Source organism: Bradyrhizobium guangdongense (genome assembly GCF_006483445.1).
GTDB classification, from domain to species: domain Bacteria; phylum Pseudomonadota; class Alphaproteobacteria; order Rhizobiales; family Xanthobacteraceae; genus Bradyrhizobium; species Bradyrhizobium guangdongense_A.
The window spans coordinates 1-46,129 of sequence record NZ_PPPT01000041.1 but is presented as its reverse complement, the minus strand read 5'-3'; the positions used below and the strand labels follow the sequence as shown (position 1 = coordinate 46,129).

At 64.7% G+C, this 46,129-nt stretch carries 43 protein-coding genes, 1 tRNA gene and 1 pseudogene; 21 read left to right on the top strand and 24 right to left on the bottom strand.

Features of this window, described 5'->3' with window-relative positions; genetic code table 11:
• Positions 1-1,846: nucleotide pyrophosphatase/phosphodiesterase family protein (locus C2U70_RS06770; RefSeq protein WP_140977231.1), on the bottom strand; the 1,846-nt coding region annotated here is incomplete at its 3' end.
• 356 nt (positions 1,847-2,202) lie between these two features.
• On the opposite strand from C2U70_RS06770, the gene C2U70_RS06765 reads away from it, so the two are divergent.
• Positions 2,203-2,646 carry a hypothetical protein gene (locus C2U70_RS06765; RefSeq protein WP_140977230.1) on the top strand — a complete coding sequence of 148 codons (444 nt, stop codon included), beginning with the start codon at positions 2,203-2,205 and terminating at the stop codon, positions 2,644-2,646.
• A gap of 28 nt (positions 2,647-2,674) precedes the next feature.
• Here the strand turns inward: C2U70_RS06765 and C2U70_RS06760 are convergent, their stop codons facing one another.
• From C2U70_RS06760 to C2U70_RS06750, 3 genes are all read right to left on the bottom strand, one after another.
• A complete protein-coding gene (locus tag C2U70_RS06760) occupies positions 2,675-3,763 on the bottom strand; it encodes a hypothetical protein (RefSeq protein WP_140977229.1) in 1,089 nt (362 codons plus the stop codon).
• Between the two features lie 23 nt (positions 3,764-3,786).
• On the bottom strand, positions 3,787-4,308 hold the full coding sequence (locus C2U70_RS06755) for a GNAT family N-acetyltransferase (RefSeq protein ID WP_140977228.1): 522 nt from the start codon (positions 4,306-4,308) through the stop codon (positions 3,787-3,789).
• Positions 4,309-4,420: 112 nt separating this feature from the next.
• Positions 4,421-4,726, bottom strand: a complete 306-nt coding sequence (locus C2U70_RS06750; RefSeq protein ID WP_140977227.1) for a hypothetical protein — start codon at positions 4,724-4,726, stop codon at positions 4,421-4,423.
• Between the two features lie 500 nt (positions 4,727-5,226).
• On the opposite strand from C2U70_RS06750, the gene C2U70_RS06745 reads away from it, so the two are divergent.
• A complete protein-coding gene (locus C2U70_RS06745) occupies positions 5,227-6,144 on the top strand; it encodes a MarR family winged helix-turn-helix transcriptional regulator (protein WP_140977226.1) in 918 nt (305 codons plus the stop codon).
• A 9-nt stretch (positions 6,145-6,153) separates the two neighbouring features.
• Here C2U70_RS06745 and C2U70_RS06740 read toward each other — a convergent pair whose 3' ends face one another.
• The 3 genes from C2U70_RS06740 to C2U70_RS06730 form a co-directional block, all read right to left on the bottom strand.
• Positions 6,154-6,849: a MarC family protein gene (locus C2U70_RS06740; protein ID WP_246666679.1), complete on the bottom strand. Its 696-nt coding sequence runs from the start codon at positions 6,847-6,849 to the stop codon at positions 6,154-6,156.
• Positions 6,846-8,414 carry a winged helix-turn-helix domain-containing tetratricopeptide repeat protein gene (locus tag C2U70_RS06735; RefSeq protein ID WP_140977225.1) on the bottom strand — a complete coding sequence of 523 codons (1,569 nt, stop codon included), beginning with the start codon at positions 8,412-8,414 and terminating at the stop codon, positions 6,846-6,848. The genes C2U70_RS06740 and C2U70_RS06735 overlap by 4 nt, the downstream gene beginning before the upstream one ends.
• Positions 8,415-8,495: 81 nt before the next feature.
• A complete protein-coding gene (locus tag C2U70_RS06730) occupies positions 8,496-9,338 on the bottom strand; it encodes a GNAT family N-acetyltransferase (RefSeq protein WP_140977224.1) in 843 nt (280 codons plus the stop codon).
• Positions 9,339-9,464: 126 nt separating this feature from the next.
• Here C2U70_RS06730 and C2U70_RS06725 point away from each other — a divergent pair, with 126 nt between their 5' ends.
• From C2U70_RS06725 to C2U70_RS06710, 4 genes are all read left to right on the top strand, one after another.
• Positions 9,465-10,169, top strand: a complete 705-nt coding sequence (locus C2U70_RS06725) for an SDR family oxidoreductase (protein WP_140977223.1) — start codon at positions 9,465-9,467, stop codon at positions 10,167-10,169.
• A 70-nt stretch (positions 10,170-10,239) separates the two neighbouring features.
• Positions 10,240-10,623 (top strand): ArsR/SmtB family transcription factor, encoded by a 384-nt coding sequence (locus tag C2U70_RS06720; RefSeq protein ID WP_140977222.1) that lies wholly within the window; start codon positions 10,240-10,242, stop codon positions 10,621-10,623.
• The gene (locus tag C2U70_RS06715; RefSeq protein WP_186294099.1) at positions 10,623-11,114 is read left to right on the top strand and encodes an SRPBCC family protein; all 492 of its coding nucleotides are present in this window, start codon (positions 10,623-10,625) and stop codon (positions 11,112-11,114) included. Before C2U70_RS06720 ends, C2U70_RS06715 begins: the two co-directional genes overlap by 1 nt.
• A 170-nt stretch (positions 11,115-11,284) precedes the next feature.
• On the top strand, positions 11,285-12,127 hold the full coding sequence (locus tag C2U70_RS06710) for a hypothetical protein (RefSeq protein ID WP_140977220.1): 843 nt from the start codon (positions 11,285-11,287) through the stop codon (positions 12,125-12,127).
• 4 nt (positions 12,128-12,131) lie between these two features.
• Here the strand turns inward: C2U70_RS06710 and C2U70_RS06705 are convergent, their stop codons facing one another.
• Both C2U70_RS06705 and C2U70_RS06700 read right to left on the bottom strand, forming a co-directional pair.
• The gene (locus C2U70_RS06705) at positions 12,132-12,794 is read right to left on the bottom strand and encodes a response regulator (RefSeq protein ID WP_140977219.1); all 663 of its coding nucleotides are present in this window, start codon (positions 12,792-12,794) and stop codon (positions 12,132-12,134) included.
• A complete protein-coding gene (locus C2U70_RS06700) occupies positions 12,791-14,176 on the bottom strand; it encodes a sensor histidine kinase (protein WP_140977218.1) in 1,386 nt (461 codons plus the stop codon). The genes C2U70_RS06705 and C2U70_RS06700 overlap by 4 nt, the downstream gene beginning before the upstream one ends.
• 190 nt (positions 14,177-14,366) lie before the next feature.
• Between C2U70_RS06700 and C2U70_RS06695 the strand changes: the two genes are divergently transcribed.
• Entirely contained in the window at positions 14,367-15,224 is an 858-nt protein-coding gene (locus C2U70_RS06695) for a DUF3280 domain-containing protein (protein WP_140977217.1), read from the top strand.
• Here C2U70_RS06695 and C2U70_RS06690 read toward each other — a convergent pair whose 3' ends face one another.
• Genes C2U70_RS06690 through C2U70_RS06680 form a run of 3 tightly spaced genes read right to left on the bottom strand, consistent with a single transcriptional unit; the run spans position 15,225 to position 18,868 of the window.
• Positions 15,225-16,433, bottom strand: coding sequence for an ABC transporter substrate-binding protein (locus tag C2U70_RS06690; RefSeq protein ID WP_140977216.1), 1,209 nt, complete (start codon positions 16,431-16,433; stop codon positions 15,225-15,227). It lies immediately after the preceding gene.
• Positions 16,434-16,474: 41 nt separating this feature from the next.
• Positions 16,475-17,332, bottom strand: coding sequence for a fumarylacetoacetate hydrolase family protein (locus C2U70_RS06685; RefSeq protein WP_140977215.1), 858 nt, complete (start codon positions 17,330-17,332; stop codon positions 16,475-16,477).
• Positions 17,333-17,356: 24 nt separating this feature from the next.
• Positions 17,357-18,868 carry a bifunctional 3-(3-hydroxy-phenyl)propionate/3-hydroxycinnamic acid hydroxylase gene (locus C2U70_RS06680; RefSeq protein WP_140977214.1) on the bottom strand — a complete coding sequence of 504 codons (1,512 nt, stop codon included), beginning with the start codon at positions 18,866-18,868 and terminating at the stop codon, positions 17,357-17,359.
• 229 nt (positions 18,869-19,097) lie between these two features.
• Here C2U70_RS06680 and C2U70_RS06675 point away from each other — a divergent pair, with 229 nt between their 5' ends.
• Complete coding sequence (locus tag C2U70_RS06675) at positions 19,098-20,246, top strand: ABC transporter substrate-binding protein (protein WP_140977213.1); 1,149 nt, start codon at positions 19,098-19,100, stop codon at positions 20,244-20,246.
• Positions 20,247-20,335: 89 nt separating this feature from the next.
• On the top strand, positions 20,336-21,460 hold the full coding sequence (locus C2U70_RS06670) for a cytochrome P450 (RefSeq protein ID WP_246666678.1): 1,125 nt from the start codon (positions 20,336-20,338) through the stop codon (positions 21,458-21,460).
• Here the strand turns inward: C2U70_RS06670 and C2U70_RS06665 are convergent.
• Positions 21,457-22,248 (bottom strand): DNA-binding transcriptional regulator, encoded by a 792-nt coding sequence (locus tag C2U70_RS06665; RefSeq protein WP_140977211.1) that lies wholly within the window; start codon positions 22,246-22,248, stop codon positions 21,457-21,459. The genes C2U70_RS06670 and C2U70_RS06665 overlap by 4 nt on opposite strands.
• Before the next feature lie 143 nt (positions 22,249-22,391).
• Between C2U70_RS06665 and C2U70_RS06660 the strand changes: the two genes are divergently transcribed.
• Positions 22,392-23,375: a VOC family protein gene (locus tag C2U70_RS06660; protein WP_186294098.1), complete on the top strand. Its 984-nt coding sequence runs from the start codon at positions 22,392-22,394 to the stop codon at positions 23,373-23,375.
• 3 nt (positions 23,376-23,378) lie between these two features.
• Here C2U70_RS06660 and C2U70_RS06655 read toward each other — a convergent pair whose 3' ends face one another.
• The 3 genes from C2U70_RS06655 to C2U70_RS06645 are packed head-to-tail and all read right to left on the bottom strand — an operon-like array spanning position 23,379 to position 26,409.
• The gene (locus C2U70_RS06655; protein WP_140977210.1) at positions 23,379-24,410 is read right to left on the bottom strand and encodes an L-idonate 5-dehydrogenase; all 1,032 of its coding nucleotides are present in this window, start codon (positions 24,408-24,410) and stop codon (positions 23,379-23,381) included.
• Positions 24,411-24,435: 25 nt separating this feature from the next.
• A complete protein-coding gene (locus C2U70_RS06650) occupies positions 24,436-25,203 on the bottom strand; it encodes an SDR family oxidoreductase (protein ID WP_140977208.1) in 768 nt (255 codons plus the stop codon).
• A gap of 9 nt (positions 25,204-25,212) precedes the next feature.
• The gene (locus C2U70_RS06645) at positions 25,213-26,409 is read right to left on the bottom strand and encodes a mandelate racemase/muconate lactonizing enzyme family protein (protein WP_140977206.1); all 1,197 of its coding nucleotides are present in this window, start codon (positions 26,407-26,409) and stop codon (positions 25,213-25,215) included.
• Positions 26,410-26,594: 185 nt separating this feature from the next.
• On the opposite strand from C2U70_RS06645, the gene C2U70_RS06640 reads away from it, so the two are divergent.
• Both C2U70_RS06640 and C2U70_RS06635 read left to right on the top strand, forming a co-directional pair.
• The gene (locus C2U70_RS06640; protein WP_140977204.1) at positions 26,595-27,356 is read left to right on the top strand and encodes a GntR family transcriptional regulator; all 762 of its coding nucleotides are present in this window, start codon (positions 26,595-26,597) and stop codon (positions 27,354-27,356) included.
• Between the two features lie 34 nt (positions 27,357-27,390).
• Complete coding sequence (locus C2U70_RS06635; RefSeq protein WP_140977202.1) at positions 27,391-28,755, top strand: MFS transporter; 1,365 nt, start codon at positions 27,391-27,393, stop codon at positions 28,753-28,755.
• An 8-nt stretch (positions 28,756-28,763) separates the two neighbouring features.
• Here the strand turns inward: C2U70_RS06635 and C2U70_RS06630 are convergent, their stop codons facing one another.
• From C2U70_RS06630 to C2U70_RS06620, 3 genes are all read right to left on the bottom strand, one after another.
• A complete protein-coding gene (locus C2U70_RS06630; protein WP_140977201.1) occupies positions 28,764-30,014 on the bottom strand; it encodes an arsenic transporter in 1,251 nt (416 codons plus the stop codon).
• Positions 30,015-30,075: 61 nt separating this feature from the next.
• On the bottom strand, positions 30,076-30,516 hold the full coding sequence (locus C2U70_RS06625) for an EamA family transporter (RefSeq protein ID WP_140977200.1): 441 nt from the start codon (positions 30,514-30,516) through the stop codon (positions 30,076-30,078).
• A 135-nt stretch (positions 30,517-30,651) separates the two neighbouring features.
• Positions 30,652-33,129, bottom strand: coding sequence for a hybrid sensor histidine kinase/response regulator (locus C2U70_RS06620; RefSeq protein ID WP_140977198.1), 2,478 nt, complete (start codon positions 33,127-33,129; stop codon positions 30,652-30,654).
• 251 nt (positions 33,130-33,380) lie between these two features.
• Here C2U70_RS06620 and C2U70_RS06615 point away from each other — a divergent pair, with 251 nt between their 5' ends.
• From C2U70_RS06615 to C2U70_RS06600, 4 genes are all read left to right on the top strand, one after another.
• Positions 33,381-34,463, top strand: coding sequence for a zinc-binding metallopeptidase family protein (locus C2U70_RS06615; protein ID WP_140977197.1), 1,083 nt, complete (start codon positions 33,381-33,383; stop codon positions 34,461-34,463).
• A gap of 177 nt (positions 34,464-34,640) precedes the next feature.
• Positions 34,641-36,656: an acetyl-CoA carboxylase biotin carboxylase subunit gene (locus C2U70_RS06610; protein ID WP_140977195.1), complete on the top strand. Its 2,016-nt coding sequence runs from the start codon at positions 34,641-34,643 to the stop codon at positions 36,654-36,656.
• A 154-nt stretch (positions 36,657-36,810) separates the two neighbouring features.
• Positions 36,811-37,677 carry an isocitrate lyase/PEP mutase family protein gene (locus C2U70_RS06605; protein WP_140977194.1) on the top strand — a complete coding sequence of 289 codons (867 nt, stop codon included), beginning with the start codon at positions 36,811-36,813 and terminating at the stop codon, positions 37,675-37,677.
• A complete protein-coding gene (locus C2U70_RS06600) occupies positions 37,674-37,973 on the top strand; it encodes an acylphosphatase (RefSeq protein ID WP_140977193.1) in 300 nt (99 codons plus the stop codon). The genes C2U70_RS06605 and C2U70_RS06600 overlap by 4 nt, the downstream gene beginning before the upstream one ends.
• 158 nt (positions 37,974-38,131) lie before the next feature.
• On the opposite strand, the gene C2U70_RS06595 is transcribed toward C2U70_RS06600, so the two are convergent.
• Together C2U70_RS06595 and C2U70_RS06590 are read right to left on the bottom strand one after the other, a co-directional pair.
• A complete protein-coding gene (locus tag C2U70_RS06595; protein ID WP_140977192.1) occupies positions 38,132-39,649 on the bottom strand; it encodes a PAS domain-containing sensor histidine kinase in 1,518 nt (505 codons plus the stop codon).
• A gap of 170 nt (positions 39,650-39,819) precedes the next feature.
• A complete protein-coding gene (locus C2U70_RS06590) occupies positions 39,820-40,668 on the bottom strand; it encodes a LysR family transcriptional regulator (RefSeq protein WP_140977190.1) in 849 nt (282 codons plus the stop codon).
• A 112-nt stretch (positions 40,669-40,780) separates the two neighbouring features.
• Here C2U70_RS06590 and C2U70_RS06585 point away from each other — a divergent pair, with 112 nt between their 5' ends.
• Positions 40,781-41,203 carry a tautomerase family protein gene (locus C2U70_RS06585; RefSeq protein ID WP_140977188.1) on the top strand — a complete coding sequence of 141 codons (423 nt, stop codon included), beginning with the start codon at positions 40,781-40,783 and terminating at the stop codon, positions 41,201-41,203.
• An 81-nt stretch (positions 41,204-41,284) separates the two neighbouring features.
• Here the strand turns inward: C2U70_RS06585 and C2U70_RS06580 are convergent, their stop codons facing one another.
• The gene (locus tag C2U70_RS06580) at positions 41,285-41,698 is read right to left on the bottom strand and encodes a tautomerase family protein (protein ID WP_186294097.1); all 414 of its coding nucleotides are present in this window, start codon (positions 41,696-41,698) and stop codon (positions 41,285-41,287) included.
• Between the two features lie 98 nt (positions 41,699-41,796).
• Here C2U70_RS06580 and C2U70_RS06575 point away from each other — a divergent pair, with 98 nt between their 5' ends.
• Positions 41,797-42,684 carry a LysR family transcriptional regulator gene (locus tag C2U70_RS06575; RefSeq protein WP_140977185.1) on the top strand — a complete coding sequence of 296 codons (888 nt, stop codon included), beginning with the start codon at positions 41,797-41,799 and terminating at the stop codon, positions 42,682-42,684.
• A gap of 5 nt (positions 42,685-42,689) precedes the next feature.
• Here the strand turns inward: C2U70_RS06575 and lipB are convergent, their stop codons facing one another.
• Positions 42,690-43,415 carry a lipoyl(octanoyl) transferase LipB gene (lipB, locus tag C2U70_RS06570; protein ID WP_140977184.1) on the bottom strand — a complete coding sequence of 242 codons (726 nt, stop codon included), beginning with the start codon at positions 43,413-43,415 and terminating at the stop codon, positions 42,690-42,692.
• Positions 43,416-43,483: 68 nt separating this feature from the next.
• Between lipB and C2U70_RS06565 the strand changes: the two genes are divergently transcribed.
• Positions 43,484-43,726 (top strand): FliM/FliN family flagellar motor switch protein, encoded by a 243-nt coding sequence (locus C2U70_RS06565; protein WP_018647371.1) that lies wholly within the window; start codon positions 43,484-43,486, stop codon positions 43,724-43,726.
• Positions 43,727-43,865: 139 nt separating this feature from the next.
• Positions 43,866-43,950, top strand: a tRNA-Leu gene (locus tag C2U70_RS06560).
• Between the two features lie 40 nt (positions 43,951-43,990).
• Here the strand turns inward: C2U70_RS06560 and C2U70_RS33400 are convergent.
• Positions 43,991-44,249: pseudogene (locus C2U70_RS33400) on the bottom strand (hypothetical protein).
• A gap of 166 nt (positions 44,250-44,415) precedes the next feature.
• Here C2U70_RS33400 and C2U70_RS06550 point away from each other — a divergent pair.
• The coding region (locus tag C2U70_RS06550; RefSeq protein ID WP_210243897.1) for a hypothetical protein at positions 44,416-46,129 on the top strand (1,714 nt) is incomplete at its 3' end.

The window sequence follows — 46,129 nt, the reverse complement described above, 5'->3', positions numbered from 1 at the left end:
CCCCCGCCGTTTTTGTTTTGTCGTCCGCCTCGAGCCCGAGGGTGCGGCCGGGGAAACCGGCGACGTCGAAATAGCGTTGGCTGCCGACGCGCTGGAAGTTCAGCACGGTACGCAGCCCGCTCTCGCTCGGCCGTGATTTCACCGAACCGACATAGGCCTTCGGCGTCTCGCCGTTCGGCATCGCTTCCGTCATCACGCGGCCGATCAGGCTGCCTTTTGGCTTGGTGGTCAGGCCCATGAGCTTGGCCGCGGTGGCGCCGACATCGGCATTGCTGACCGGAAGCTCGTCGACGTAGCCGCCTTTGAAGTCGGGCCCGATCGCCGCCATGAAGTTCATGGTGTCGCCGCGGCTGAAGCTGCCATGCATGCCCTGGCCCTGGCGCAGCACGGTGTCGGCGACCTGCACCGAGCAATTGGTCGGCGCCTCGCCGCAATCGCTGGCGTAGGAACGGAAGTTGACGACGATGGCGGGATTTGGCGTTGCCGCCTTGCCGTTCAGGCTCAGTTGCGACATCGGCAGCGTGCCCGGGAAATTGCCGAGCTCGTCGTGCACGAAGATGCCGCTGACATAGTCCTGCTCGAGCAGCGCGTTGATCACCTTGCGGGCGAGTTTGCGATCCTTGCTCGGGATGTAGATCAAATCGGATCCGCCATTGGTGGCGACGATCACGTCCGGCTTGGTCGGATCCTTGCCGAGCACGCCGTTGCCGGCCTTGGGATGCTTGTTGCCCTCGACCTTCGCGTTCTTGTCGTTGGGGTCGTAGAGCGGCAGATCCAGCGCCTTGGCAAGGTCGAGCGCGACAAAGCCCATCGGCAAGAAGTCCTTCGGCGTGTCGTCATAGCTGACCTTGGCCGAGGGGCTGGTCTTGCTTTCCTTGGAAATCGTCGAGAAGCCGTGGTCGGCCGAGACGATGATGTTGGTCGAGGCGGCGAGGCCGAGTTCGTCGAGCGCCTTGCGGAGCTGCGCGAGATTGTCGTCGGCGTTCTTGATGCCCGCCATCGAGGTCGGACCGTTGATGCCCGGCTTGATCTGGTTGAGGCTGTCGCCGGTGTTGTGCTGGCTGCCGTCGGGATCGCGCGACCAGAACACCAGCACGAACGGCTTGTTGCGCGCCTTGAACATGGGAAGCACGACCTTGGTGGCGACGTCGGCGAGATAGGCTTGCTGCGCCACATTGGCGACGGTGGTGCCGGGCGTCTTGGCATCGCCCGCCTTGCCGTTGTCGCCACGGGGCGGGGTGGCGAGCGGCAGGCCGGCCTTGGTCAGGGCGGCCTTCATCTCCTCCGACAACGGCACGCTGTTCTTGCCGCCGGTGGCATCGTCGAGCACGATCGAATGCAGGCCGGCCTCGCCGGGACGGTCGGTGTGATCGAACTGGAAAGTCGGCCCGAGCTTGCCGATCGCCGCGGTGCTGTATTGCCTGTCGCGGGCGAGCTTCAGGATCGTCTCTTCGTTGAGATAGTTGCCGTTGAAGTGTTCGTCGATGTCGCCGAGCACGGCGTCGTTCTCGATGAAGGGCACGACGGTGTCGCCGGCCGGCACGGAGGTGTAGCCGGTGTAGATCGTATTGGAGAACACACCGGTGTCGCCGAGATAGTGCCCGGTCGACATCGCCGAGCCGTTCGCCATGGTGAAGGTCGGAAACAGCGAGTGCGGATTCTTGAAGTTGACGCCCTTGTCGCGGACGTCGGCCATGGCGGGCGCCGTCTGCGGATTGACCTTCAGCGCGCGCAGGCCGTCGGGAATGAACAGGATCAGATTGCGCTGCGTATTGTTCTGGGCCGACGCCAGTCCAGTCGACATCAGCGTCAGTCCGGCAGACAGCAACAATAGTGAACGGCGCATCGAATTTCTCCCCTGCATGAGGCGGCGCTGCCAAACCGGCCGGCCGCCGCCTTCGTTTAGTTTTGCTGCGTGACGCTTTTGTTACAGAGGGGCGTAGGGCAGGCAAGGATGATGTGGAGCGACGTCAAATCGCTGTCATTGCGCGCGCCGGAGCGCAACGGGAGGCCTTGCCGAACCTGCGATCCCCAGCCGCAGCCGATCCCGTCATTGTGAGCCGATAGGCAGGTGCCGCGCGGGCTCCCCGTGTTAATAATACCCCTTAACTAACAATTAAGTATGGGTTTGCGGGCGGCGGACGACCCGGCCTAGCGTCCCCAAAAGGGGAGCCGTTTTGAGCCAACGAGTTGGTGCGTAACATGTCGTATCGAGTATCCGGGGCGGTGATCGCCTCTCTGAGCGCAGCGACGCTCTTGCTTGCCGCAGACCACTCTTTTGCGAGATCGGGAGGCGCGGTGGCGGCCCCGGCCGGCGTTGCGGCTCCAGCCGCCCGCGGGCCGATCGCGCCGGGCGCGCGCTTCCATCACCGCGGATCGCGGGGTGCATGGAACATGTGGCCGGCAGGCGGCGGCTTCTTTTACGGGCCGTCGGGCAGCGAAGGCTATGCGGAGGTGGCACCGCCGCTCTCCAACGACATCCGCTACACCTACACCTACGATGTGCCCTGGGATTGGACGCACCGCTATCCGCCGAACGTCGTACCATCAGACAAGCCCTACATTCCGAGCTGCCCGACGGAAACCGTGATCGTGCCCGGCCGCGGCGGCCAGGAGCACGCCGTCAACGTGACGCGCTGCTACTGAGGCGCTGGCCCGATGCGCGTCGTGCTGCTCATCGCGCGCCGGCCGCCGCGTGCGATCGCTTGAAGTGAAGCAGGCGTGAAAGCTCGATGTCCGGCCGGCGAACGAACCATTGCTCGATCTCCCAGCAATTGAGCTGCTCGGCGACTTCCGAGAAGAACTTTCGGCGCTTCTCTTCGTCGGTCATTCCGTCGCTGAGCGATATCCGCACGCCTGCGGTCATGACGTCGCGCAGGTCACGAACATAGTTTGACGGCAAGTCGTCGTCGTCGAGCCAAAAGTCCTGAAACTGCTTGCAGTTGCAGAGCTCCCAGATCCAGATCACCCAGCTTCCAAAAACCTCCTCCGGCAGCACCCGGAGCGTGCGGAAGCGCGTCGCCATCTCGAACAGATTGAGCATCTGGCATACGTACTGCCGCAGGCAATAATGCGACGTACGCGGGTCCTGCGGTCTGTCGGAACGAGGAGGGGGCGCGTCGTCGTACCAGAGCTGTCGCACCAGATCGGGATATGCACATTCGAACCGGAACAGCTCGATCGATTGTAGTTCGAGCGTTTGGTAGAGCTGCTGCTTGGAATTGCGATTGGTCTGCTCCGATTTCATCACATAGGTGAAGGCAATGCCCAGCGCCGAGATCAGGATGCTCGCGCTCTGGATGAGATTTTCGTAACTGATCGCCTGCGTCAGGTTGAGCTTGACCAGGTCGCTGCCGAGATAGAGCAGCAGCAGGGCCGAGACCGTGAGCGCCGCGGTCGCCGCCCACATCATCACGGTGTTCTGGATGCGGAAATCGGCCGAACGGATGAACTTCTTGAAATAGGCGAAATAGAACACGCCGTAGGCGACGATGCCCCAGCCGAGGAAAATGACGGCCAGCAGCAGATATTTCTGCTGCGCAAAGATGTGCGGCGGCACGATGCAGATGGCCGCAACCAGCGGGTTGGCGATCAGCACCGCGACGACGCCCTGGCGTCGCCGCCAGAACCGCAGATTGATCGCGTTGCCGACGAAGACGAGATAGTAGACGATGCAAAGAAAGAAAAATGAGACGACGTCAAAAAGTGTCAGTATGGCCTCGCTGACTATTCCGACGTCATGCGAAACAGTCGATGATATCACGACCCCCTCCTGGCCGGTTTGGGCTACAGCGTTTTCATCATCACCATCGATACCTGGCTGAAGCCGAGCTCTTCGAAAAATTCGTGCGCGTGTTCGTTAGTAATGCCGCTTTCGAGGAACAGCCGCGCAATTCCTCGCTGCCTCGATTGTTCGAAAATCCAGTCCATGAAGGCGTGGCCGACGCCTTTGCCCCGCGACGTGTCGGCGACGACCATGTCCTCGATTTCGGTGAAGGGCACGGCGCCGGACCTGTTGAAAGAGACGAGGGAGACGGCGACGTTGGTGCCGCTGACGCTGCCCCGCGCCACCAGCCGGGCCCGCTCGCCATTCGCAGGATCGAGCGGGGAGGCGACGCGCGAGGTCAGGTCCTCCTCGAGCAGCTTGCCAATGTCCGGGGACCAGGTCCCGGGATCGAGGGCGCGCAGGCCCTGCAGTTCGGCGTGCGAAATGTAGGAGGTCGTCAGGTTGTCTGCGAACAGCCTGCTCAGCGCGACCGCCTCGTCATGCGAGCGGCACCATTCGAACGCAGCCCCGACCCCCGCCACGCGATACCCTCTCAGGTTGTCACCGCGATCCTATACGTCATTCACGGGCGAGCCAAGCAGGCGCCATTCCGCACATGCGAACGGGACGCCTGTAGTCCAGTACCCCGGGCGTTCAGAGAATTCCCTGAGCGGCCGCGGTGTCGCGGTCGGCCTGCCGCTGCCTGACATGGGCGAGTTCGAGGCTGCAGGCGATGAAGTCGCGCGTGCCCGGACGCATCCCGAAGGAGCCGCAGACATCACGATCCTCGTCGGCGATGATGCGCTCTAGGTGCGCCTGGGCGTCCGCGCGCATCGCGGGGCCCGAGATGAACAGCGCGTGCAGTCCGTAAGCGGTGACCACCGCGAGCAGCGCGGCATAGGCGAGCCAGGGACGCGCCAATTGGTCTGCGGTGCGGGAATCGGCTTTGGCGTCGGCCATCGGAAAAATCCTTACAACGATAAACAATGAACTCGGCAACGGCTTGGCGGCTTACCGAAACGGCGAGTCAAATGGATCTGATATCCATAGCTGGTCGATGCCTGGCCTGATCGGAACAGTTTGCGGAGATCTGGTCTAGAGAGCCGGCTGGCCCCGTCGGTGGCGGTGGTTCACCACAACCATGCGGATGCGATGACCTCCACGATGATGATGACGCCCATGATCCCGCAGGCGATGGTGTAACCGCGCCGGAAGTCCGATGTCTCGCGCCCCTCAGGGGGAAGAAAGCCGCACAAAATGATTGTCCCTGTCCCCGTCTGACCGGCTTGGTCGGGAGTCTAGGGCAGGTCGGCGGCAGCCGGTCGAAACAGTTTGCGCAAATCAAATGCGCAGGCTCCGTCTGCCGGATTGCGCAAAAACCGGGCCAGTGATGCGCTGGCGCTTGCAACACTTTGCGTATATCGGAGCGTGGTTCCGGTTTGGTGGGATGGGGGCATCCATTGGACGACGCTGAAGTCGAGCGACTGTTGGGTAGGCCGCCGCGCGTAACCCATCACGATATCATCGGCCATCCGCGCCTGGCGGACGCGCGGCGCCACTATGTCGACCGTTTCCTCGCGGTCTATGACGGCGATCCGTTTCTGGTCCGGCTGCTCATCGAGTCCGGCCGCTTTTCCCTCTACGTTCTTGCGTTGGTGATCGAGGCGGCTCAGGATCCGCTCCGACGGGAGACCTGGCTGACCATCGGCGCCCTGAAGAAGTGGCTGGCGATGACGGGCACGGCGAGCGACCGTCATGTCGATCACTTGGTCGCGCGGCTGTGTGCGGCCGGGTTCATGACGGCCCGGACGTCCGAGTCCGATCGCCGGGTGCGCCTCCTCTCGCTGACGGACAAGGCGCGCGCCCATGACCGCGCCTGGCTCGCGGCTCATTACGCACCGCTATCGGTGCTCTATCCGGAGCACGACTATCGGCCGGTGTTGGCGCCGAGTGCGGAATTCCAGGTTCTGCATCGGCGGACCGCGATGACATATGCCACGTTCGGGATGCGGCTGTTCTTCTCCGAACCCGACATGCTGCTGTTCCTCAACCATGCGGCCGGCTATCCGATCCTTGCCGCGCTGCTGCAGGCCGCGATGCGCGCCGACGACACGCATCCGGCGGTGCGCTACTCCGATGTCGGCGATCGTTTCGGGGTCTCGGGCGCGCAGGTACGCAAGCTGCTCGTCGCTGCCGAGGAGAGGGGCCTCGTGAAGCTGCACGCGCGGGGTGGCAGGAAGGTCGAGATCACGCCTAAACTGTGGGCCTCTCACGATCGCGGAATCTGCGGCGGCATGTATTTCCACGACGTCGTGTTCGTTGCCGCGATGCAGGCGCGCGCTTTGGCCGCGAGCGAGCTGCGCGGTGCAGCGTCCTGACCGTCGCGTTCAGGACGTCCGCGATGCCGTCTCCAGGATCGTGCGCGCAAGCTCGCTCACGCCCGTGAGCATGATCTGCACGCCCACGCAGAGCAGCAGGAAGGCGGACAGGCGCGTGACCACGCTGGTGCCTTCCTCGCCGAACAACCGCGCCATCACGCCTGCCTTTGAGTAGGCATGGTAGATCGTCGCGGAAACGGCCATCGCGACCACGAACGACACGATCGACGACGTGAACAGGCCGTCGAGATCGTCCGGCCGATGCGTGCCGATGGCGATCGCCGTTGCGATGGTGCCGGGGCCGGTGGTCAGGGGAATGGTCAGCGGGAAGAACGCCATCCGCTGCACGATGGCGAAGTTGGCGGTGGACGTCGCATGTGCGCCGGGCGCGGCCGTTGGCGCGTGCAGCATCGACCAGCCGGCCGCCGCGACGACCAGTCCGCCGGCAATGCGCAGCGCCGGCATCGAGATGCCAAAAATCTTCAAAACCTGGGCGCCGACGAACAGCGAACCGAGCATGACGGCGAATGCGTAGAGCGCGACCCGCAGCGCGACGCGGGCGCGCTCGCCGTCGGACAGCCCCATGGTCCGATCCAGGAAGATGAAGGCCAGTCCGTACGGATTGATGATCGCAAACAGCGCACCGAATGCGAACAGGAAGTCGCCGATCCAGCGTGATGCGAAGAACTCGCTCATGAACGTCATTCCGGAAATCCCACCATTCGAAATGCCTGCGTCAACCGCTGGACATCGGCCGGTCTGCGGAACGCCGACCTGACTCTGATGACAGAAATCCGCGGTATCGCGCCGACTTTCTCGAGGCGCGCAAAAATGTCCCGCGCCTCGGCGATCCGCCCCAACGTGGCAAGACACGCCATCATGATGCGTTGGGCGCTCACATAGTCCTGCTGCTGAACCGCCTTCGTGGCCCACATCAGCGCCTCTTCGTCTCGGCCTGCAAAGAAGTGTGCGTAGGCCAGTCCATTCTGGACGACGAATATGCGTGGATCCAGCGGGCTTAAGCGCAATGCCACATGGAATTGGGCGATCCCGGCATCGATCTCTCCGGCAAAGAGATGGACCCATCCTCGCCAGATTCGCGCGACAGCCAGGTTGGGATCGATGGTGATCGCCCGCGAGAGGTGGGCGGCGCCTTCCTCCACCAACCCCACGACGAGTGCTAGCGCGTGTCCGGAAAAGGCGAGCAACGATGGGTCGTCCTTGTCGAGCTCGAGCGCGCGTCTGGCGAGGCGTTCGGCCTCCGCGATCTCCTCGGTCCTCGTCTTGATGCGCCAGCCGAAAGCCCTGGCCTGCACATAACAGGTGCTACCAAGCGCGTAGGCGCCGGCAAATTTTGGATCGAGGCCGTTCGCGATCTCAGTCAGTCGGAGCGCCTCAATGCTCCCTTCGTGCGAGAACCGGTACAGATTGGCGATGGCGCGGAGGTAGTAGTCGTAGGCCTGGAGGCTCTCGGTTGGCTTGCGCTGGGCCCGCATGATCTCGGCGCGTTCCAGTTGTGGCGAGATGGCGCCAATGACGGCGCTCGTCAGGCGGTCCTGGAGGTCGAAGATGTCATCGAGATTGTCGTCAAAACTGTTCGCCCAGACATTTATGCCGCTGGATGCGTCGTTCAATTGTGCGGCGATGCGAACGCGGTTCTCAGATTTGCGGATGCTGCCCTCGAGCACGTAGCGGACGCCAAGCTCCCGGCCGACCTGCCTGATATCGACGGCCTTGCCCTTGTAGGTGAAGCTGGAGTGACGAGAGATGACGAAAAGGGATCGCGTGCGGGACAATCCCGTGATGATGCTTTCCACCATACCGTCGCAGAAATAGTCCTGCTCCACGTCGCCGCTCAGGTTCTGAAACGGCAGCACCGCAATCGAGGGCTTGTCGGGTAGGGGAAGGGCGACTTTCAGTTCGTCGGTCGGTCCGTTCGTCACGACGCTGTCGGGCGCAGGCACCTCCCGCACGGTGCCGACAAAGCGGACACCCTTGCGCGGAAACGTCTTGATCAGGCGTTGCTCGTCGCCGGTATCCCCGACCGCGCTCCTGACGGCGTTCAGGCGCGTTGTCAGCGCTGCGTCGGATGTGAAACGCCCGTTCCAGATTGCGCTCACCAGGTCGTCCTTGCTGACGACGCGCTCCCTGTTGCGGATCAAATAATCGAGCAGATCGAAGACCTGTGGCGCAGTCCGGACCAGGTCGGAGCCGCGAAGAAGTTCGCGCCGATCGGTGTCGAGAGCAAAATCCTCGAAGAAATAGCGCACGGGCCCGTCCTCACGGCTGTGCTCCAGATCGTTTCGCGCGGAAGAATAGGGCGTCGATCCGGAAAATGTAAGTCGCCGAACCTATCCCAGTTCGAAAGTGGTGACGCCGAAGACACGGTCGATCCGCAACGGCGGGATCGCACCGGTGTACATGCGCGCCGTCTCGAAGGTCGGGGCGAGGCCGAGCGATTGCGCCAGCGCGACGGCATCGCGGTTGACGGCGGGAACGTCGAGGAAGATCTCGCGCGCGCCCGTGCTTGCGAGCAGGGCGGACAGGACGGTTTCCGCGGCCGCGCGGTCGTCGGCGACCAGCGGACCGATCTTGTGGCCCTGCCGGCAGGGACGGATCACGCCCCATCCGGCCAGACGGCCATCGCGCATCAGCGCGCGGCCGACATGGCCTGTTGCGCCGATCCAGGCGCGCAGGAACGCGGCGCGCGGCGCGGGGAAGACCGTCGCGTCATCGGCCTCGATCAGCGCAAGCGGGACGTTGTCGAGCGCGACGATGTCGGCCTTCGGCCCCGGCACGGATGCAACCGTCCCGCCATAGCGGATATTGGCATAGGCCAGCGTAAAGCCGGACTTGCGGTAATTGTCCTGCTGCGCCACCACGCCGTCGAGGCCGATCACGCGCGGCCGCGAATGCGCCATCGCGACGTTCCAGATGTCGAGGCCATGGCCGCGGCCGCGCATGTCGGCGCGCACGATGTAGAAGCCGAGGAAGGCGAAGCGCGAGCCATAGTTGACGCAGGAGATCGTCGCGACCGGCTCGCCGTCGATCTCGCCCACGAAGAATCCTTCGGCATCGACGGTCCCGAAGCAGGCGGCGTCGGCGGGGCCGGGGTTCCAGCCCTCGGCGGCGGCCCAGTCGACGGCAAGGCCGATCTCGTCGGGCCGCAGGTTGCGGATGTGCAGATCGCTCATGGCAGTTCCCGGTCGGGCGGACTTACGCTGACGCAAGTCTGTTCGTAAAAGAAGTCTGCTTGTAAAAGACCTTCCGATGATAGGTCCAGTGTTCGGTGGACCTCAACCGAACGATGGGGAATCGCCATGGCAGAACAAAAGGTCGCGCTCGTCACGGCGGGCGGCAGCGGCATGGGGGCCGGGGCGGCGCGCAGGCTCGCCGCCGACGGGTTTCGTGTCGCGATCCTGTCGTCCTCCGGCAAGGGCGAGGCGCTGGCGCAGGAACTCGGCGGTCTCGGCGTGACCGGCTCGAACAAGTCGAACGACGATCTGAAGCGGCTGATCGACCGGGCGCTCGCAAAGTGGGGCCGCATCGACGTCCTCGTCAACAGCGCAGGCCATGGACCGCGCGCGCAGATCGTCGAGATCACAGACGAGCAGTGGCACACCGGCATGGACACCTATCTGCTCAACGTCATCAGGCCGACACGTCTCGTCGTGCCGGTGATGCAGGCGCAAAAGTCCGGCGCCATCATCAACATCTCGACGGCCTGGGCATTCGAGCCGAGCGCGATGTTCCCGACCTCGGCCGTCTTCCGTGCCGGGTTGGCCGCCTTCACAAAAATCTTCACCGACACTTATGCCGCCGACAGCATTCGCATGAACAACGTGCTGCCGGGCTGGATCGACAGCCTCCCGGCCACCGAGGAGCGGCGGGCGAGCGTGCCGATGGGGCGCTACGGCAAGGTCGAGGAGATCGCGGCGACCGTTGCGTTCCTGGCGTCTGACGGCGCGGCCTACATCACCGGCCAGAATATCCGCGTCGATGGCGGGCTGACGCGCTCGATCTAGCGACGGAATCACTTAGCCGACAGGATAACTATCGTTGACGGCGCCTCGTGCGTCGTCTATAGTTAGCTTTATGGCTAACAATGAAACCCAGCTCGACCGCATCTTCGCAGCGCTCGCCGACCCGACGCGGCGGGCGATCGTGATGCGGCTGTGCGACGGCGAGGCCTCGGTGGGCGAGCTCGCAAATCCCTTCGACATGGCGCTGCCGAGCTTCATGAAGCACATCCATGTGCTCGAGCTGAGCGGCCTGGTCCAATCGGAGAAGGCGGGGCGCGTCCGCACCTGCCGGCTGCGGCCGGAGGCGATGGTCGGCGCCGAAGATTGGCTGCAGCACCAGCGCGCGATCTGGGAGGCACGGCTCGACCGGTTTGAAGCCTATGTCATGAAACTCAAGAAGGAGAAGGGGGAGGCCAAACCGGTCGCACCCCGTCGCAAAAAGAAAGGTCCTGCGTGATGACGAACTCTGCCAACCCTGCCTTGTCGCAATGGTCGCTCGATCGCGAGGTCGTGCTGTCGCGCGTGATCGACGCGCCGCGCGATCTCGTCTTCGAGGCCTGGACCGACCCAAAACATCTGCCGCAATGGTTCGGTCCGGCGGGTTTCAAGATCGTGACAAAAGAGATCGACGTGTGCGTCGGCGGGCACTGGCGTTTCGACATGATCGCGCCCGACGGGACGCTGTATCCGAACCGTATGCAGTTTCGCCGCATCGAGACGCCGCGGCTGATCGAGATCGATCACGGCTCGGACAAGGACGACGATCCCGGCATGTTCCGGACCACCGTCACGTTCGACAGCCAGAGCGACGGCAAGACCGTGCTGACGCTGCGGCAGTTGCACCCGACCGCGGCACAGCGCGAGGCGGTGATCGGATTTGGCGCCGTCGAATACGGCAACCAGACGCTCGACAAGCTGGCGGCCCATGTGATGGGGATGAAGCGCTGATTGGTTCGGCGCTTAATTGTGACAGTCGCCGCCGGCAATTGTGACAGCCGATGAATTATGACAGCGGGCGAAGATCGCCCGCTCACGCATTTTTTTGTCGCGATTCGCTTCGGTTGTGTGACAGAATTGCTACCGTTGAATGTCGGTTTGACGACGACGGAGCGAGAAGCATGTTGCGATGGCAGGCACGAACCAATCCCCTGGCCTGGTGGTGGGGTTCGCTGACGCTTGTCAGCAACGTCAACATTCTCGTCTGGTTCATGCTGTACCGCGCGTTCTACGAGGCGCCGGTCGGCAACGTCTCCGCGCCGTCCGGGATCGGGCTGATGCTGCTGCTTTGCGCGGCCTATGTGTTCGGCTGCGCGTTCCGCTCGTTCCTGCCGCGTGCCGACGTGCAGCGCATCTGCCTGTTCGACACCTGGCTGTCGAGCGTGTTCGTCGGACGTTCGGTGGCAACGGTGGCCGAAGTCTGCTTCGCCGCGCAATGGGCGATCATCCTCTATCAGCTCGGCGGTATGACCGGCGCGGATACCGCAATCAACATCGCCTGGGTGATCGTGCCCGTGATCCTCATCGCGGAGTGCTTCTCCTGGTACGCGGTCGTGACGACCAACTATCTCTTCAACGCGATCGAGAATTCGCTGTGGGCGGTAGTCTTCTTCCTGGTCGCCGTCGCGCTCGTCCGGCTGGTGCCGGAATTCTCCGGCCCGGTGCGCTGGGGCCTCGTCGCAGGAATCATCGGCATCGCCTGCTATCTCGCCTTCCTCATTACCGTCGACGTGCCGATGTACTTAAGTCGCTGGCGTGCCGGGCACGGCGAGGGTGGCCGGCTGCTCGGCCTGCTCGAGGGGTTGCGCGATGTCAGCACGCGCTGGGTCGTGACCCACGACGTCGCGCATTGGAAGGGGGAGCTCGCCTGGATGGCGCTCTATTTCAGCGTGGCGGTCTGGTCGAGCCTGGCGCTCTGCGCCTTCTACGCGATGCCGGAGTATCTTGCGCGCTATCTGACCTGAGCGGTCAGGCTTCGCCGAGATCGACCTCCGTCAAAAGTCCCTGCCGGAGTGCAAGGCGCACCAACTCGATGTCGGAGCCCACGCCGAGCTTGTCCTTGATCAGCGAATGTAGGTTCGCCACCGTCTTTGGGCTGACATGCAGGGTCTCGGCGATCTCCTCGGTGGTGCGCTCGGCAAGCAGCAGGCGCATCACCTCGAATTCACGCGGAGTGAGCACGTCGGCGGCGGAGGATTCGCCGGCGAGCCGGCTCAGCGCCAGTTCGTGGTCGATGTCGGGGCTGATCGCGATCTTCCCGGCAAGCACGTCCATGACGGCGCGCACCAGCGTTTCAGGCGGGCTTGTCTTGGTGACATAGCCCCTCGCGCCGGCACGGATCGCCTGCACGGCAAAGCCCGCATTCTCGTGCATGGTGAAGACCAGGATCTTTGCCGCCTTGTCCCACTGCCTGATGCGCCTGACCGCCTCGATGCCGCCGATGCCGGGCATGCTGAGATCCATGATGACGAGGTCTGGCTTCACCGCCTTGAACTGCCGGTAGGCCTCGGCGCCGTCGGAGGCCTCGGCGACGACGCGCAGGCCCGGCTGCTTCTGCAGCACCGAGCGATAGCCCTCGCGGACCACGGCGTGATCGTCGACCAGCAGGATGGACCAGCCTGCTTCGCTCATGCTGCCTGTTCCAGCGCGGCGGGCTCGTTTGCCGCGGCAGGTATGAGGACACGCAAGGTGCTTCCGCGATCGGGATTGGTCTCAAAACTCAGGCGGCCGCCCAGTGCAGCGACGCGCTCGCGCATGCCGAGCAGGCCCATGCCGCTCCTGACGGCCGTTTCGCTCGGGCGGCCGTCATCGGTCACGACGAGGTCGATGTCGCCGTCACCCATCGTCACCTGCAACGTGACCCGCGACGCACCGGCATGCTTGGCCGCGTTGGTCAGTGCCTCCTGCACGATGCGATAGAGATTGGCGCTGACGGCGGGGGCGAGGTGGTCGAAGGTCCCGGAGAAGCCGATCTCGAACCGGGTCTGTCCGCGGCTGCGGCCGTTCCACCCCGCGACCAGGCCATCGAGGCTTGCCATCAGGCCGAGCTCCTCGACGTCGGGCGGGCGCAGCCGGAACAGCGTGCCGCGCAGCGTCTCCGCCATGCCGGTCGCGGTCCGTGCGATGCCGTCGCATTCGGGCAGCAGGGTAGGGCATTCCTGGGCCGCGGTCTGGCGCGCCGATGCGGTGAGCGCGCGGATGGCGGCGAGCGACTGCCCGAACTCATCGTGCAGCTCGCGCGCCAGGTGCCTGCGCTCCTCGTCCTGCAGCGCGATCAGTTTTCGCGTCAGCTCGCTACGCGCGGCAAGCGCGGCTTCGAGGCTTTCGGCGAGGTGATTGAACACGCCGCGGATCGCGGACAGCTCTGCGAGATCGAAGGGCGGCAGCCGGGCCGAGAGATCGCCGGCGGCGATTCGTTCGAGGCCACCGCGAACCAGTTGGGTCGGCCGCAACGCCCGCGCCAGCGCCGCGTAGACCAGGATGCACAGCAGCGGCAGCGCGAGCGCCAGCGCCACGATCAGGCGACCGGCGTCATGCCAGGCCTCCGCTGTCAGCACGGCCGGATCGATCCAGACCACGGCGTCGCCGAGGCGCGCGCCGCGCGCGATCACCGGACGCGCCGCCTCGCGGCCGGGTTCGAACAGCGCGCGGTAGAATGCGGCAAAGGCCTGCGGGGGCTCGCTGGCGCCCCCGGGCGCTCCGCCGCAGAAGCGCTGCAGTGTCTCGCCATTCGGGGTGCGGAAGGCGAGACAGAGGCCGGGCGCCATCACATAGGATGCGACATTGTCGAGGTCGGGAAAGCTGTTGCGGGGATTGCTGACCCACTGGATCTTGCGCTGCTGCAGTTCCAGCGACTTGGCGGCGAGGTCGGCGACGGCTTCGGTCCGCGCCTGAACGGCGCGGTCGGCCTCGACCAGGAAATAGGCCGAGATGGCGGCGAAACAGAGCGCCACAATTGCCGCCACGCGCAGCGTCAGACGCACCTTCAGGTCGGGTTTCGAGCGCTTCCACATCGGCGTGCATCCCTGGCGGATGGTCTTGATTATCAGGCATTTAACGGCAGAACGGTACAGGCGGAAAGCGCCGGCGGCGTCCTTTCAGGCAATGTCGTGAAATTTTCCCGGCGCTTGCCGGGTCGGGCAAAGCTGCGGAACCGGCGGCATCCGGCCTAGCATCGCGGCCTTTCCATTCGCGAGGCTGCCCATGCATCGACCGCTCCTTGCCCTTCTTGTGCTGCTCATGCTCGTCGTCCCCGCGGCTGCCGGCGGTCCCGTGGGCGTCGTGATCGACGACTTCAGCTATACCGATACGTCGAACGAGCCTGCCAATCAGACCGCCGCGCACGAGAAGCGGCTCGCGGCATTCATGGCCGCGCTCCGGCGGGACGTCGCCGCCGATCCGCGCTATCGGCTGGCGCCGTCGTTGCAGGACGGGGCGGCGTTCAAGGTCATCGGCGGCATCCAGAAGACGAGCACGCTGGTGCAATGGGCCAAGGTCGCCGTGATCGACGTCGGTGCCAAGAAGCTCACGATGGACAAGCTCTACACGTTCCGCGGCGATACCGACGAGGCGTGGGCCCATGCCGAAACCTTCGTCGCCCGTGAGGTCTTGGCCGCGCTTGCGGCGCCGGCCGCGCTTGCAGTGTTCGATTTCGAGCTCGACGACAACACGGCTGCACCTCAGGCGGGCCTGGCGACAGCCGATGCATCCTATCTCGCGGAAACGACATCCGCGGTCCGCGATGCGCTCAGCCAATCCGGCCGGTATCGCATCGTCGACGTCAGCGGTGCGCGCGATGAGGCCGTGAGCTCCCGCGCCTTGCGCGACTGCGGCGGCTGCGATGCGGCCATTGCCGGCAAGCTCGGTGCGGACCAATCGCTGATCGGCGTGGTGCGACGCGTCAGCCGGACCGAATATACGGTCGGTTTTCAGCTCCGAAATGCAAAAACCGGTGCGGTTATTGCGCGCGGCGACAGCGGTTTGCGCATGGGCGCCGACTATTCCTGGAAGCGCGGCGCCGTGCGATTGGTCAGCGACATCCTCGTCGAGGCGCAGCGCTAGCTATTTGCCGACCAGACCACATTTGCTGCGGTCGAGCGGGCGAAACGCCTGGTCGGGCGGGATCGTGGCGACGAGCTTGACGAAGTCCCACGGTCCCTTCGATTCCTGAGGGGTTTTGACCTGCACCAGATAGAGGTCGTGCACCATGCGCTGGTCGTCGCGGATTTTGCCGTTCGGCGTATAGGCGTCCGAGACCGGCGTTGCCTTCATCTTCGCCATCACGGTCGCGCTGTCGTCGGAATCGGTGTCCTTTACGGCCTGCAGATAGTGACGCACGGCGGAGTAGACGCCGGCCTGGATCTGCGACGGCATGGCGTTGCGGCGGGCGTAGAAGGCGTCGGAGAAGCGGCGCGCGGCGGGCGAGACGTCCTCGAAGAAGCTGGTGACGATGAGATCGCCGCGCGTCGCCTTCAGCCCGACGGCGTGGATGTCGACGTTCTGGAACGACATCGGCACGATCTTGATGCCCTGCGCCGCGAGGCCAAACTCCTCGGCCTGCTTGATCGCGGTGGCGTTGTCGCCGGCGACGTTGAGCGCCAGCACCTTCGCGCCGGAAGACTGCGCCTGCAGCAGGAAGGAGCTGTAGTCGGGCGTGCCGAGCTGCGCCTTGACGCTGCCCGCGACCTTGCCGCCAAGCTCGGCGATGCGAGCCCGCGCGGTCGCCTCGATCGAATGGCCAAACGCGTAGTCGCCGGTGATGAAGAACCAGGGTTCCTTAGAGGTCTGCATGATCCCCGATACCACCGCAGTGGCCGTCGAGTAGGCGTCCTGGGTCCATTGCACGCTGGTCGGCGCGCAGGCGTCGTCGGTGAGCTGGTTGGCGCCGGCGCCCGAGACGAGGAATATCTTGCCGTTGCCGCGCACCAGTTCCTGCACGGCAAGCGCAGCACCCGAGCTGCCGCCGTCGGCGATCGCCTGCACTCCGTCGCTGAACCATTTGCGGGCGAGCGAGGCGGCGAGATCCGGCTTGTTCTGGTGGTCGGCCTGCAAGATCTCGATCGGCTTGCCGTTGACCTTGCCGCCGAATTCTTCAGCCGCCATCCGTGCCGCCTCGACGGAGCCCGGTCCCATTGCGGTTGCAAAGATGCCGTTCATGTCGGTGAGGACGCCGATGCGGATGGCGTCGCCCTTGATCTCGGCCTGCGCATGGCCGGCGAGAATGAGAGTGAGTAGCAACGCGGCAGCGGAAGTGGTGCGATGGAGGCCCATGTCGTTTCCTGAATGTTATGGTTGTTCGCGAGGCGTGGTGGTTACGCGGGTTCCGCGATGACCTTGTTGCGGAGGACGCCGATGCCGGAGATCTCGACCTCGACGGTGTCGCCGGGCTTCATCCAAAGCGGTGGCGTGCGTTTCATGCCGACGCCGCCGGGCGTGCCCGTGACGATGACGTCGCCGGGTTGAAGCGGGCAGATCGTCGAGATGTAGGCGATCAGTTCGGGGATCGCGGTGATCAGAAGGTCCGTCGTCGTGTCCTGCACGACTTTGCCGTTCAGCCGCGTCTGCAATGTCAGCTTTGACGGATCGGGAATCTCGTCTGTCGTCACGAGCCACGGCCCAAAGCTGCCGCTCTCGGCAAACGTCTTGCCGGACAGGAACTGGCTGGTGTGGCGCTGCCAGTCGCGGACGCTGCCTTCATTGTAGCAGGCAAAGCCCGCGATATGATCGAGTGCGCGACTTGCCGGGATGTGCCGGCCTGCCTTGCCGATCACGAGCGCAAGCTCGCCTTCATAGTCGAAATCATCGCTTACCTTGGGCTTCACGATCGGCTGTCCATGTCCGACCTGGCTACAGGCGAAGCGGGCGAACAGCGCCGGCTTCTCCGTCACCGTGCGGCCGGTCTCGGCAACATGGTCGCGATAGTTGAGGCCGACGCAGATGATCTTTCCGGGATCGGGAATGACGGGGGCGAAGGCGATCTTGTCGAGCGGATGGTCTGACTGCGCGGAGGCGGCGATTTTTGCTGCGTCAGCAAGGCGGCCGGCCTCCAGCAACTGCCGAAGGGTCGCGCAGCCTTCCGATCGCAGGCGTGCGCCGAGATCGACGACGCCATTATCCTTGACGGCGCCAAAGGATGCGCGGCCGTCGACGGTGAAAGACATGAGCTTCATGGAGTATCCTTGTTTGGAGAATGGTCAGGCCGCTGATGGCACGTGGTTTGGCGCCGCGGCGGCAGCGACGAGATCGTCGAGCTCGGCATCGGTTCGTGCGGCGCCGCGGATGTAGCGGTCGGGGCGGACGAGCGCTGCCTTGATGTCCTGGTCGTGCAGCCAGCGTCCGACGCCTTCGGCATCTGCGCTTGTCAGGACCAGGATGTCGGCTTGCGCGAGGGCGGATCGAAGTGGCGTTGTGAGCGATGCGGCTTCGACGAGGAGGACATTGTTGTAGCCCGTGCGATCGTCGCTGCGCCGGCCGTCGGTGAGCGTAAACTGCGGCGCAAGCTGTCCCGCCAGCGGAACATCGCCGACCGCAAGCCCGGGGCCGAGCAGGGGCTTTTTCACCTCCAGCTTCACAGGTGCACCCTCGCGAGCTTGGCCGGCGGCAAGACCGGCCTCGATCGCCTTGGTGTTGATCACGCCGCCGAGCCGGATGGCGAGCTCGATGAACTCGCGGACATGCGGGTAGCGCTCGGTCTGGTAGGTGTCGAGAAGATCAGGCTCGGCGCGCTCGTGCAGGACTTCGCGGAGCTTCCAGGCAAGGTTGGCGGCATCGCGAATGCCGGCGCACATGCCCTGGCCCAGGAAGGGCGGGGTCTGGTGCGCGGAATCGCCGGCGAGCAGCAGCCGTCCACCGCGCCATTGCTGGGCGATCACCGAATGGAAGGTGTAAACAGCCGCGCGCTCGAGGTCGGCATCCTCGGGCGTGATCCATTTCGACAAGAGCTCCCACACCTTTGTGGGCTGCGTGACCGCATTGCTGTCCTCGTCCGGATGGATGGTGATCTCCCAGCGGCGCCGGTTGCCGGTACCGCGCACATAGGTCGCCGGCCGTGCCGGGTCGCAATGCTGGATGCTGTAGTCGCCGAGATCGCTGCGGTCGCGCTTGAGCAGTGCGTCGATCACCAGCCAGCGCTCGTGAAAGCCGAGATCGTCCATCCCGGAGCCGATGAAGCGGCGCACCAGCGAACGGGCGCCGTCGCAGCCGATCACATAGGCCGCGCGCACCTCGGTGAGTTGTCCGTTGGAGAGATCCTCATAGCGTACGCGAACACTGGCCTCGTCCTGGTCGAGCGCAAAGACGTCGCAACGGTTGCGTAGCTCGACATGCGGCCAGCGCTTGAGCCCGCCGATGAGGACGTCTTCGAGGTCAGGTTGGTGAAAGCGGTAGCTGAGATTCCAGCCCATCGGCGTCAGCGTCAGGGGCCGCGACCAGTCCAGCAGCATCTTGCCGGCGGCATCCCTGAACAGCATGCCCGGGCTCAGGATCAGCTGCGGCAGAATGGAGTCGGCGAGGCCAATGGTCTGGAACACGCGCATGCATTCGTCATCGAAATGCACCGCGCGCGGCAAGTGATATGTTCGCGCCTCGCGCTCCAGCACCAGCGTCCGCACGCCGCACAGGCCGAGCAGATTGGCGAGCGTCGCTCCGACCGGGCCGCGCCCGACGATCACGACGTCAAAGTCCCGTGATGTGGATTTATCTTGCATGGCGGTCATCTCTTCCCCAGCCGCACCGCGCCTTCAACGCCGCAGCGCTGAGTGTCCGCCCAGCGGACGAACCCTGCCGGCTGCTCCATTCAAATGACATTGCGGCCTGTCCGCCAGACGGACAGCTCAATGATACCGCTACGCGCGCAGGGCCGGGTTTGGCTAGGGAGGAGTCAAAGGCAATAAAATGCAGGCTGTCCGCGCGGGCAGCCAGATGGAGGAGGCGACAATGCTGCGATCCGTGCTGGGTGTGTGTCTTGCGGCGCTTCTGTTTCAAGCGCCGGCCTCCGCGGCCGACATCAATGTCGGGATCATCCTGTCGGCGACTGGGCCCGCGGCGGCGATCGGCAATGCCGAGCGCAACGGGACCGTGTTCGGCCCCACCGAGATTGCCGGCAAGAAGGTCAACTATCTCTTCCTGGATGAAGCCTCGGATAGCACGGCGGCCGTGGCCGCCCTTCGAAAACTGTTCCAGGAGAGCAAGATCGATCTGCTGGTCGGCCCGACCACGACGCCCGGATCGTTCGCGGCGATCGACCCGGCGGTCGAGTACAAGCTGCCCGTGATCACGCTCGCGCCCGTCAACGCGCTGGTCGCCCCGGTCGACGCGCGGCGGCGCTGGATATTCAAGACCACGACCAATGACGACCATGAGGCGACGCCGTTGTTTGCCAACATGAAGAAGACGGGCGTCAAGAAGCTAGGACTGATCGGTTTCGGCGATTCCTATGGCGATGCCTGGAGCAAGGTTGCCGCCGACATGTGCGCGGAGGCCGGGATCGAGCTCGTCGCCAACGAAAAATATGCGCGGACCGACACCACCGTCGTGGGCCAGATCCTCAAGATCATCGCGGCCGGTCCCGATGCGGTGCTGATCGCGGCCTCGGGCGCGCCGGCTGCGCTTCCGCTGCTGCAATTGCGGGAGAAGGGGTATACCGGGCAGATCTACGGCACGTTAGGTGCCACCTTCGGCGACTTCCGCAAGCTGACGGGCGCTCAGGGCGACGGCATCTTCGTGCCGCTCAGTCCGGCCGTCGGGGCGGCGTCCTTTGCGGATGACTATCCCGCGAAGAAGGCGGCACTCGAGTTCATCCAGCGCTACGAGGCCAAGTTCGGGGCCGGCAGCCGCAACATCTTTGCAGGTTCTGCCTATGACGCGCTAATCCTGCTGGAGAAGGCGGCGCCGACTGCGTTGAAGGCCGCTGAACCCGGCACCGCCGAGTTCCGCGAAGGCTTGCGCACCGCGATCGAGTCCCTTAAGGGCGTCGCCGGCTCGCGCGGCGTCTACAATTACGGCCCCAACGATCACACCGGGCTCGACCAGAGCGCGCTGGCGCTCGGCAAGCTCGAAAAGGGCGAGTGGGTCGCCGTTCGCTGAACCGGCGACCGGGGCATGCGGGCGAGGCAGCGATGACCACGATCGAAACCGGTTGTCCCGTCTACGACGTCGACCTCTATGACGACGCGGTGCTGCGCGATCCCTATCCGCATTACCGCGCGCTGCGCGATCTCGGCGCGGCGGTCTTCCTGCCGCAAAACGGGCTTTATGCGATCAGCCGTTTTGAGGATGTCCGCGCCGCCTTGCGCAATGCGGCCCTGTTCTCGTCCGCCCAGGGAGTCGCGGCCAACGATCAGGTCAACGAGATGTCGCGCGGTACGACGCTGGCGAGCGACGCGCCACTGCATGATCGGCTACGGGCGATCATCGCGGCACCGCTGCTGCCGCGGGCGCTGGAGGACATCGGGCCTCAGATCCGCTCCGAGGCGCGGCGGCTGGTCGATGACCTCGTGGGGCGGGGACAGTTCGACGCCGTGACGGACCTCGCCCAGCATCTGCCGCTCACCATCGTCTCAAAGCTGGTCGGACTCGAGGATTACGGCCGCGGCAGCATGTTGCGCTGGGCATCGGCCACCTTCAACGTGCTCGGCACGATGAACCCGCGCGGCTGCGCCGCGATGACGGAGGTCCGGGAGATGCGTAGCTATCTCGGCGGGCCGGATATCCGCGAGAGGTTGCGGCCGGGGAGCTGGGGCGAACGCATCTTTGAGGCAGCCGATCGCGGCGAGGTCGAACCGGAGCGCTGTCCGGTCCTGATGCGGGATTACCTCGGCCCAAGCCTCGACACCACGATCTTTGCGACCGCGAACCTCATCCTGCTGTTCGGGCAGCATCCAGAGCAGTGGGATCTCGTGCGCCGGGACCCGGGGCTGATTCCGAATGCGATCAACGAAGCCCTGCGCCTGGAGTCGCCGATCCGGGGCTTTACGCGGCATATCTCGGCTGATGCCGGGATTGGCGATGTGACCATTCCCGCAGGCAGCCGGGCATTGCTGCTCTACGCGTCGGCCAATCGTGACGAACGGAAATGGCAAAACCCCGAGAGCTTCGATGTCCGTCGCCGCGCGAGCGACCACCTTGGCTTCGGCAACGGCACGCATATGTGTGCAGGCCTCCATCTGGCGCGCCTGGAAATGACGGCGCTGCTGGAAGTCCTCATCGAGAAGGTCGAGCGCTTCGAGATCGGCGCACCGGTGCTGGCGCTCAACAACGTGCTCCGTGGCCTTGCATCGCTGCCAGTGCGGGTGCGTTAAGCCGTCACGGGGATCGCCGCTGCCGTTTCGCGCAGCGTCGCCGCGAACTGCGCCACTGCCTCGTCCAGGGACAACGCGGAGCGGATCCAGATGATGGAGATGCAGCCGAAAACGGCTTCGTCCCTGACGATCGGAACCGCGATCGAGGCGGTCTTTGGATTGAACTCACCCTCGCTGCGGATGGCGTAGCCGCGCTTGGCTGTCTCCGCGATCATTTGCGAAAGGCGCTTGTCGTCGAGGAAGGGACGGTCGTCGGCCTCGTCGATCCGGCGCAGATGGTTGACGATCATCTCGCGCTCGCGCGGCGGGCAGGCGGCGAGATAGGCGCGACCGGCCGACGTCCGCAGCATCGGTAGGCGCTTGCCGATCATGCCGCGGTCGATCGACAGTGGGCTGCGCGAATGCGTGGTCTCCTGCACCACCATTGCCGCATTCTCGTAAGTGGACAGATCGACGGGCCAGACCAGGGTCTTGCTGAGCTCGGCGAGATACGGTGCCGCCGCCTGGCAGATCACGACGCCGGGATCGTAGCCGTCGCCGAGCCCGAGCGCATGCCGCGTGACGCGAAAGCGGTCGTCGCTGGCGCTGCGTGCGACATAACCGAGTTCCTCCAGCGTCTCGAGCAGCCGGTACACGGTCGGGCGGGGAAGGTCGAGCGCGCGGGCGACGTCGCCGGCGCGGATGCCGCCGGAACGGTTGACCTCGCGCAGCACGTCGAGGCCCCGCTTGAAGGCACGAACGCCCTCGGATTGCCTGACACGCCCGGACGGCGTCCGCTCCTTGGACACTCCCAAATTCCTCCCTTGTGCCGTCTCACGCCGCGGCTATCGTGATTGCGAACGCGAAGCGGCTGCGAGGGCCACTGTAGGGCCCCGCAGCGCTGGTATCAAATCCGTGTCACGGCGGATGCGATGCCCTCGGGAGGACGTGCATGGAAATCACCGCGCTCGGCTATATCGGCATCGGCTCGTCGCAACTGGAGCAGTGGAGCCAGATGGCGACTGGGCTGCTCGGCATGCAGCAGGTCGATCGGGGTGGCAAGATGCGGGCCTTCCGCATGGACGACCGCAAGCAGCGCCTGATCGTGGACGGCAGCAATGACGGCGGCCTCGCTGTGATGGGCTGGGAGGTTTCTGATCTCGCGGCGCTCGATCGTCTCGCTGGCCGGCTGGAGGCGCACGGCGTCAAGGTGACGCGCGGATCGCGCGCGCTGGCCGATGAGCGGCACGTGACCGAGCTGATCGCGTTCGCGGACCCCGCCGGCAATCGCCTCGAAGCCTTTTGCAAGCCGGCGCTTGCGACCGAGCCATTCAAGCCGGGGCGGCCGATCTCGGGCTTTCGCACCGGCGCGCTCGGCATGGGGCACGCCGTGCTGAATGTCGAGAATGTCGAGGTGCTGCTGCCGTTCTATCGCGACGTGCTCGGCTTCCACGTTTCCGATTTCGGGCTAAAACCCTACGGGCTCTATTTCTTCCACGTCAACGGCCGCCACCACTCTTTTGCGATGGTTGGCTCGGGACGGAAGGCACTGCATCATTTCATGGTCGAGCTCGGCAGCCTCGACGATGTCGGCCAGGGCTATGACCTCGCGCAGATGGACGAGGGGCGCATCGCCTACACGCTGGGGCGCCACACCAACGACCACATGACCTCGTTCTACGTGAACACGCCGTCCGGCTTCTTCATCGAATATGGCTGGGGCGCGCGCGTGATCGACCCCGACACCTGGCAGCCGCACGAGACTTTTGACGGCCCGTCGCTCTGGGGCCATGAACGTCTCCACATGCCCGAGGAGCAGCGCAAGCGCATGCGCGACATGCGGCTGGATGCGGCGGCACGCGGCGTGCGCGTGCCCGATCCGCTCGTGCCGCCGCTGAACTGCGCCTGGCTCGATCAGGTGATCGCGCAGGAGTGACCGTCAGAACGTCAACTGCACCTTCATCGACTTCGAACGGTCGCTGGCGAGTTCGAAGGCTTCGACCGCGTTCTCGAACGGCATCACGGCCGTGATCAGCGGTTTGACGTCGATCAGGCCTTCGCCCATCAGTCGGACCGCGAGCTCGAACTCCGGATCGAAGCGGAAGGTGCCGCGCAGTTGCAGCTCCTTGGCGACAATCGAGTTGATCGGCAGCGTCATCTCGCCGCCGAGGCCGAGCTGCACCAGCGTCGCGCCGGGCCGCAACAGGTCGAGCGCGGCGCGCAAGGCGGCCTGATTTCCTGAGGCCTCGAACAGCGTGTCGAACACACCCTTGCCGGCGCGCCAGGGATCGAGTGCGTCGGCATTCGATGCGACATTAATGGCGTGGGTGGCGCCGAGCGCTTTCGCGACGGCGAGCGGCGCGTCGGCGACATCAGTGACGACGATCTCGGCCGCGCCGCCGAAGCGTGACACAAGAATCATCAGGGCCCCGATCGGGCCGCAGCCGGTGATCAGCACGCGTTTGCCGAGGAGGGGGCCGGCCTGCTTGCCGGCGTGAAGGCAGACGGCGAGCGGTTCGGCGACCGCGGCTTCGGCGAGTGACAGTTTGTCCGCGATGGGAACGGCCTGCGCGGCGTCGACCGTGATGAATTCACGAAAGCCGCCCTGCACGTGGGGGAAGCGCATCGCGCTGCCGAGGAAGCGCATGTCCAGGCACTGGTTGCGCATGCCTTCCTGGCAATGCAGGCATTGGCCACACGGCTTGCTCGGATTGACCGCGACGCGCGTACCGGGCTTCACGCCGGTGACGTCGTCACCGACGGCCGCGACCACGCCCGCGATCTCGTGTCCCAGCGCCATCGGCTGCTGGATCCGAACCACGCCGAATCCGCCGTGGTGGTAGTAGTGCAGGTCCGAGCCGCAGATGCCGCCATTGGCGATCCTGACGCGGACCTCGTTCGCGGCAGGCGCAGGATCCGGAAAATTGTCGATCCTGAGATCTTTTGGTGCGTGAATGACGACGGCGCGCATGGTCTATTCCCCTGGCGTTTCGCGATCACATCGCGGCGAGCATGCCGCCGTCGACATAGATGATCTGGCCGTTCACATAAGTCGACGCGTCGGACGCCAGGAAGATCGCCGCGCCCACCAGCTCGTCCGGCTTGCCCCAGCGCTTTGAGGGGATCCGGCCCATCAGCCAGGTGTTGAACTCCTTGTTGGACATCAGCGCCTCGTTCATGTCGGTCAGCATGTAGCCGGGCCCGATCGCGTTGGCCTGAAGCCCATGCTGCGCCCATTCGACCGCCATCGAACGGGTCAAATTCTTGATGCCGGCTTTGGCGGCGACATAGGGCGCGATGGTGGGGCGCGCGAGCTCACTGCCGAGCGAGCCGATATTGATGATCTTCCCACGCTTGCGCGGGATCATGCGCTTGGCGGCCTCGCGGCCGATCACGAAGGCACTGGTGAGGTTGGTCTCGATCACCAGGCGCCACTCCTCGGTGGTGAACTCTTCCAGCGGCTTGCGGCGCTGGATGCCGGCATTGTTGACAAGGATGTCGATCGCGATGCCGGCGCGATCGAAATGCTCGAAGGCGGCGACGACTGCGGGCTCGTCGGTGACGTTGAACGGTACGCCCTCGGCCTCAAGGCCCGCGCTGCGAAACTCTGACACGGCCTTGTCGACGCCCTTGGGATCGACGCCGTTGATGATCAGTTTCGCGCCGGCCTTTGCCATGCCTTCGGCGATGGCGCGGCCGAGGCCGCGCGAGGAGCCGGTCACGAGCGCGGTGCGGCCGGAAAGATCGAACAGGGCGGTGCTCATGTCGGGTCCTTATGCGTTGGTGCGGCGCACGGTGAGATCGCTGCGGTTATACACCGCAGGGAGCAGATCGACGCCGAGCCCGGGACCTTCCATCGGATAGACATAGCCGTCCTTGATCACGGGCATGGTGGTGACGAGTTCATTGTACCAGCCCCTGTAGAAAGCGCGCACGGATTCCTGGATCAGGGTGTTGGGCTGGCTGAACGACATGTGGATGGCGGCGATGAAGCCGACCGGTCCGATGCAATCATGCGGCGCAAAGGGACGGTGGTAGGTCTCGGCCATGGCCGCGATCTTGCGGCCTTCGGTGAGGCCGCCGGTCCAGCACAAATCGGCCATCACAACATGCATGGCGTCGCGGTCCAGCATGTCCTTGTAGGGGAAGCGCGAGCCCAGCGTCTCACTGGCGCAGACCCAGACGTCGGTCGAGCGGGCATATTCGGCCAGCGCCTGCGGCGAATTCATGCGGATCGGGTCCTCGTACCAGGTCGGCTTGTAGGGCTCGAGCGCCCGCGCGATCTGTTTTGCGGTCGGAAGATTCCAAAGCGAATGGAGCTCGACCATGATCTCCATCTTGTCGCCGACGGCCTTCCTGATCTTCTCGAACGGCTCGATCGCCTGCTTCATTTGTGCGGCCGTGATGTAAAGGCCATTGTTCTCCTGCGCTGCCGGATCGAACGGCCAGATCTTCATGGCGGAGATGCCGCCTTCCAAAAGGCTTTCGGCGAGCGCATCGGCGCGAGTCATGAAGGCATCGAGGTCTTCATACTGGCCTTGGTCACCGCGATTCCAGTTCGCGACCGGGCTGATATTGGTGGAGCGGACATAGCGGGTGCCGGCGCAGGTGTTGTAGATGCGCTGCTTGTCGCGGCAGAGGCCGCCGAGCATCTGATGCACCGGTTGGCCGCAGACCTTGCCGAAAATGTCCCACAGCGCGATGTCGATCGCAGAGGCCGCGCGGTACTCGACGCCGGTGGACGATTGCGCCATCGGCAGGTTGAGCATGTCGCGGTGGATCGCCTCGATGTGCAGGGGATTGCGGCCGATGAGGCGGCCCGCAAACGTATCGTGGATCTGCGCCGCCACGGCGCCCGCGCCATAGAAGGTCTCGCCGAGGCCGATGATCCCGGCATCGGTGTGCACGCGCACCCAGATGACGTTGGCGAATTCTTCCGTGTACAGGGTCTCGATTGAGGTGATCTTCACCGCGATATCCTCCCGGCTGCCACGGCTTGCGGCGCCTCATGTTGTTGTCGGTTCCGAACGGCTCTTTGACGGCCATCGTGGCGGTCATTCTTAACGCCGCTTGTAATATATCACAACATGTTTTATGACGGTCACAATTAGACGCGGCCCGGGAAGGGCGGAAGCTAGTCGACAGGGAGGACTACATGGTGCGGCGCAAACGCGCGCTTGAGGTGGTGCAGCCCAACGACGAGGGCAGGCCCGGCCGGCGCAATCGCGTCAATTTCTTCCAGCTTGCCTATCAGAAGATCGAGGATCTCCTCGTCAATTGCGAGCTCAAGCCCGGTCAGTTCCTGACCATGCTGGAGCTTCAGCACCTCACCGGCTTTGGCCGCACGCCAGTGCATCACGCGGTCAATACGCTCGCCGCCGACACGCTCATCATCATCCGTCCGCGCCATGGCCTTCAGATCGCGCCGATCGATCTCGCGCGCGAGCGCATGTTGCTCGGCTTGCGCCGCGACATGGAGCGCTTTGTCATCCGGCTCGCCGCCGATCGCGCCAGCCTTTCGCACCGGAACCAGGCGCTGCATATCGAGCGTCTCTTGAAAGAGCGGCGTGCGAGCCTCACGATCGACGAGTTCAACCAGATCGACCGCCGCATCGACGCGCTGATCCTGGACGCGGCCGGCGAGCCGTTCCTCGCGCATACCCTGCGGCCGCTGCACACGCTCTACCGCCGCATCGGCTTCATCCATCACCGCTGCATGCCCGGGCAGGCTGATCTGTCCGGCACCATCGACAGTCACCTCGCCATTCTCAGCGCGGTCGCCAACCGCCGCGTCGATCGCGCGGTGAAGGCCAGTGACGCACTAATCGACTTCATGGACTCGATGTTCGAGGGGATGGAAGCGGGGATCGATCCGCGCCTCCTGGATTGCAGCATCGAGCCGCTACTCGGCGCCTGATCAACAAGCAACAAGGGACAAGGGAGGACCAGGAATGACGACGATGGCCGTGCCACAACAGACCACGATCGACAGCGCGGTGCGCTACCTCATCACCAACTACAGTCCGAAGGGCAACAAGGTCGGCTGGCTGATGATGGCCTCGATCCTGGTCGAAGCCTGGGACCTCTATTCCATCGCCTTCGTGCTGATCTTCATCAAGGAGCAGTACAATCCCGATCCGCTCATGCTCGGCCTTGCCGCGGCCGGCACGCAAGGCGGCGCCTTGATCGGCGCGCTGATCGGCGGCTGGCTCTCCGACAAGATTGGCCGCCGCGTGATGTTCCTGGTGACGATGGTGCTGTTCATCATTCTGGCACTGGCGCAGGCCTTCGTGCCCGGCGTCGGCTGGCTTATCGTGATCCGCTTTCTGCTTGGCATTCCCCTCGGCAGCGACATCTCGACCGGCTACACCTACATCATGGAATCCATGGCCAAGGGCGAGCGCGAGGTCATGGGCAATCGCTGGCAGTTCATGTTCGCGGTCGGCGAAGTCCTGACCGTCGGCGTCATCGTGCTGTTCCTGCTGGTCAACATCAACCACGAGACGCTGTGGCGCGTGACGCTCGGCCTCGGTGCGCTGCCGGCGCTGATCATCCTGATCATGCGGCATGACGTGCCGGAGACGGCGGTGTGGCTGGTGCAGAAGGGCCGCTTCCGCGAAGCCAAGCAGGTGGCACGCGAGATGTTCAACGACGATCTCGCCATGCTGCCGAACGAAGACGTCGTGCTGCCCAAGACCAATACGATGGCCTTCCTTGCCGACCTCAAGAAGGATCCGATCCGCTGGCGCGCCACGATCTATGGTTGGGTCGCCTGCTTTGCCCAGGCCAGCGAGTTCTCCACCTTCGCCTTCTATCTGCCGGTGCTGTTCGCGATGGTCGGCGTGTCCTCGGTGCTCGGCAACAACCTCGTGACGATGGCGCTGTTCTCCTTTGCCGCCGTTTCCGGCTGGGTCGGCCCGCTGCTGACGCCAAAGATTGGCCATCGCGGCATCGCGATTGCCGGTTTCTCGATCGTGTTGGTGTCGCTGCTGGTCGCGGCCTTTGCGCTCTACACCGACAACAAGATCCTGCTGCCGCTCGCGGCCGCCGGCATGCTCTGGGGCCACTATTGGGACGCCTCGAACTGCATGACGATCCCGACCATGGTCGCCCGTCCACAATATCGCGGCACCGCCAGCGGCTTTGCCTACATGTTCGTGAAGCTGCCGGCGTTCCTGGCGATCTTCCTGTTCCCGTCGCTGTTCGCAGCGATCGGTCAGGCCAATGCGACGCTGTTCGTCGCGATCTTCCCGCTGATCGGGTTACTCGCCGCGATCTTCATCCTGCCGGAGGTCTACGGCTACGAGAACGACTGACGTGAGACCTACCTGATCGCGGCCGCGAGCGCCGCGATCAGGGCAGGCGGCGTCACCAATAGGCCGAGCTTGAGGAATGGCCAGGCCCCAACCTCGATCTTCTCGCGGCGGAGCGCGACCAGCCATAAAATGGTCGCAAGCGATCCGGTGATCGAAAAATTCGGACCAAGGTCGACGCCGATCAGGATCGCGCTGACGACTGAGACCGGCAGGTGATCGGCCGCCGCCACTGATCCCGCGACGAGCCCGACCGGCAGATTGTTGGCGATGTTGGTGGCGAGCGCGGTCGAGATGCCGACGCTCCAGGCGGCCTGCGGCACGGATTGACTGACGGCCTGATGCAGCAGCGCTGAGAGATGGCCGATCACTCCGGTCTTGACCAGCGCCTCCACCATCACGAAGAGCCCGCCGACCAGCGGCAGCACGCTCCAGGAGACGTGTTTCAGCACGGGCATCGGCGATTGCCGGCTGAGCAGTAGCACGAGCGCGGCCGTGACCACACCGCAGATGAAGGTCGGCAGGCCTAGTTGCTTGTCGAGCGCCGAGGCCGTGACCAGCACGACGCCGATCGCGACGATCCCGATGGCGGTCAGCTTGCCGCCGCGGCTGAGTTTTTGATGCGGTACTTTCCGCGCGATGGTCTCTTCCTTCAGCGCGCGGTGCTGGGTCAGGCGCAGCACAATGTAAGTCAGCACGATCGAGGCGATCGAGGGCAGGGCGAACTGGCGCAGCCATTCGGTCAGGTGCGGCATGCGCGCGCCGAACACCACGAGGTTGGCCGGATTGGAGATCGGCAGCACAAAGCTCGCGGCATTGGCGATGAAGGCGCAGACGAAGAGATAAGGCAGCGGCTTTGCGCCGGCCGCGCGCGTCGCGGCATAGACGGCCGGCGTCAGCACGATCGCGGTGGCGTCGTTCGACAAGAGCACCGTGACCAGCGTGCCGACGATGTAGATGAGCAGGAACAGCCGCTGCGGCGAGCCGTGCGAGTGCTCGACGGCAAGGGCCGCGAGATAATCGAACAGGCCTTCGAGCCGGGCGAGCTCGGCGATCAGCATCATGCCGATCAGGAAGAGATAGACGTCGACACCTTTCTCGACGCCGTCGAGCGCCTCGCGAAGGGTCAGGAAGCCGAACAACACCAGCGCGGCCGCGCCCAGCACGGCCCAGATCGCCTCCGGCAGGCGAAAGGGCCGGATGATGACGCCTGCGGTCGCGGCTACGATGATGCTCCAGGCCCAGAATGCGTCATTCGGCACGGTCGAAAATTTCCTTCTCTCGGAAGCTCTGACTAACGCGTCGAGAGGGGATGCTGCAAGCTCACGCCTTCACGGCGAGCAGCACGGCGCCCGCGCCGATCATGGCGATGCCGAGCCAGCCCTGCGCGCTCGGGCGCTCGCCGAGGAAGGCGAAAGCGAACAGTGCGACCAGCACGACGCTGAGCTTGTCGATCGGCGCGACCAGCGTCGCCGGTCCGAGCTTCAGCGCACGGAAATAGCAGAGCCAGGAGGCGCCGGTCGCAAGCCCCGACAGCACCAGGAACAGCCAGGTCTTCGAGGAGATTTCGGAGGGAACGGTGAACTGCCCGGTCGCGAACAGCAGCACCGAGAAGGCCGATAGCACCACGATGGTGCGGATGAAGGTCGCGAGATCCGGATTGATGTTCTCGACACCGACCTTGGCGAAGATCGCGGTCAGCGCGGCGAAGCAGGCGGACAGCAGTGCCCAGGTTTGCCAGGCGGAGAAGAGCGCGGATTTCATGGGGAACCTATGGTTTACGACGGCGCGCCAGCGCCGTCATTGCGAGGAGCAAAGCGACGAAGCAATCCAGGCTGTCACCGCGGAAACAATCTGGATTGCTTCGCTTCGCTCGCAATGACAGCCGTTCCAACAGCGTCACCTCGCCACCGGCAGCTTTTCCGAGATCGCCTTGCGCAAAATGCGCGAGAGCGCTTCCACCGAATACGGCTTCTGGATCAGCTCAAAACCGCGATGGGCGTTTTCGGCGAGCACGTTGCTGTAGCCGGAGGTGAGCACGACAGGCAGGCCGGGATAGCGCTCGCGGATCACGCCGGCGAGCTCGACGCCGTTCATGCCGGGCATGATGACGTCGGAGAACACGAGGTCGACCGCGAACTCGTCGTCAGACAGGATCGAAAGCGCGGCATTGGCGTCGGCAACACGCCGCACGACATAGCCGAGGTCCTCCAGCAACTCCGTGGAGAAGCGCCCGACATCGTCATTGTCCTCGACCACGAGCACGCGGTAGCCGCGCCCGGTGGTCGCGGATTCGCTTGCGATGGCGGCCGCCGCCTTTTCGCCGACCGGGCTCGGTGCCTGCGGGAGGTAGATGGTGAAAGTCGCGCCCTGGCCGGGCGTGCTGGTCACCGCGATGTCGCCCTCGGACTGCTTTGCGAAACCGAAGGCCTGGCTGAGGCCGAGGCCGGTGCCCTTGCCGACCTCCTTGGTGGTGAAGAACGGCTCGAAGACCGCATCGATATGTTCCGGCGCGATGCCGGTGCCGGTGTCTTGCAGCGAAATCGCGACGAAATCGCCGCTGCGCGCCGGTTGCGCCCGCAGGCTCGGGATATCCTGGACCTTCTTGACCGAGATCGTCAAATGCCCGCCGTCCTTCATCGCGTCGCGCGCGTTGATGGCGAGGTTGATCAGCGCGGTCTCGAACTGCGCGATGTCGGCGATGGTGAAGCAGTCCGGGGCCTCGATGTCGACCTCGATCTGGACGCGGGCGCCGACGAGGGGACGGACCAGCTGCGCCACGCTCTCGACCTGGGTGCCGACGTTAAACACCTGCGGCTTCAGCGGCTGCCGCCGTGCAAAGGCAAGCAACTGCGCGGTCAGGTTCGAGGCGCGTTCCACCGTGTCGGAGATCGCATCGACATAGCGGCGGCGGCGCTCCTCCGGCAACTCGCGGCGACGCAGGAAGTCGGTGGCGGAGCGGATGATGGTGAGCAGATTGTTGAAGTCGTGTGCGACGCCTCCGGTGAGCTGGCCGATCGCCTCCATTTTCTGCGACTGGCGCAGCGCTTCCTCGCCGCGGCGGCGGTCGGTAATGTCGACGGCCTCGGGCACCGCGCCAAAGATCTCGCCGTGCTGATCGCGCAGCGGACGCATGCTGAAGTCGAAATAGCGCTCGCCGATCGGCAGGCGAAGCCGCATTTCCATGCGGACCGGCTCGCCCTTCAGCACGGTGTTGAAGGCGTCGCGGACTGCCGCCGGCATACCCTCGCTCGCGGTGAACCACGGCGTGTCCCAGAACGGTTTGCCGATCACGTCGGATGATGTTGCCCGGATGCCGGCGAGCGCGGTGTTGTTGGCATAGAGCAATTCGCCGGCGAGGCTGACGAGGCCCTGATACTGGTTGCTGGTTTCCAGGATCGCGCGCAGCTGCGCCTCATTGGATTCGAGCTGTGCGGTGCGCTCGGTGATGCGCTCCTCGAGCGTCTCGTTCAGTCGCCGCAATTCAATTTCGGCCTGCTTGGCCGCGGTGATGTCGTGGGCAACCCCGATGAAGCCGATATGCCGGCCGGTCGGGTCCCAGCGCGGCTGCGATTCCGAGCGCAGCCAGCGCCATTCACCTTTGGCGTTCTTGTAGCGGGCTTCCAGCACGAATGGCTTGAGCGAGGCTTCGCCCTGGACCGATTGCTGCAGGACATGCGGCAGGTCGTCCGGATGCAGCACCTTGCGCCAGTCGAAATCGATGGCCTCCTCGAAGGGCAGGCCGAGAAAGTCGAGATAGGCCTGGTTGGCGAAGGAGCGCTTGCGGTCGAGCTTGGTAACCCAGATCGGCACCGGCGCAGAATCCGCGATCAGGCGAAAGCGCTCCTCGCTCTCCTGCAAGGTGGCCTGCGCCAGCATCTGGTCGGTGGCGTCGATGTCGGCGCCGATCAACCTCAGTGCGCGGCCGTCGGCATCGCGCTCGATCTTGCCGACGACGCTGATCCACCTGATCTCGCCGTCATTCTGGCGGATGATCCGGTACTTGTCGGAATAGTCCTCGCTGTCGCTCTTGAGGGCTGCGAATAGGCGATCGACCGTCCGCGTGCGGTCTGCAGGATAGATGCGCTTGACCCACTCGTCATAGGTCTCCTCGGCAGCCTCGGCCGGCAGACCGTGGATGAGGAGATATTCCGGCGTGCGCCGGTTCCTGACGCCGCGGCGCAGATCGATCTCGAGGCCGCCGACGCCGGCGATGCGCTGGATTTGCGCGAGCTCGGCCTCGCGCTCCTGCAGCGCGCGATAGGCGGCGTCGCGCTCGCGCGCGATCTCCTCGAGATGCTGGCGCAGCCGTTCGGCGGCGATGGTTTCGGGCAGTGGATCGTTCAAGGCGTCGGCCGTTGTGATGCATGCCTGCACGTGCCGGAGCGATACTCACACATGCGGGGCGCGAATTCCATCGCCTCATGGCGAAGCAAACAAGAAAGGCGTCTGGCCGTTCTTGGTCGATCGTGCAAGGTGCTTGGTCCGATGTCGGGAAAAGACGATTGGCAAGCCAACACTTGTCCGCGCAAATTGTTCCAGTCGTTGGAACGATACCAGCGCGGACGCGTCTTCGCAGGCACCAGCGATCGATCTGCTCAAGCATCACTTGCGTAAGAGGTTAAACCTTGAAGCTTTTTGCCTGCCAGGCCTGCGGCAACGTCCTGTATTTCGAGAACCGCGTCTGCGAACGCTGCGGCCACAGGCTCGCCTTTCTGCCCGAGAAGGAAACGCTGTCCGCGATCGAGCCCGACGGGGCGGCCTGGACGACGCTCGCCGACAAGGGCAGGGGCCGCATGCTCTGCGCCAATGCCGAGTACGACGCCTGCAACTGGCTGACCGAACCCGGGAGCGATCAGGCCTATTGTCGCGCCTGCCGGCACAACGGCATGGTGCCGAACCTCTCCGATCCCGCTCAGCTCGCCGGCTGGAGGGAGCTGGAGGTGGCAAAACACCGGCTGTTCTATTCGCTGATCCGCTGGCGGCTGCCGCTGACGACGCGGTCGGAGGACCAGGCGCACGGGCTGATCTTCAATTTCCTCGCCGACGATCCCAACGGCGGGCAAAGGATCATGACGGGCCATGACAACGGCCTGATCACGATCGCGCTGACGGAAACCGACGAGATCGAGCGCGAGCGACGGCGGCTGGAGATGGGCGAGCCCTACCGCACGCTGCTCGGGCATTTTCGCCACGAGGTCGGGCATTATTTCTGGGACGTCTTGGTCCAGCAAGGCGGCAAGCTCGACGAATGCCGAGCGGTGTTCGGCGACGATACGCTCGACTATGGCCAGGCGCTGCAACGCCACTATGGCGAAGGCCCGCCGCCGGATTGGCAACAGAATTATGTGTCGGCCTATGCCACCACGCACCCCTGGGAGGATTTTGCCGAGACCTGGGCGCACTATCTGCACATCGTCGACACGCTGGAGATGGCCTCCGAGTTCGGCATGCAGGTGCGGCCCCGGGTCGACCGGGACGGGGAGCTCACCGCGCGCATCCGTGCCAACCCGTACGAGGCCGAGGACTTCCAGCTCCTCGTCAATGCCTGGTTGCCGTTCACCTTCGCCATCAACAGCGTCAACCGCGCCATGGGCGTGCGCGACCTCTATCCCTTCATCCTGTCGCCGGCGGTGATCGCCAAATTGGACTTTATTCACACCCTGGTGCAGGGCGCGGCCAAGAGCGGTATCAAGGCCGGCAGCAAGTAGGCGCAAGTTCGTCCGGCGGAAGGGTAATTCGGGCGCTGGTCGGCCGCCGCTGGGCGGATTTAGACCGTTGCCTCCGGCCCATTTTGATGTACCACGGACACCACACGGCCCGTCCGCCCAGGCCTCAACGGCCGGGGGGATGGGTCCCGCCCAAGGTTGAAGTCCGATAAGAAAAACATGTTCAAGCGCATTCTGATTGCTAATCGCGGCGAAATCGCCTGCCGGGTCATCAAGACTGCCCGTCGCATGGGAATTCAAACCGTCGCGGTCTATTCCGAGGCCGACCGGGACGCCCTGCATGTCGAGATGGCCGACGAGGCGGTCCTGATCGGGCCGCCGGCCGCCGCCGAGAGCTATCTGGTGATCGACAAGATCGTCGAGGCCTGCCGCAAGACTGGCGCAGAAGCGGTCCATCCCGGTTACGGCTTCCTGTCCGAGCGTGAGGCGTTCCCGCGGGCGCTCCAGGCCGCAGGAATTGTCTTCATCGGCCCCAATCCGGGCGCCATCGCCGCCATGGGCGACAAGATCGAATCCAAGAAGGCGGCCGCAAAGGCAAAGGTCTCGACCGTGCCGGGCTATCTCGGCGTCATCGAGGACGACAAGCACGCGGTGCGGATTGCGGATGAGATCGGCTATCCCGTCATGATCAAGGCCTCCGCCGGCGGCGGCGGCAAGGGCATGCGCATCGCAAACTCCAAGAGCGAGGTCGCCGAAGGTTTCAATCTCGCCAAGGCGGAAGCAAAGGCGTCGTTCGGCGACGATCGCGTCTTCGTCGAAAAGTTCATCGTCGACCCCCGCCACATCGAAATCCAGGTGCTGGGCGACAAGCACGGCAACATCATCTATCTCGGCGAGCGCGAGTGCTCGATCCAGCGCCGCAACCAGAAGGTCATCGAGGAAGCGCCGTCGCCGCTGCTCGACGAAAGCACCCGCCGCAAGATGGGCGAGCAGGCGGTCGCACTCGCAAAGGCCGTGAATTACGATTCCGCCGGCACGGTCGAGTTCGTCGCGGGGCAGGACAAGAGCTTCTACTTCCTCGAGATGAACACCCGTCTCCAGGTCGAGCATCCCGTCACCGAGCTCGTCACCGGCATCGACCTCGTCGAGCAGATGATCCGCGTTGCGGCCGGCGAGAAGCTGGCGATCGCGCAGAAGGACGTCACGCTGACCGGCTGGGCGGTGGAATCCCGCCTCTATGCCGAGGACCCGTTCCGCAACTTCCTGCCCTCGATCGGGCGCCTGGTGAAGTATCGCCCGCCGGCGGAGCTGAGCAAGGACGGCATCACCGTGCGCAACGACACCGGTGTGCAGGAGGGCGGCGAGATCTCGATCCACTACGATCCGATGATCGCAAAGCTCGTCACGCATGCGCCGTCGCGTGCGGCCGCGATCGAGGCGCAGGCGACCGCGCTCGATGCCTTCTATGTCGACGGCATCAGGCACAACATTCCGTTCCTGTCGGCGCTGATGAATCATCCGCGCTGGCGCGAGGGCAATCTGTCGACCGGATTCATCGCCGAGGAATTTCCCAAGGGCTTTGCGCCGCGCGCGGCGGAAGGCGAAATCGCGCGCCGGATCGCTGCCGTCGGTGCCGCCATCGATCACGTGCTCGGCGAGCGCAAGCGGCAGATCTCCGGCCAGATGGGCGGCCGCGTCGTTCAGCGCGAGCGCCGCCGCGCGGTCTGGCTCGATCGCGAGGAGATCCCGCTCGAGGTCGCCCGCGAAGGCGAGGCCATCGCGATCCGCTTCGTCGATGCAGAGGGCAAGGCCGGTAAGCCACATTTGTTGGACTCGCCGTGGAAGCCGGGCGATCCCGTCTGGCAGGGCACCATCGACGGCCATTTCATCGCGGTGCAGGCGCGCCCGATTCCGAACGGAATCCGTCTCGCCCATCAGGGCGTCGAGGTCCCGGTCTATGTCTGGACCGAGACCGAAGCGACCTCCGCACGGCTGATGCCGGTCACCGCAGCCTCCGACACCGGCAAGAAGCTGCTGTGCCCGATGCCGGGCCTCGTGGTCTCCATCGCGGTGAGCGAAGGGCAGGAGGTCAAGGCCGGCGAGACGCTTGCAGTCGTCGAAGCCATGAAGATGCAGAACGTGCTCCGCGCCGAGCGCGACGGCACCGTGAAGAAGATCCATGCCAGCGCCGGCGCAACGCTTGCGGTCGATGCGCTGATTTTGGAGTTTGCTTAGCTCGTCGTGAAGGGGTGGCGGCGCCAAAAGCGCCGTCATTGCGAGCGAAGCGAAGCAATCCAGAATCTTTCCGCGGCGGCAGCCTGGATTGCTTCGCTTCGCTCGCAATGACGGAGTATATTGCTGCAGCGTCGCAACTGACCGAGACACCACGATGACCTACCGTGCCCGCCGCGAAAAACTGCGCTCGGTCCTCTCCAGCTCCGACTGCATCCGCCCCGGCTCAGTCTATGACGCGATCTCGATCCGTATCGCCGAAGACCTCGGCTTCGCGATCGGCATGTTCGGCGGCTCGGTCGCCTCGCTCGCGGTGCTCGGCGATCCCGACATCGCGCTGATCACGTTGACCGAGTTTGCCGAACAGATCCGGCGGATGTCGCGCGCCGCGGCATTGCCGGTGCTGGTCGATGCCGATCACGGCTATGGCAATGCGCTCAACGTCCGCCGCACCGTGCAGGAGCTGGAGGCCGCGGGCGCGGCCGGCCTCACCATCGAGGACACGCTGCTGCCGCAGGCCTTTGGCGAGGCGAAGACGCAGCTGATCTCATTGGAAGAAGGCGTCGGCAAGATGAAGGCGGCACTCGACGGCCGCGGCGATCCCTCGCTGGTCATTCTCGGGCGCACGGGTGCGGCCAGCATCACGTCGCTCGACGATGCGATCCGCCGCGCGCAGGCCTATGAAGCCGTCGGCGTCGACGGGCTGTTCTTCACCGGCATCAAGTCGAAGGCGGAGCTGGAGGCGATTTCGGCCGCGACAAAATTGCCGATCGTGCTGGGCGGTGCGCCGGAGGAGATGAGCGCGCTGGACTATCTCAGGGCGCAGCGCGTGCGCATCGCGCTGCAGGGCCACGCGCCGATCTCGGCGGCCACGCAGGCGGTCTACGAGACCCTGAAAGCGCTGCGCGAGGGCACGCCACCGAAAAACCTCAGAGGACTCGCATCGTCGGAGCTGACGAGCCGTGTCATGCGCGAGGCCGACATGAAGGCACGCAGCGCCGATTTCCTCGGGTTGAAAAAATGAGCCGGGCGATCCTCCAGGTCACGATCCGCGGCCGGGTGCAGGGCGTTGGCTATCGTGCCTGGGTCGAATACCAGGCCAACACGATCGGGCTGGAAGGCTGGGTCCGCAATCGCCGCGACGGCAGCGTCGAGGCCCTGTTCGCGGGGCCGCCGACGCGCGTTGCCGAGATGGTCGCGCTCTGCCGCCACGGCCCGCCGTCGTCGCGCATCGAGAGTGTGACGAACGAAACTGCCGGTGAGGAAGATTTGAACCTGCGTCGGGCAGGGGAGCGGTTCTCGGTGCTGGGGACGGTGTAGCCGCGTGGGAGATGCGCTCCCTCGCCCCGTTCTTACGGGGTGAGGGTTGGGGTGAGGGGCTTTCTCCGCGGGTGAGATCGGCGTGAGACCTGCACCCCTCGCCCGGATATCAAGCGCGATCCGACCTCTCCCCGCAAGCGGGGAGAGGTGAAAGAAAATCACCGCGGCAGCTTCGCGATCGCCTCGCTCAGCTCGTGGATCTCATAGGGCTTGCGCAGGATCGGGAAATCGCCGCGGACGTCGGCGGCGGCATCGCTGTAGCCGGTCGCGAGCAGGATCGGCAGGTCGGGGCGGATTTCCCGCAGGCGCAGGGCGAGGCTGAGGCCGTCCATCTTGCCGGGCATCACGATGTCGGAGAACACGAGATCGACGCCGTTGTGCTCGATCTCGCGCAGCGCTGCCTCCGCGTCGGCAACGCGACGGACCTGGTAGCCGAGTTGCTCCAACAGTCCGGTGCTCACGGTCGCGACATCAGGATTGTCCTCCACCAGCAGCACCGTGCCGCTGCCGGCCGCCGGTGCCACGGTCTTGTCCTGCTTCGGCTCCGACGTTTCGCGCGGCAGCAGGATGGTGAAGACCGTGCCCTTGCCGAGTTCGCTCTCGACCTTGACGGTGCCGCCGGCCTGATGCGCGAAACCGTGCACCTGGGAAAGGCCGAGCCCCGTGCCCTTGCCGATCGGCTTGGTCGTGAAGAACGGCTCGAAGATCTTGTCGAGCACGTCGGAGGGGATGCCTTGCCCGGTGTCGGCGACGCTGATCGCGACGAACTCGCCGGCATGGAGGGGGTCCGACAGCACCGCGTTGCGCGCGCTGATCGTTACCGTGCCGCCGTCGGGCATGGCGTCGCGGGCATTGATCACGAGATTGAGCAGGCCGGTCTCGAGCTCGGAGACGTCGGCATTGATCGGCCAGACGTTGCGGTCGATGTCGTAGGCAAGCTGAACCGCGCTGCCGACACCGGTCTCGAGCACCTCGCGGATCGCCTCGATCCGGTCGGCGAAATTGATCGGCTGCGGGTTGACGCTCTGGCGCCGGGCGAAGGTCAGGAGCTGGCTGGTCAGCGCCGCGCCGCGCCGTGTCGCGGTTTCGATCGCCGAGATCGCGCGCTGCAGCTTCGCATCCTCGCCGGTGTCCCGTTTCAGGATGTGCAGGCTGCCGCTGATGATCATCAGCAGATTGTTGAAGTCGTGCGCGACGCCGCCGGTGAGCTGGCCGAGTGCGTCGAATTTCTGGGATTCGGCGAGCTGCTTCTGCATCGTCTCGATCTGCATCTGCGTATTGCGCCGCTCGGTGATGTCGCGGGTGATCTTGGCGAAGCCGACGAGGTGGCCGTCCTCGTAGATGGGGTCGATGATCACGCTGGCCCAGAAGAAGGTGCCGCCCTTGCGGACGCGCCAACCTTCCTCCTCATAACGCCCCTGGTCGCGGGCGATGCCGAGCGCGCGCATGGGCTTGCCATTGGCGCGGTCGGTTTCGGTATAGAAGCGCGAAAAATGCTGGCCGAGGATCTCGTCAGGCGTGTAGCCCTTGATACGCTCGCCGCCGATGTTCCAGCTCGTAATGATGCCGGTGGGGTCGAGCATGTAGAGGGCGTAGTCCGCAACCCCCTCCACCAACAGACGGAAACTACGTTCGCTCTCGAACAAGTCCCTCTGTTGCTTGAACTTTTGCACCATTTCCGGATCCCAGCCTGAACCCTGACAAACGCACGAGACCGGGCTTGGTTCCCAACGGCTGGGACATTTTTGTGCAAATTCGGAGAAAGTGTGCAGGGTTGCATACCCGTTCTCGCTGAGTGACGCATGCGACCGGATCGTCGAGGAAAGGAGACGGAGCGTCTGATGCCTTAGGCCGCGCTGCGGAAGGTCGCCGCCACCGTGCGCAGCGCGGCGAGCTTGGCCTGATCGCTGACCTTCGAATGCAGCATCACGCGCGAGCTGCCGATCCGCGGCAGCTTGTGGCTCGGCCCGATATCGACGAGCCCGGCCGGCGCGATCCGGCGCGCCAGCGGTGCGACCGCAAGGCCGGCAAGCGCAGCCGCGACCACCGCGGTGACGCCGCCGCCGACAAAACGCTCGCGCCAGGCAAGGCCGGCCTTGTCGAGCGCGCGCACGGCGATGGCGCGGACGCCGCAGGGCGGCGCCAGCGTCGCGAGCGGCAGCGCCTCGCCGCGCGGCAGCGTCAACCGCGGCGAGGCGAACCAGCCGAACTCGTCCTCGACGAGCTTTTCGCCGCCGCGCCGGCTGCCTTCCTGGCGCACGATCACGGCGTCGAGCCGGCCTGCATCATAGGCCTCCTGCATGTCGCGCGAGAAGCCGATGGTGACGGCGAGTGCGAGCTGCGCCGACATCGCATGCAGCCGCTCCAACAGCCGCACCAGCTCGGGACCGGCCGCGTGATCGGAGATGCCGAGCGACAAGATCTGCGGTGTCGAGGCGGTGCCGGACAGGGCGCGGTCATGCGCCTCGATCAGCGCGCGGGCATGCGGCAGGAAGCCGGCGCCCTCGGCCGTGAGCCTGACCGCGCGCGGCGATCGCTCCACCAGCCGCTTGCCGAGCAGCGTCTCGAGCCGCTGCAGCTTGAGGCTGACGGCGGCCTGCGTGGTGCCGAGCGCTTCGGCCGTGCGGGTAAAATTTTGCAGGTCGGCGACCAGCAGGAAGGCCTGGACGGTGGCGATGTCGAGTGCGGTTGTCATTATCAATCGTTATCACTGTTATCAACAGAGATAAGATACAAAAATGACGGCCCAGGGTCTAGTTTTCCCTCAGCGCAATGAATATCCGCGCAACCGCCTCAGGAGACCGACCATGCCGCTGATCACCGTCACCTACGCAACCTCCCGCCAGTCCGCCTCGCTGAAGGCCGACATTGCCAACGCCGTGACCGAGCTCACCGCAAAGATCCTGCACAAGGACCCGAAGGTGACTGCCGTCATCGTCAAGGCGGTCGATGCCGCCGACTGGTTCGCCGGCGGCAGGTCGCTCGCCGAGCAGAAGCTCGCGAGCTACTGGATCGACACCCATGTCAGCGAAGGCACCAACACCAAGGACGAGAAGGCCGCCTATCTCGCCGCGATGTTTGCGCGGATGAGCGATTTGCTCGGCCCGCTGCATCACGAGACCTATCTGCATGTCGACGAGGTCAAGGGCGACGCCTACGGCTTTGGCGGCCTCAGTCAGGAGCGCCGCTACATCGCGGGCAAGCTCGAGGTCGCGGCCAAGGCGGCGTGACCGCGCGAGACGCGGGCAATTGTGATCGCCCGCGTCTCGGCTCTGGGATTCAGCGCGCGGCCCAACAGAAGTGCAGGCGGGTCACGCGATGACGGACGTCGTTGCCAGCGGTTCGTGATGGTCGCCGAAGGCGAGGCCATGGCCGAGCGACCAGTCCACCGGCGCGTTTTCGGCAAGCGCGATCATGATGTCGTCTCCGGCAAAGCCGGCTTCGACGGCGCGCGCCACGATCGACCGGAACAGACGCTTCTTCTGATCGACCGTTCGTCCTTGGAGAAACAGGATCTCGACGATCGATGCCTCCGCCGTGCGCGCGACGTCGGGAAAGGTCGGGTCGATCAGCATCATCTCGGGTGCGTAGCGGGAAATGAGCTGAAAGCGGTCCTTGGGCGGGACGCCGCAGGTCTCGACCAAGCCTTCATGGACGGCGTCGGCGAGTGCGTGAATGCGTTCGATCGGAAGCTGCGTAGGGACGGAAATGCGGGCGAGGGGCATGGGTTGGGGCTCCTGGATTGACTGGTGCGACCCTATTTGTGCTGTAATCGTAGATAAACTGCGATATTGAGAAGCAATCATTCCAAAAAATCACGAATATGGCGTCGCACCCCATTCCCGATCTCAGCGCCTTTGTGCGGACCGTCGATCTCGGAAGTTTTGCCGCGGTTGGCGCCGAGACGGGCCTTACCGCGTCGGGCGTGTCCCGCATCGTGACCCGCCTGGAGCGTCGCCTCGGGGTGACGCTTCTACACCGGACGACGCGGCGGCTCGTCCTGACCCAGGAAGGCGAGACCTTTCTTGCTCACGCGCGCAACATTCTGGCGGCGGTGGAGGCCGCGGAGGCTGACGTCGCCTCCGTCCACGGACGTCCGCGCGGGCCGATCCGGGTCAACAGCGGCACCGCATTCGCACGACGGCGGCTCGCGCAGCGTCTGCCCCGCTTCATGGCGCAATATCCGGACATCCGCATCGATCTCACCGTCAGCGATCATCGCATCGACCCGATCAGTGAGCAGGTCGACGTGACGATCCGGGTCGGCCCGCTCGCCGACAGCGACCTGATCGCGGTGCGCCTCGGTGAAGTCCGGCGCATCATCGTCGGCAGTCCGCAATATCTCGAACGCAACGGCGTGCCTGAACGGCCCTCCGATCTGCTGCGGCACAATTGCCTGCAGCTCAGCGGCACATCGCGGCTCGCGCAATGGCCGATGTTCGAGGACGGCAAGCCGGTGATGATGGCGGTCGACGGCACGATCCGGTCGGACAGCGCCGAACTGCTGCTCGACCTGGCGCTCGCGGGCGCGGGCCTTATTCGCCTCGGCGATTTCCTGGGCGAAGAGGCCTTGCAGGACGGCAGGCTGGTGCCCCTGCTGTCGCACTGCCACGACGCCGATCCGCAGCCGATCACGGCGCTGATCCTGCCCGGGCGGCAAACGATTCCACGGGTGCGCGCCTTCGTCGATTTTCTGAAGGCGAATTGCTGACGGGTTCAGACCGCCGTTTCGGCCACGCGCGTCTGCGTTGGGCCGAATGTCTGCTCGAACGCCTGCCGCAGCGCGACGTCGACATCGGCCATGGTGACGAGCTGGCCGAGATCGGCCAACGAGGTGACGCCATAGCGGGGATCGGCGACGCCGCAGGGCACGATGCCCTGAAAATGCGAGAGCTCCGGCTCGACATTGATGGCGATGCCGTGGAACGAGACCCAGCGCTTCAGCCGCACGCCGATCGCCGCGATCTTGTCCTCGTGGCCGGCGCCCTTTTCCGGCCGCCTGACCCAGACGCCGACCCGGTCCTCGCGCCGTTCGCCGCGGACGTTGAAGGCGGCGAGCGTCCGGATGATCAGCTCTTCCAGACCAGCGACATAGGCGCGGACGTCAGGCCGGCGGCGCTTGAGGTCGAGCATCACATAGGCCACCCGCTGGCCGGGCCCGTGATAGGTGAGCTGGCCGCCGCGACCCGTCGCAAAGGTCGGAAACCTGGGGTCGAGCAGGTCGGAGGCCTTGCCCGAGGTGCCGGAGGTATAAAGCGGGGGGTGCTCCAGCAGCCAGACCAGCTCGGCGGCCTCTTTGGCCGCAATGGCCGCCGCGCGCGCTTCCATGACAGAAACGGCCTCGGGATAGGGCACCGGGGCGTCCGAAATCTGCCACTCCACAGGGGCACCGTCGGAGGCCGAAAACGACGTTAAATCGAGGTCTTGGCGGCTGTTAACCATTGGCTAACCATAACGGGGTGATGATTGCGGACGCAAATGCAGAGTCTCATGTTAGTGGCGGTGCCGTAGTGCCTACCCTCGATAAAGTCACCGTGGATCTCATGGTCGTCCTCGGGACCACCACCATGCCGATCCATCAGGTATTACGTCTTTCCCGCGGCGCCATCATCGAACTGGACGCAACCGAGGCCGACGAGGTCAAGGTTTTGGCCAATAATCTGCCCGTTGCCAGCGGCGTCGTGCTGGTCGACCGCAACCGCATCGCGGTCGAGGTCAAGCAGATGCTGCCGCGGTCCCCGGGCACGCGGTAAGCAGCCGGGCAGGGCCTGGAACCAATCCCATAAAGCTTGTGGAATTCGGGCCTTCGGCGGGCTTGTACCCCTCTGATCGATTTGTTACATCGGCGCCGTTGATCCGGCAGGCCTCAAGCCTTATAGCCGGCTTCCCAAAGCGCTCGTGGCGGAACTGGTAGACGCGCTGCCTTGAGGTGGCAGTGAGTAAAATCGTGGGGGTTCGAGTCCCTCCGAGCGCACCAGCCTCAAAAATCCTGACATCGAACACGCGGGGTGCGGGCCCTACGCGCCATATTCGTTGATGCCATGTTCCCGGTAGATATCCAGCGGATCCTGGTCGGGGAACAGGCGGCATTTGGTCTGCGCGAGGTGCAGGGCTGACGGTAGCTGGCTCCTTGCCGCTGGCGAGCAGCCTGCGGATGTCGTCCAAATGGGCCTGCGGCTGGTGCTTGGGGGCAGGCTGCTTCAGCGCGACGATGGCCGTCGCAAGGGCCTCGGTGAGGATCCATTCGTTGTGGCCCGTGATTCCCTTCTTCGGCATCGGCAGACCCCACTTGTGAACGATTTCACATCGCTAAGAACGCTGTCTTGCTAACCTTCCAGCCGGCACTCACCCTGCCGGCATGATTGCAGAATGAGTTGATGCCGATTTCTTGATGCCAACTCCGCGACTCTCAGAGGGGGGGCCGGGTATGCGTCGGTTGCGAATGAGCAGGATCAGCGTCTGCCTGCTGGTCGGCCTGATCGTGGCAATCTCGACTTTGGCAGGCCATGCCTATGCAGGCGACGTCGACACCGGCGACCATCCCCCGCCACCTCCGGAATTTCTCATTCCTATCGCGCCTCCACCGCTCGACCTTGCGGCTGCACTCGCTCAACAAGACGGCCGCGCCATGGTCGCGATCGAGTATCTGGCGTGCGGGGACGACTTGACGTTCCAGGGAAGCGCCGACATCCCCGGCGAGGATTTCAGCCCTTTCCTGATTGCCAAGATGCAGTGGCTGCTGCTGAAGGCCGCGGACCCGGCCGCGCTACGAAGCGCGGTTTGTATCCACACGACCAATTTGCAGTTTCCACCTGACCCCAACCGTTATCCCGTCGATCTCTTTCCGCCCGACAAGCTCGATCAGTTTCAGGCCAAATTCAACGAGAGCTCGGCAAGAACCGGTCCGGACTGCACGCAGACCATTGCAGGCATCAAGGATTTGAAGCCCTTCGGCGGCTGGGCGAGCATCACCTATCAAATCAGTGCGCTGTGCCTGAAGGCGCAGCTGGAACGGGTGGTGGGTCAGCTCGAATACAAGGACGCCCAGGTCGGCACCGACGGCTTGCCATGTCTTTCGAAAGCAATCGGCTCCTTTCTCACGCCTCCGATCGTTCCGAACAACGAGTTCACCTTCAGTGTGAAAGGCGATCTTGACGTCGACGTTCGCGATGCAACGCGGCTGTACTTTCTGAACGAACGGGCACGTGACAAGGGATTTCCGATCCTGAGTGAGGAAGCCAGGATTCACGTCCGCGACAAGCTCCTCATCCTTCACGGTCCTCCCGGTGATGCCGCCAATGGGGTGCTGAACTGCGGCAATTCCGAGCACAGCGACGAGCCGCCTTCTGAACTTCTGGATGATGACAGCTGGCTGGAGTCGGCTATCGACGATCTCGGCGATGCGGCGTTCTGGCTGTCCAAGCGCCTGGCCCTGCTGCTCGTCCTCAACGCCGGAGCGCCGGCCGTGCTGGCGCTGCTCGGCGAAGGGGCTGCGATCCCGCCATTGGCCGCGGCGCTGGCGATCGCCCCCGCGGTTGCGACGGTCGCTGCCGGAACCGCCAAGATTCCGGAGACTGAAAATCACCGGTTGATGATCGAGACCTCCCGGTACCTGAAGAACCAGATCATCTTGAAAGAGGTACCGAAGAATAGTGAAGCGCTGGCTGCGGAGCAGGCGGAGCTCAAGCGGTGGCTTCTGGATTTCATGGGCGGCGTGATGCGCCACGACTTCGCTGAATACAACTCGCGGCCCTATCAGCGCTACTCGCTCGTTGCGATTCTCAATCTCGCCGACTTCGCCGAAGACAACGACGTGCGTCAGGGTGCGCGAATGGTGCTGGAATACACGGCTGCAAAGTTTGCGGTCGCCAGCCGGGAAGGCATCCGCGTTGCGCCCTATCGCCGGCGCATCGAGTACATGGACAAAAATCCGAAGATGCTCGAATTCGGCGGTGAAGGTACGGATTACTCGATCGCAATGATGCTGGTATTTGCCGGGCAGACCCAGCGCTTGCCGAACATGAACTCGGAGCCCGGGAAAAAAGGCATCGGCTACGGCGCTCCCGCGATGATGATTTATGCCGCGACGTCGACCTTTGCACCCGATCCCGCCATCGTCGAACTGGCGATCAACAAGAAGACACCCTACGTTCAGC

Excerpts from the sequence above, each read along its gene's own strand:
- C2U70_RS06765 (WP_140977230.1), top strand. The coding sequence starts at position 2,203 with ATGTCGTATCGAGTATCCGGGGCGGTGATCGCCTCTCTGAGCGCAGCG.
- C2U70_RS06750 (WP_140977227.1), bottom strand. The coding sequence starts at position 4,726 with ATGGCCGACGCCAAAGCCGATTCCCGCACCGCAGACCAATTGGCGCGT.
- C2U70_RS06740 (WP_246666679.1), bottom strand. The coding sequence starts at position 6,849 with ATGACGTTCATGAGCGAGTTCTTCGCATCACGCTGGATCGGCGACTTC.
- C2U70_RS06730 (WP_140977224.1), bottom strand. The coding sequence starts at position 9,338 with ATGAGCGATCTGCACATCCGCAACCTGCGGCCCGACGAGATCGGCCTT.
- C2U70_RS06725 (WP_140977223.1), top strand. The coding sequence starts at position 9,465 with ATGGCAGAACAAAAGGTCGCGCTCGTCACGGCGGGCGGCAGCGGCATG.
- C2U70_RS06720 (WP_140977222.1), top strand. The coding sequence starts at position 10,240 with ATGGCTAACAATGAAACCCAGCTCGACCGCATCTTCGCAGCGCTCGCC.
- C2U70_RS06715 (WP_186294099.1), top strand. The coding sequence starts at position 10,623 with ATGACGAACTCTGCCAACCCTGCCTTGTCGCAATGGTCGCTCGATCGC.
- C2U70_RS06710 (WP_140977220.1), top strand. The coding sequence starts at position 11,285 with ATGTTGCGATGGCAGGCACGAACCAATCCCCTGGCCTGGTGGTGGGGT.
- C2U70_RS06705 (WP_140977219.1), bottom strand. The coding sequence starts at position 12,794 with ATGAGCGAAGCAGGCTGGTCCATCCTGCTGGTCGACGATCACGCCGTG.
- C2U70_RS06700 (WP_140977218.1), bottom strand. The coding sequence starts at position 14,176 with ATGTGGAAGCGCTCGAAACCCGACCTGAAGGTGCGTCTGACGCTGCGC.
- C2U70_RS06695 (WP_140977217.1), top strand. The coding sequence starts at position 14,367 with ATGCATCGACCGCTCCTTGCCCTTCTTGTGCTGCTCATGCTCGTCGTC.
- C2U70_RS06690 (WP_140977216.1), bottom strand. The coding sequence starts at position 16,433 with ATGGGCCTCCATCGCACCACTTCCGCTGCCGCGTTGCTACTCACTCTC.
- C2U70_RS06685 (WP_140977215.1), bottom strand. The coding sequence starts at position 17,332 with ATGAAGCTCATGTCTTTCACCGTCGACGGCCGCGCATCCTTTGGCGCC.
- C2U70_RS06680 (WP_140977214.1), bottom strand. The coding sequence starts at position 18,868 with ATGCAAGATAAATCCACATCACGGGACTTTGACGTCGTGATCGTCGGG.
- C2U70_RS06675 (WP_140977213.1), top strand. The coding sequence starts at position 19,098 with ATGCTGCGATCCGTGCTGGGTGTGTGTCTTGCGGCGCTTCTGTTTCAA.
- C2U70_RS06660 (WP_186294098.1), top strand. The coding sequence starts at position 22,392 with ATGGAAATCACCGCGCTCGGCTATATCGGCATCGGCTCGTCGCAACTG.
- C2U70_RS06655 (WP_140977210.1), bottom strand. The coding sequence starts at position 24,410 with ATGCGCGCCGTCGTCATTCACGCACCAAAAGATCTCAGGATCGACAAT.
- C2U70_RS06650 (WP_140977208.1), bottom strand. The coding sequence starts at position 25,203 with ATGAGCACCGCCCTGTTCGATCTTTCCGGCCGCACCGCGCTCGTGACC.
- C2U70_RS06640 (WP_140977204.1), top strand. The coding sequence starts at position 26,595 with ATGGTGCGGCGCAAACGCGCGCTTGAGGTGGTGCAGCCCAACGACGAG.
- C2U70_RS06635 (WP_140977202.1), top strand. The coding sequence starts at position 27,391 with ATGACGACGATGGCCGTGCCACAACAGACCACGATCGACAGCGCGGTG.
- C2U70_RS06625 (WP_140977200.1), bottom strand. The coding sequence starts at position 30,516 with ATGAAATCCGCGCTCTTCTCCGCCTGGCAAACCTGGGCACTGCTGTCC.
- C2U70_RS06610 (WP_140977195.1), top strand. The coding sequence starts at position 34,641 with ATGTTCAAGCGCATTCTGATTGCTAATCGCGGCGAAATCGCCTGCCGG.
- C2U70_RS06605 (WP_140977194.1), top strand. The coding sequence starts at position 36,811 with ATGACCTACCGTGCCCGCCGCGAAAAACTGCGCTCGGTCCTCTCCAGC.
- C2U70_RS06600 (WP_140977193.1), top strand. The coding sequence starts at position 37,674 with ATGAGCCGGGCGATCCTCCAGGTCACGATCCGCGGCCGGGTGCAGGGC.
- C2U70_RS06595 (WP_140977192.1), bottom strand. The coding sequence starts at position 39,649 with ATGGTGCAAAAGTTCAAGCAACAGAGGGACTTGTTCGAGAGCGAACGT.
- C2U70_RS06590 (WP_140977190.1), bottom strand. The coding sequence starts at position 40,668 with ATGACAACCGCACTCGACATCGCCACCGTCCAGGCCTTCCTGCTGGTC.
- C2U70_RS06585 (WP_140977188.1), top strand. The coding sequence starts at position 40,781 with ATGCCGCTGATCACCGTCACCTACGCAACCTCCCGCCAGTCCGCCTCG.
- C2U70_RS06580 (WP_186294097.1), bottom strand. The coding sequence starts at position 41,698 with ATGCCCCTCGCCCGCATTTCCGTCCCTACGCAGCTTCCGATCGAACGC.
- C2U70_RS06575 (WP_140977185.1), top strand. The coding sequence starts at position 41,797 with ATGGCGTCGCACCCCATTCCCGATCTCAGCGCCTTTGTGCGGACCGTC.
- lipB (WP_140977184.1), bottom strand. The coding sequence starts at position 43,415 with ATGGTTAACAGCCGCCAAGACCTCGATTTAACGTCGTTTTCGGCCTCC.